Here is a 56,862-nt window from a genome sequence, read left to right on the forward strand (position 1 = left end):
TAGCGCTTCACGGGGTTTTTTGTTTTTGGGCTGGCTTGCACGAGCAAAGAGTCTGGAGAACTTTGCCCGCCTCACTCCTGTACGAGAAGGCATCGACCCGGCAAGCATCACCGGGCCGAGCCCATCACCCGCTTACGCGAGTTCGAACCGGTCGAGGTCCATCACCTTGACCCAGGCAGCGACGAAGTCACGCACGAATTTCTCCTGCCCGTCCTCGCTTGCATAGACTTCGCCCAGCGCGCGCAGTTGAGCATGCGAACCGAACACCAGATCGACGCGGCTGCCGGTCCACTTCACCTCGCCAGTCTTGCGGTCACGCCCCTCAAACACGTCCCGAGCGTCCGACACCGGTTTCCATTCCGTACCCATGTCGAGCAGGTTGCTGAAGAAGTCATTGGTCAGCGTTTCCGGCTTGCGGGTGAAGGTGCCTTGCGGGTTTTGCCCAGTCCCCACGTTCAGCACGCGCAAGCCTCCGATGAGCGCGGTCATCTCGGGGGCGGTCAGCGTCAGCAATTGCGCCTTGTCGATCAACAAGGCCTCAGGCGAGACACCGTATTTGCCTTTGACGTAGTTCCGGAAGCCATCAGCGATCGGTTCGAGGGCCCCGACGGATTCCACGTCGGTCTGTTCCTGCGAGGCGTCCATGCGGCCCGGCGTGAAAGGCACGCTCACCTGACGGCCGGCGTTTTTCGCCGCCTGCTCGATGCCGGCGCCGCCGGCCAGCACGATCAGATCAGCCAGCGAGACCTTCTTGCCGCCGGACTGTGCGCTGTTGAACTCGCCCTGGATGCCTTCGAGCGCCTTCAGGACCTTCGCCAACTGCTCGGGCTGGTTGACCGCCCAATCTTTCTGCGGGGCCAGGCGAATGCGCGCGCCATTGGCGCCACCACGCCTGTCAGAACCGCGGAAGGTGGATGCCGATGCCCAGGCCGTCGAGACCAGTTGCGAAACGGACAGCCCCGATGCCAGCATTTTCTGTTTGAGTGAAGCGATGTCCTGTGCATCGACCAGCGGGTGGTTAACCGCCGGGATGGGATCCTGCCAGAGCAGTTCTTCGGCCGGCACTTCCGGACCCAGGTAGCGGGCACGCGGTCCCATGTCGCGGTGGGTCAGCTTGAACCATGCTCGGGCGAAGGCATCGGCGAGCTGGTCGGGATTCGCGAGGAAGCGCCGCGAGATCTTCTCGTAGACGGGGTCGAGGCGCAGCGAGAGGTCAGTGGTGAGCATCGTCGGCCGCTGCTTCTTCGCGGGATCGTAAGCATGCGGGATCGTTTCGCCGGCATCCTTGCCGACCCACTGGTTGGCGCCGGCAGGGCTCTTGGTCAGTTCCCATTCGTACTTGAACAGGTTCTCCAGGAAGCCGTTGCCCCATTTTGTCGGCGTGGTGGTCCAGGTGACCTCCAGACCGCTGGTGATCGCGTCGCGACCGCTGCCCGTGCCGAAGCTGTTCTTCCAGCCTAGTCCCTGGTTCTCGATGCCCGCGGCCTCAGGTTCCGGCCCCACGTTAGTGGCAGGGCCCGCGCCGTGCGTCTTGCCAAAGGTATGGCCACCGGCGATCAGCGCGACCGTCTCCTCGTCGTTCATGGCCATGCGCCCGAAGGTTTCTCGGATGTCATGGGCCGCGGCGAGCGGGTCAGGATTGCCGTCGGGACCTTCCGGGTTGACATAGATCAGGCCCATCTGCACGGCGCCCAGCGGATTTTCCAGATTACGCCCGCCGTCGTCGCGGCTGGTCTCGCTGCCGTGCAATTCTTCGTCGGCCACGATCACGCCTTCGTGCTTGCCGGCTGCACCGTTGCCATAACGGACGTCGCCGCCCAGCCAGGTCTTTTCGTTGCCCCAGTAGACGTCGAGATCCGGCTCCCACGTGTCCTCGCGACCGCCGCCGAAGCCGAAGGTCTTGAAGCCCATGGTCTCGAGCGCGACATTGCCGGTGAGGATCAGCAGGTCCGCCCAGGAAATTTTCTGGCCGTACTTCTGTTTGATCGGCCAGAGCAGGCGGCGAGCCTTGTCGAGGCTGACGTTGTCAGGCCAACTGTTGAGCGGCGCGAAACGCTGCTGTCCGCGCCCGGCACCGCCGCGGCCGTCACCGATACGGTACGTGCCTGCGCTGTGCCATGCCATGCGGATGAATAGCGGACCGTAATGACCGAAGTCTGCCGGCCACCAATCCTGCGAATCGGTCATCAGCGCCGCGAGGTCCTTCTTCACCGCAGCGAGATCAAGGCTCCTGAAAGCCTCGGCATAGTTGAAGCTGTTGTCCAGCGGGTTGGACTTGCTGGAGTGCTGGCTGAGCAGATCCAGTCTTAGCTCCTTCGGCCACCAGTCACGATTCGTCGTGCCGCCACCGGCGGCATGATTGAACGGGCACTTTGCTTCGTTTGACATGCGCTATCTCCTTGAGGGATGGTCCCACCACCTGCTCTTCCACGGCGACTGGCTTCTACGATGCATCGCTGCTCCCGTGCCGGCGGGCGGCCGGGAAGTCTCAGAGCGGGCTCTTTCTGGCGTACTACCGCTGTCACCCGACGCGTGGCCTTCGTCCGATGACGGAGGTCGTGGCATGCATTGGACCAGGATGGTCCGCGTCGGTAGGCCTGCTGCATCTAAAAATATATGTGAGAGTGATCATCAACAGAATGCGATTTTTGCAATGCTACTGATAGCTCACGACTATATCGTGCCGCATGGCCTTGGCCACACCGGCACCGTCATTTAAAACTGTTTTGATCAACCATAGGCGATAGGTCATACCTATGCAAATTGAGTGACCAGGTGCTCGCGATAGCAAACCTATATCGGCGTTCGACCCATTCCACAACAGCCACCTTATCCAGCCTCGGGCCGCGAGCGCGTATCGCTGCGCATCGATGCCCCGCGTCGAACAGATTGAATGATCCAGGGTCAACGCGGAGAGACTGTTGCTTTGCGGCATGCGCCGGAGAAACAAGGCGCGCTAAAACATCGGATGTGCGGTCGGATAGAGCGCCGTTCTCAGTGCAAGTCCACCGAGTACGACAAAGATGATGGCAGCAAGGATGTGAACGGCCTTTGTCGGCAGGCGGTCGGCAAACTTATGCCCAAGATAGATGACCGGCACGTTCGCCAGCATCATGCCCAGCGTCGTTCCGGCAACAACACCGAAGAACTCATGAAAGCGCGCAGCAAGCGCGATGGTCACGATTTGAGTCTTGTCGCCCATCTCGGCGAGAAAGAACGTTACAGCCGTTGTGCCGAAGACGCCCATCGAGTTCTTCGTCAATACAGCGTCGGCGTCGTCCAGCTTGTCGGGGATGAGAATCCACACGGCCATAACCGCAAATGATACGACGACGGCCCAATTCAGAATGTTGGGGCTCAGAATACTCGCGAGCCACACTCCCAGTGCCCCCGAAGCGCCATGGTTGATAAGGGTCGCTGCAAGCACACCAAGGATGATGGGAACAGGCTTGCGATAGCGCGCCGCTAACACCAGGGACAGCAGTTGAGTCTTGTCGCCGATTTCGGCGAGGCCGACCACACTGGTCGAGACGAGGAAGGATTGCATGGGATGTTGTACCCAGGCCGCGCTGAAAGAACGCGATGACGCGCATTCCGGCGACCCGGTTAGGTCGGAATGCGTGTCATCGGTCTTGCCAGGCACTTGGCTGCGCACGCCATAGCGGGTCTCTCGACTCGCCAAGTATGTTGACATGCGCCCTCGAACTTGGCGTTCGAGGCGGCTACTCCCCAATGATCAGGCGCGATTCTATCGCACCGTGTGTTACGCAAGCAAGTCACCACGCCGGAAGCTCACGGCGGATAGCGACGCCCCCTAGACTGAGTTATTCGAAGTTGCAGCACCCTGGGCCAACACCGAGGCTTCCCGCTGCAGCCTGGTCTGCCGCCTCACCCGGTCGTTAATCACCTGGTGGCGCCGATGATCGGTCATCTTCTTCCAACCCCGAATTTCATCGAGGGTACGAAAACACCCAACGCACAATTTGGTCTTGCCATCGATGGTACAAACATCGATGCACGGCGACTTGACTGCCATGGATCAGGCCGCCGCGTGTGAAGGTTGCACTTCAACGGTGACATGCGACAGCCCTTTGAAGCGCGCGAGCACTGCGTGATAGAAACGCGAATCACGTTGGGATTCACCCGTTGCCACTGACACCACAGCACTCATGTGACCGGGACCCACCCGCCATACATGCAGGTCGACGACCTTGTCGCCACGATCCTCAATAGCGTTCCGCACGCTCTCCGCCATGCGCCGGTCGGGATTCATATCGAGCAGGATTGCACCCGTGTCACGCATCAGACCATAGGACCAGTTTGCAATCACCAGCGCGCCGATGACACCGGCGAGCGGGTCCATCCAGAGCCAGCCAAATGCGCGTGCAAGTAAGAGCCCGATAATGGCCAACACGGTGACAGCCGCATCGGCCATCACGTGGATGTAGGCCGACCGGATGTTATGGTCGCGGGTTGCTGCCTCATGCGCGTCGCCGTGGTGCTCATGCTCTTCGAATTCGACTTCGTGCTCGCCGCCCGGCATCCGCACGATGGCCTTGAACGCGTGTGGCTCGGGAATGTCTTCCTTCGATTCCAGATAGCCGCCACGGGCCGCCAGCGCGAATACCTGTTGCGTCCCATCGGGTCGCACCGTCGTAACGGACACCGCGGAAGCGTCCAATCGTGAACCCTCCGTCGCCGGGGTAATGCGGAAAACGGGCGGCACGCCATCCTCGAAGATAGAAACGGCAAACACACCGGACGGCGCGAAAATCTTCTGCGCATCTTCTTCATGCGCATGGTCGATGTGACCATGGCCGTGTCCGTGGCTATGGCCGTGACTGTGCCCGTGATGATCGCCGCTCAGCAGCCACACGCTCGCCAGGTTGACCAGCAGGCCGACCACCGCGATAGGAATCGCTTCGCCGAAGTGAATGGGTACCGGCGACAGAAAACGCGACACTGCCTCGTAGCCAATCAGCACTGCAATCATCGCCAGCACGATGGCACTCGTGAACCCTGCGAGGTCACCCAGTTTGCCGGTACCGAACACGAAGCGGGAGTCAGTGGCGTGCTTGCGCGCGTAGGTGTACGCGAGGGCCGCAATCAGCATTGCTCCAGCGTGCGTTGACATGTGCAGACCGTCAGCAACAAGCGCCAACGACCCGAACATACTGCCGCCGACGATTTCGATCAGCATCATCGCGCTGCACAGCGCGATGACCGCCCACGTCCTGCGCTCATTCTGCTCATGGGCGGCGCCAAGAAAGATATGGTCGTGCCCTGCGCCGAACGCGGCGTTCTTGAAATCACTCATGTTCTGCTCTACTTGAAATAGCTGTGAACGACTTCGATGAGCTGATCAGTTGCACTGCCGGCCGGCTCTTCGCGAGTTTCCGCATCGACGAGATGGGTGCGGATATGGTCCTCGAGCACCACGGCCAGCAAGCCGTTCATCGCGCCGCGGCAACTGGTTATCTGCTGCAGGACGTCGATGCACCCCCGCTCTTCCTCGAGCGCCCGCTCGATGGCTTCAACCTGCCCCTTGATGCGGCGGACGCGGTTGAGCAGCTTCTGTTTGTCGCGAATGGTGTGGCTCATTGATGATCTCCGATATACCGAGGGGGAGTATAGGTCTAATAGGGTGGAGGGGTATACTAAATTATGAAAACGGGAGATTTGAGAAAGAATTCGTCCAGGCACTCTGGTTAAATAGTTGTTTGCGCGGTCGAGCACTACAGCGCGCAAATTATCACTAATCCCTTTCTGCCCTGTCGACATCAACGTCTTTTCGATGGCACCAGCGATCGGTCGATCCACCATGGCGATGGTCACAATCAGTGTCATGCCCGGCCGTGTCATCGGCCACGTCGTGGGCCGGCGCGCGGAGATGGCGGGCGATGTCGTGCTGATCGGAATCGGCAGCACCCTACTTGCTGAACATCTGAAAATCTTCAGCTAACCGGCGTTTCATCACCCACTGCGTCAGTTGAAACCGTATTCGGGATTACGTCGATCGAAAATCGATTCGCTCCAGTGATGAGGTACGACGTCCTCGAAACGGATCATCTCCACCAGGTCGCCGCGTTCGTCCCACGCGGCTTCGCCACTTGGCCAGGGATGCTGAAGATCGAATAAGAGTCTCACTCGTTGTGCATAGTGTGCCGGCGGTCCTGATGGAGCAGTCCATGTCCAGGCCAGCATGCGCGTGCCGTGCACGCTCACGAGTTCGACCCGGCTTGGCTTTTCAGTAAGAAGCTCTTCACAAAAGCTGCGGGCGTCGTGCTCGACGGTGCGCGCGATGAACTGCAGGCCGAGATCGCGGACACTATGGCGGGACTGCGCGCGCGCGAATGGACCATTGATGGCGACCTTGCCCGAGAAAATGTGCAGCGAGCCGCCCAGATGGCCGAAGACGCTATCAGGGTCCCTTGTTTCGTCGTAGAGAATCTCCTGTCCCGCATGGGCGCCATCAGGTAGCCATTTTGCGTAGACTTTTCGCGGCTTGTCCTGGTATCGGATCACCATGTGATCCGGCCGCTCGGCCCATCTGCCGGATACACGCTCCTGTCGAAACATCCGATATTCGTAAGCGTCATCGCGAACCATGTCGAACCTCGCGTACTCGACGAAGGCGTCCGGCTTCATCGCACTCATCAGGGTAAGGATTTGGGCGTCGGCGAGGGACAAAAGTGAGTGGTTTTCAATCCACGTCCGAAGCGACGCCGCCTGTTCGCGAGCCGTGAGACACCGGAACCGGTTGACGTCCACGCTCACGGTATTCGTCGTGACGACATCGGTGCATCCCGCCGATGTTCCAGATAGGGCCGGGGTGACGGAGTTGATCGCCTGGGCGAAAGCACTCATTGAGACAAACAGGCATGTCAGTGCGAGTGCGCACAACAACGTCCGCGCGGTTGCCTGCCAAGCCGCAGCAGGCAGCGCGTTCCGACTTGCTGAATGATCGGAAATGCGAGTTCCTCGAGGCATCATGGGTTCAAACCGTCGCTCGTGTCCCGGCTCCTGAACGCGCGCCCAAGCATGCTGCATGCGTCGATCGCCATGGATCGCAATTGCACCGTGGAGACCAGGCCAGTCAGCGCACATCCCGTCCCCCGATTGCCCCAATAGAACGTACTGCGATTGCCGTCACGAAACAGGCGGAATGCTGTCGCGTCCTTGGGAACCGCCGCGACGTACATCGTGAGACGGGCGCCAGCCGTGTTCTGATACATGAATAGCGCGGCGGGACTGGACTCGCCGGGCAGCAAGCGACCACCAATCAGCGAATACCCATACTCCCCAAGCGAAGGCACCGACAACCGCTGACCAAGGCGTCGTGACAGCCAGTCGACCAGTTGATCGCGTTGCGCCGCCGCTATCTCCACGGGGTGGCGTTGCTCAGGCGTGTACACCGCGAAAGCGATGTCGGCGCGCTCCGCGAACACGGGTGGATCGGTCGCGAAATTCGCCGACACCCAACCGGGCGACGAGCCGAGCGCCACGCCCACGGCCATGCACGATGCCGCCACGCCTGCCTGCCGCCACCACGGCGTGCGGTGGCGCACCAAAATACAATGCGCATCGTCTCCCGGGTCTTCGAACAGTGCGGTCAGGGCGGCTTTCTGCGCGCGATAGTTGCTCACGCGCGTGACCGCCCCAGGGTCGGCCGCCAGCCGAGCGAGCGTGGTTACTCGCTCCGTGGCGGAAAGTTCATCGTCTGAAAACGCCGACAGCGGCTGCAAATCCTGCTTGCCAAAACGTCCTCTCATCCGGTGGCTATCATCGTTCATGGCGCGTTTGAAACTTCTCAACATGATGTCCAGTGGCGACGAGCCGCAGCGCAGCGGTCATGAGCAGGGTCGGTGCCACCCGACGGGCTGGCGTTGGTACTTGTGATGCGCGTCAGCGGCTCGAAACATCCAGCGTCGACACCCGTTAATAAACGTACGGCGGGACCGCTATATTCCAATCAGGCAATCTAACGGTTTGCCGTGTCCGAGCCGGAAATCGTTCGGGCACCACGCCTCCACCCGGCTCGGGCAGCCCAGTTCACAACGCTTTCGCGTCATCAGGTTCTGCACAAAGGATGGAATAGACGTCGTGCCGAATCGTTTAGAGGTAGTACGAACCAACGGCAGACTTCGATGAACATTCAACAGCAACACGTCATTCGTTTTGCGAACGCAAATCTGCTAATGGCATCCGCTGCATTGTTCGCTGCGTGCGGAGGCGGAGGCGGAGGCAGCCCAGGCAGCGTGTCGATGATTTCGATCGCCGGTACGGCGGCAACCGGGAAGGCACTCGCGAACGCGACGATTAGCATCGACTGCGCACAGGGTTCCATGTCGGTCGCTGCAGATGCGAACGGAAACTATCACGCGACGCTCGGCGCAGTGACGCCGTGCATGATTTCCGCGACTTTGGGCGGGACGATGCTGCATTCCGAGGCGTTCGCTGGCGGCACATACAACGTCACGCCGGAGACGGACTTGCTGCTGTCATATCTCGCGGCGCAACTTGGCACGAATGAAAGTGGGCTCATCGCCAGGTTCACGACAAACACGCAGTTTCAGCAGACGCTGCAGAATCAGACCGACGTGCTGACTGCGCAGACCGCTGTCGTCCAGGGTCTGCAGCAGAAGTACGGTGTTACGCTTTCCACGCCCAATTTTCTGACCGCCGCATTCACCGTCGGCCAACCAGGCGAGGACCGTGATCTGGAAGCGCTCTTAGCGCTCGGCGCAATCGACACCAACGGCGAACCGGACGCCAGCGCTGTCACACTCATGGCCACGACGGGGGCCGCGCATCCGATTGCGACATCGCCAGCTACCGGCACAAGCGGGACCAGTGGCGCAGGGGTGGGCGGCACGGGAAGCCTGGGCGGCATGATGTGAGACGGCAGGACACCTCAGGTCCTTGTGTCACCGTTCAACGCCTCCAGGTACCTTTCGACTAGTGCCGATGCACCTCGCCGAATCCGTGGGTCCCGCCGAACCCATGCGTGCCGCCGAATCCCCTCATACCACCGAAATCACGCACACCACCGCCGGTGAACGGGCCGCGATGAACGCCCGCCCCGACGAATGTAAAGTGGTCGTGACCGATCTGATGAAAGTGATCGAAGTGGTGAAAGTGATGGAAATGGTCGACAAAGATCAAGCTCACGCCCGCACCAATGAATATTGGCGGCCCCCACCACCAGGGGTCGGGATAGGGATAGGCCGCAACGGGGTACCACAGCACGCTGCCATCCGGGCTTTGCACAATCTGCCAGGTCCCGTCACTTTGCAGGCAAGCACGCCCGACGACCTGCTGCATCGTCCCATCGATTTCTGCCTGCCCGACAACCGCGCGGCAATTCGTGCTGTCAACCGGCACGGGTGACTCGTCATATGTTTGCGCGAGTACTGGCGCAGTGAAGCCGAGACAGACGAGCAATGTCCCGACACGAAGCAGGTTGTCCATGATGTATGGCCACATGAATCCCCGACGTTTTCGACGTCATGCCATCGGCGTCACCCAGCACATCGGTGTGCTTGCATAAATTCACGCCGCGGGTGTGGCAGCCGTGGAAGCTTGCCGCCCGGGACGTGGTTGCCTGACGAGTAAACGATGGAGTACACCGGCTTATTCCAGCGTCGCACGTGTGACGTGGACTGGGTCGTCCCCGAGATCGTATGCTTGTGCATGGTTGCAATTAACTCCGCAACGCGCCCAAGTGTGCATACGCAGGCGGAAAGGCGAGACGACATGACTCAAGACCCATCGGCAGGACCACAATTTCACTGGAGCGATTCGAACGACGTCCCCTGGATACCGTCAACGCTCGCGAAGGGTGTCGAAGTGAAAAACCTGGGTAAGGCAAACGGCCGCGCAATCCAGCTCGTGAGGTTCTCACCCGGCACCACGTTTCCCGACCACCTTCACACGGGCCCGGAGTTCATCTATGTCCTGGAGGGCGAGGCGACCTGGAACGGCCGGCTGCTAGCGCGCGGATGCGTCGGCGTGGCGGAAGCGGGAACGGTCGAGCGCGGATTCCGCAGCACGACCGGGTGCGTGTTCCTGCTCATGTACGACCTCGATCAGCTTTTCGATTCGGTGAGTCCGGCCACGGTATGAGTACGCCCGCCTGTTCAGGATCGTCCATCCGTGCAGCCAAGCTGCTACCGCTTGGACATCCGTGAACCAGGCCCATACACATCCTGAGGCGTAATCGCCAGATGCTCTGACAGCGCCGCAACCGCCGCCTCCGCGTTCCTGCCGAGCACTGAGCGCATGAGCGCCTCATGCCGCTCGACGAACCCATCGAGTTCCTGCGCGTCGGCGAGAATCACATGACGGTAGCGGCTCGCCTGATCGTAGAAGGTGGACTGCAACTCCATCAGCCGCCGCGAACGGCAAGCCCCGAGCAACGCGGCGTGGAAGCTCTTATGCGCCATCTCGATCGTGCTCCGCGCCTCTGCCGGCACATCGTAATGGCGCGTCACGGCAAGCGACAGCTTGGCGAAGCTGCCCGCGATCTCCATCTCCCAGTCGGCATTGCCTGCCGCGATCGCTTCACGCAACGCCTCTGTCTCGATCAGCTGGCGCATCCGGGTCAGGTCTGCCAGGTCCCCTTGCGACAGCGGCGCAACCCGAAAGCCACGGCGCGTCTCATTGGTCACGAAACCAAGGGACGTTAGCCGCGCCAGCGCCTCGCGCAATGGCGAGGCCCCGATGCTGTACTGCTCCTTCAATTGTTCGATGCGCAGGTTGTGTTCAGGCGGCAGCACGCCGGAGACGATGTCTTCGACGAGACGCTCGAGAATCGCCTCGGTCAGCGTTTCCTTGACGAGTATTTCCATGGACGGCACAGGCTTGAGAGGGATAGCGTCATCCTGCGCTACACCCTACTTTTTGTCAATAAAGTCCATTTTATCGATAATAATGGTATTTACCGATAGAGAGTCGGGCGTCGGTCATCCACTATGGAGACCATAGGAGGAGGCGTTCCATGAACACTGAGCATCTACGCTTTATCGACTTGTCGGTCGCGCTGGAGAACGACGTGCCGGCCGATCCGCCGGGTTTGCGTCCGCGCATCCAGTACACCGATCACCAGCGCGGCGCCGAACAGATCACCGCGATGTTCCCCGGTCTTTCGCCGGACCAACTGCCCGATGGCGAAGGATGGGCGGTCGAAGACCTGGTCCTGCACACACATAGTGGCACCCACATGGACGCACCGCTGCACTATGCGTCGACCATGAACGGCGGCGAACGCGCGATCGGCATCGACGAACTGCCGCTCGACTGGTGCATGGCGCCCGGCGTGAAGCTGGATTTTCGCGCGTTGCCGGATGGACATGTCGTGCGTGCGGACGAAGTCGAGGCGGAACTGGCCCGCATCGGACACGTCCTCAAGCCGCGCGACATCGTGCTGGTCAACACCGCCGCAGCCCGCGCATACGGCACGCCCGCCTACATCGATAGCGGCTGCGGCATGGGACGTGCCGCCACCCTTTACCTGCTTGAGCGCGGCGTGCGCGTGGTCGGCACGGACGCGTGGAGCTGGGATGCGCCATTCCGCTACACGCGCGAGGCCTACCTCAAGAGTGGCGATCCATCGATTATCTGGGAAGGCCACAAGGCAGGCAGGGAGATCGGCTACGGCCAACTCGAGAAACTGACCAACCTGGATCTGCTGCCGCCGTTCGGCTTCACCGTCTGCTGCTTCCCCTACAAGATCAAGGGCGCGTCCGCCGGCTTTACGCGTGCAGTCGCCATCATCGACACGGAGCCCCGCTCGTGAAACTCGCCACATTCGAAACCCGCGATCATGCTGTGCATATCGGCGTTGTGTTGTCCGCCCAGCAGCGTGTCGTTGCGTTATCCGATGCGTTTCTCGCACATCACGGCACCGCCCTGCCCGATTTCGCCGACATGCTGGCGCTCATGCGCGGCGGCCCGCGCGCGCTGGACACGGCCTTCGAGTTGATAGCGCGCACTCACGGTGACGAGCCATTCGTGCACCCGTTCGATTCGGTGCGGTTCCTCGCGCCCGTCCCGCTGCCGGAACAGATTCGGGACTTCTCGACCTTTGACCTGCACATGCAACAGGCCGGGGCAGCCATTGCCCGCCTACGCGCGAATCGACGGGGCGACGATCCCCTCGCCCTGCCCGAACCCAAAGACATCGCTCTGCCGCCGGTGTATTACGAGCAGCCGATCTACTACAAGGCCAACCGCCTCAATGTGATCGGCCATGAGCACGACGTGCGCTGGCCACGGCGCGCAAAGTTGCTGGACTATGAAGCAGAACTGGGGGTGTATATCGGGCACACCGGGCGGGATATCGATAGCCGCAACGCGCGCCAGCACATATTCGGTTTCACGATCTTCAATGATTTTTCGGCACGTGATATTCAGGAGCACGAAATGGAAGGACCGTTCGGCCCGGCCAAGGGCAAGGACTTCGATACCGGGAATGCGATGGGTCCATGGATCGTGACTGTCGATGAAATCGCGGATCCCTATGATCTGGCCGTCACCGTACGCGTGAATGGCGAACAGTGGTCGCGTGGCTCAACAAAGGATATGCGTCATAGCTTCGAACGAATGATCGAACACGTGTCCGCGGACGAAACCTTGCATGTTGGCGAATTCCTCGGATCGGGCACGGTGGGCAGCGGCAGTGGTCTCGAGTTGGACCGGTGGATCAAGGACGGCGATGTGATTGAGATTGAAGTCGAAAAAATTGGCGTGTTGCGCAATCGGGTCGTTGCGCAATCGGGCGAACATAAAGGAAGCTGATCATGAACAATCGTTGGATTGCACTTGCGGTGCTTTGCCTTGGCGTCTTTCAGTTCACACTCAACTGGTTCTGCGTCGTTCCAGCCTTTCCGGCGATCGCGCACGAATACGGACTATCGATTCCGCAGGTCGCGGCGCTCGTCGCAGCGTTTGTCGGGGGATACGGCATTTGCCATCTGCCGGGCGGGTGGTTGTCCGCCCGATTCGGTATGCGCTCTGCGCTGATCGTCGGCATTGCGGTTGAAGCTTGCGCATCGCTCGGCGGCGCGCTGGTGTCGTCGTATCCAGCGATGCTGGCCACCCGGGTGATCGCGGGCGCCGGTGGTGCCTGCTGTCTGGGTGCAGTCGTAGGACTCGTCAGCGCCTGGTTCCGCGACCGCGAATTGTCGTTCGCGATCGGACTGACAACCGGTGTCGCCTTCGCGCTCGGCGCGGCGACGGGACTGTTCCTGTGGGCAATGGTCGTGGCGGCCGTTGGCTGGCATACCGCTATCGTCATCGCCGGGCTCATCGGGCTGGGGGTACTGCTACTCGTCTGCGTTGCACCGATCGTCCCACGCACGGCTGCGGCGACACTCGACGGCGGTCACCTTGATATGCGTGCCGTGCGCCGCGTGCTGGGCAATGGGGCGCTCTGGTGGTGGGGACTGAGTATCGTCGGCTCGTACGGCGCGTTCTTTACCCTTGCTCAGTTCCTGCCCATCTACGCGGAGCGTGTCCTGCATTTCTCGCCGACCGAAGGCGGACGCATTAGCGCCTTGCTGCTGCTGAGCGGCATTCCGGCCGCGATGCTCGGCGGCTGGCTGTCGGACCGCTTCGGCCGGATCAAGCTGCTTATCTGCGGCGCGTTCGTCGTGACTGGACTCATAACTCTGATGCTGCCTCGCCTCGATGGCGGAGCGTTGCATCTTGCTGCCGCAGCGATCGGGCTGATCACCATGATCGGACTCACACCGTGGTTCAGCGTGCCGGCGATGTATCCCGACCGCATCCCCCTGCATGACGTGCCCGCGGCCTCCGGCCTGATGCTTTCGCTGGCGGCGATTGGAGGCTTTGCAGTACCGCTGGGATTCGGCCGCATTGTTGCCAGCTACGGGTTTGACGTGGGCCTGCCCTACCTCGGCATCGTATCGATTGTCTTTACCGTCTTCGGACTGATTGCGCCGACACCCTCGCGGCGCCGCGGCATCGTGGGCCAGATTCAGACGGACGCCGCCTGACAGAAGAAAACCGGCGCAACAAGGCATAACCTGGCGCCTGGTGATTGTGCTCCGCAAGCCCTTTTCACTGACATTTATCATTTTGAATACCTAATTACATAAAAGGAGGAGACATGTATATTCCAGGAGGCAAAAAGGCCTACCCGTTGTGGGTTGCCTGCGCCATGCTCGGCAGCCCATGCCTTGCACAAACCAGCGTCAGCCTGTACGGGCAGATCGATGTTTTTGCCGGCGCGACGAAGTCCATCGGCGGTCGAACGGCGTGGCAGGAATCAAGCGGCGGCTTATCCACATCCTATTTCGGCATGAAGGGCGCGGAGGATCTCGGTGCGGGCATGAAGGCGATCTTCACGCTGGAAAGCTTCTTCCAGCCGCAAAACGGGCAGATCGGCCGTTTTCCGAATGACGTCTTCTTCTCGCGGAACGCGTACGTCGGCATTGAATCGCCATATGGCACATTCACTGCGGGGCGCCAGAGCACCAACCTCTTCATTTCGACAATCCTGTTCAATCCCTTTGTCGATTCATTTACGTTTTCGCCCGTAGTGCTGCAGACCTATCTGGGCCAGGGCGGTCAGGGTGTAATCGGCGATACAGGCTGGAACAATGCAGTCCAGTACAGCACGCCGCGCTTTGGCGGGCTCTCCGGCGCAGCGATGTATTCGTTCGGCAATTCAGCGGGCGCTGCGGGGCAACGTAAATGGAGCGCCCAGTTCCTGTACTTTCATGGACCGTTCGCGGCAACGGGCGTCTATCAGTACGAAAACTACAGCTTTGCCGCCGGCGACATCGGCACCGCGCTTCCCGGCGTGGCGGGTCTGACTAGCCAGAGCACAAGCGAGCTCGCTGCAACCTATGATTTCCGGATCGTCAAGCTATACGCGCAATATCTGCGCACCGATGACCAGACGAGCAACGGCACCATCCTCGTCAACAGAGGACAGGCCGGTTTTTCGATTCCACTCGGCGCCGGCTCGATTCTTGGTTCGTACGCCTACTCGAAGAGCAACGGTCCGGCCGACGGCGTGGTGCGCAAGACGTGGGCCGTCGGTTATGACTATCCGCTGTCAAAGCGTACTGACATATACGCCGCTTATCTGTCCGACCACCTGACCGGACAATCGACCGGCGACACGCTGGGCGTCGGCATCCGGGCGAAGTTCTGAAGCGTGCCAGGCAGAGCGCAGATTTCGGATCGATGTATGACGACGCGTCGGACGATCCAACCATACTTCGCGCCATGCGCTCACGCTGACGATGCCATGCAGCGCGCGGCGCCCCCCTTGACGGACTATCCGTGAGGCGAGGCAGGTTCGCGGAATCGTCGGAGTGGTCACGCTGGACCGGTTCGGAAAGACCGGTACGCTGACACCGTATTCAAATGAAACAAAACACCCCGTTAAGCCTTAAGGCTCCACGGGGTGTTTTGTTTTCGGCTGTCCAGCAAAGGCAAAAAAATCTATTGAGCCTTGCCCGCCCCACTCCAGCTAGCACCAAAGCCAAACTGCATCGCCGGCACCCACTTCGCGCATGCCTGAAAACTCAACGCAGCGCCGCCGGCGGCGAACAATACCGGGATCAGAAAGTCGTGGCTCACCCGGGTAAATTCAAAGACGAGAACCACAGCAGTTATCGGCATCTGCATCGAGGCAGCCAGAAACGCCGTCGCACCGACAACGGCAAAAGCACCCATAGAAGCCCCCGGCCAGAACAGGCTCCAGGCCCCGCCGAGCACGATGGCCAACAGCGCGCCGTTCGCAAGCCCAGGCGTCAGCAGTCCGCCCTCCGCGCCCGCGCGCAAACTACTCGCGGTGATCACGACCTTCAGCACCAGCAACATGGCCGCGAGGCTCATCGTCAAGCCGCCATCGAACGCCAGTCCTGCGGGACCTTTGCCATTGCCGAGCAATTGCGGAAAGTGCATCGCCAGGACACCGATGATTGCGAAGTTCAGCAGCGACAACACCGGCAAACGCCAATCCTTCGGCGCCTGTGCACGCGCGCGCTTTGTGATCTCCGTGAAGCCCCATGCCGCAGCGCCGAAAATCGGCCCGCACACCACGGACCACACCACCAGCGATGTGCTCATCGTCAGCGACGGCACCAAATACTGATGCTCGTTGCCCAGACCGAATTGCGCGACCAGCGCCGCCACTGCTGATGTCACCACGGCAGGCACCGCTGCTTTCCAGCCGAACGTTCCCAACAGGACCTCGAGCACGAACACCGCGCCGCCGAGCGGCACGTTGTAGACCGCGGCCAGACCCGCGCCGGCGCCACATGCGACCATGATCCGGCTCTGCTCGACCGATAAGCCCGCGCGGTGCGACAGCCACCCGGCCAGCACTGAGCCGATCTCGCGTGGTGCGACTTCGCGCCCAAGCGGCGAACCCAACGCCACCGTCACAATCTGCAGCAACGCATGGACAACAGTGCTCAGCACGGGCATGCGCGGATCGTCGGATTTGACGGCCTGACGAATGCTCACGAGCGGCCGCCCGAAGCGATACAGCAACCACCAGCCAAGACCCGCCACCAAGCCGCAGATCGTCAGGACGAGCACGCGACGCTCCGGCGCGGCATCGGTGACGCCTTGCAGAAAACTCTCGCTGCTGATCACGTGCGTCACGCTGTAGCCATAGGCGAGGTGCTGAATGGCGTGCAATAGCAAGGCGAGCAACATGCCGCCGAGGCCGGCGCCAATGCCAGTCAGCAACGTGACCGCGGCCATTGCCACAAGGGGGTTGCGCGCGCGCCGCCGTGGTTCCGAAGTGATTGATTTGACTGACATGGTGCGTCGACAGAGGCGGAATTAATGGAATGGCGATCATCTTATTCCGCGTCGCAACATGAATCAAATTGATTTTTCTGCTCGACTGATGCGTTTTACGCATATGTTGCGCGCACCAGCCTTGGTCGACGGAAACCTGGGCAGTGCGGCCCATCCCGATCGTGCAAGCCGGCGACGCACGCATCCGTCGCCTCGCCCCACGCTTCGCTGTACCTCAGTTCACCGCACGAAAAACAACGACACCACGCACGCGACGCCGACGAACCATACCAGCGAGCGCAACGTCGCCAGATTCGCCACATACAGCACGCCATACAGCACACGCGCGACGACAAAAGTAATCGCCAGCCCGTTGATCCACGGGCTCGACCCGCCTGCCTGCCCTACAACGACGATCGCGGCGGTAAACATCGCCAGCGCTTCCCACGCATTCTGATGCGCAGCATGGGCACGCGCGCGCCAGCCTTCGAGACCGGCGAGATAAGTGCGCGGCGCACCATTGTCGTAGCGCTTGCTGGTCTTCGCCAGGAGGGTCCATGGGAACGGCAGCAGAGCCACGATAAGCAGGCATAGATGCGGAATCGTCATTCGCCAGTCTCCTTGTATGCGCGGCGTGAATGCCGCGAGCCGCTGTTATACCTGCAGGCATCTGTTACCACCAACCTGAATCCTGCGAGTGTCACCTCTACCGGCACGCGAAACGGGAAAGCCAGATTGACCGGATTGCCGCTCGCGATTGCGAAATTAACATTACAAATAACAAACATATAACCAGTCACGATTAATACAATAATTACATTTACCAAACATTTTGCATGCAGCCGGATTCCGCATGAAATTCGCTCCAGGGATTAGTACGGATAAACGCGGGTTCAATCATGCAAGCATTTAAGGGTCGGCGTACACTCGCTCGAAGCCCACACCACAGGCCATACGGGGCTGCAGAGCCGCCCGCCGTCAAACGCGGGTTATTGGAGACTCAGGAGAACAATCAATGAGCTGGACACGGGAACAGAGAAACGTCACGATCGCCGCCTATCTGGGCTGGACCCTGGACGCATTCGATTTCTTTCTAATGGTGTTCGTATTGAAAGATATCGCGGCGGAGTTCAATACAAAAATCCCGGCCGTCGCCTTCGGCATTATGCTGACCCTGGCGATGCGTCCAGTCGGCGCATTGATTTTCGGCTGGCTCGCCGACAAATACGGCCGCCGTCCCACGCTGATGGTCAACATTGCGTGCTTCTCGCTGCTGGAACTGCTGTCCGGCTTTTCGCCTAACCTGACCACCCTGCTCGTGCTGCGCGCCCTGTTTGGTATCGCGATGGGCGGCGAATGGGGGGTGGGCGGCGCACTGACGATGGAAACCGTGCCGCCGAAATCGCGCGGCATCGTCTCGGGTCTCCTGCAGGCCGGCTATCCGAGTGGCTACCTGCTCGCCTCGGTCGTGTTCGGCCTCTTCTACCAATACATCGGCTGGCGCGGCATGTTCTTCGTCGGCGTACTGCCGGCGTTGCTCGTGCTGTATGTGCGCGCGCACGTGCCGGAGTCACCGGCCTTCAAGACGCTCGAGAAGAAAAAACGTCTGGGTCTCGTCGCCACGTTGAAGCAAAACATCGGGTTGTCGCTCTATGCGATCGTGCTGATGACCGCGTTCAACTTCTTCTCACACGGCTCGCAAGATCTTTATCCGACCTTCCTGCGCGTGCAGCATGGGTTCGACGCGCATACCGTGTCGTTGATCACGATCACGCTGAACATCGGCGCGATCTGCGGCGGTCTGTTCTTCGGATACATCTCGGAGAGGATCGGCCGCAAGCGCGCGATCTTCATCGCTGCCTTGATCGCGTTGCCGGTGTTGCCGCTGTGGGCTTTTTCGTCCACACCCGTGCTGCTCGCGGTCGGCGCATTCCTGATGCAGATCTCAGTGCAAGGCGCATGGGGTGTGATTCCGGTCCACCTGAACGAAATCTCGCCCGATGAAATTCGCGCGACGTTCCCGGGTCTCGTGTATCAGCTCGGCAATCTGATCGCGTCGGTGAACGGCCCGCTGCAAGCGAGCGCCGCTGAAGCGCACGGCAACAACTACGCGCTGATCATGGCAGTCGTGATCGGTATCGTGGCTGTCGTGATCGCCGTGCTGATTCCGTTCAGCCGCGAACGTCGCGGCATCGACATGACGCAGTCGGCGAAAGAAGTCGTCGCATAGCTTTAAGCGTTCGAACTAAACAGCTATTTCGCCGGCCCGTTATCGGGCACAATAGATACAAAGGCGGTTCGAACCGCCTTAAAGAAAAACGCAGCGACGCAGACGCAAGGCAAAGCAAGCGCAAAGTAAGAACGCGCACGAAGCTCTGCAGTCAGCAAGCTAACGCAAGGCCAAACACAGGCAGTAAGCAATACGAGGCCGTTCCGATTTCGATCGGAACGGCCTTTTTTTATTTCCGCGCGGCTTGACGCGCCCGCGCGCATTGGAAAGACGGACCTTCGTCAGGTCTTCTAGAGGAGTTAGTCCACACAGGGCCCTTGATCGTAGTCCTCATCCTTCTTTATCCTAAAAAAAACGGCTGTTTCAAATAGTCATTTGAATCGCTTGTTTGCGGGCCGGATGCCCGGCAACTGGGAGACGCAACATGGCAGTTCGCACAACAGGCCGGCATGCCGGCGACACGAAGTCCCGCATCCTCGACGCCGCCGAAACGCTTTTCATCGATTGCGGCTATGAGGCCATGTCCCTGCGCCAGATTACTTCGCGTGCCGAAGTCAACCTCGCGGCAGTCAACTATCACTTCGGCAGCAAGGAATCGCTGATTCACTCGATGCTGGCGCGCCGGCTCGACCGGCTCAACCAGGAGCGGCTCAAGCTGCTCGATCGCTTCGACGACATGCTCGGCGAGCGTCTGACCTGTGAGCACGTGCTCGGCGCAATGTTCATTCCCGCGCTGCGGCTGTCGCGCGATCCGCGCGTGGGCGGCAAGGCGTTTCTGCGCTTGCTGGGACGCGCTTATACCGATCCGTCGGCGTTCATTCGGGACTTTCTGAATGCGCATTACGAATCGGTGGCGGTGCGCTTTTTCGATGCATTCCAGCGTGCGCTGCCCCATCTGCCGCGTGAAGAACTCGGCTGGCGTCTGCACTTCGCGATCGGCGCGCTGTCCGGGGTGCTGGCCGGCACCGATACCGACAGCCTGATTTCCGAGTTCTCGCAGGGCAAGTCGATGAACGACCTGCAACTGATCGCGCGCCTCGCTTCGCTGATGGTGGCCGCGCTGAAAGCGCCCTTGCCCGACAGCTCGCAACTGGCTACGTTCGCCGCCGTGCTGGGCGACGCCACCGACGGCGCCCCGGAAGGCCAGGCGGAAAGTCTGAGCCCGGCGGCAGTGACGCAGCAAGCGCCGGGCGGGTTTGAAACGTCGGCGCCAGAAGCTTCGGATGGCGAGCGCCACGGTGGCAATGTGGAGGCAAGTTCGTTTTTGCCGGCGTTGCACGGCACGGCCTGATCCGCAGACCGAGCCGGAGCCCGCGCGGGCGGCACTGTCAAAGGCCGTCCGCGCGCAAACAACATGAGTACCGCACACCCGAGCAGCACGTCTAAGTCCCGCACCTAAGCAACGTCACGCTGTCGAACTACAAAGACGACACGAAAAGCGAAGCAGGCGCGACTCGAACACCGCTCACGAGCGCCTGAAACAGTGGCTAAAAAGCGGCGACAGGCGACTTGAAAGCGCCCCGAGCACGCCACGCAGCAACACCGCCAGTTAGAAGATCAACAGAACGCGAGCCGTCCGCGCCCCGTGGATGCGTTCGCACGCACCATCGAAACAGGAGGAAACGTCATGTCGTGGTTCATCCTAGTGCTCATCATTGCCGCTCTCGCGCTCGTCTACTTTCAGGCGCGCGCCTCATGGTGGCTTGCCTTCATGATCGCCTGGGTGGCAGCCGCGCATGCCAGCGGCGCAGCGGGTCCGCTGGCGACGACGGTGCTCGCGATCGTCTTCGTCCTCCCCGCCCTCGTGCTCACGATCAAACCGCTGCGCCGTGCGTGGCTCACGAAGCCGGTGCTCGACATCTTCCGCAAGATCCTGCCGGAGATGTCGCCGACCGAGCGCGACGCAATCGAAGCCGGCACCGTCTGGTGGGACGCCCAACTGTTCTCCGGGCGCCCGCATTGGGACACGCTGCTCGGCTACGGTCCGGCCACGCTCTCCGCGGAAGAACAATCGTTTCTCGATGTCGAATGCGAGCATCTGTGCGATCTCGCGAACGACTGGGAAACCACCATGGTGTGGCAGGACCTGTCGCCGGCAACCTGGCAATTCATCAAGGAACGCGGCTTCCTCGGCATGATCATTCCGAAGCAGTATGGCGGCAAGCAGTTCTCCGCTTACGCACATTCGCAGGTCATCATGAAGCTCTCCACGCGCTGTTCGGCTGCCGCCGTTTCGGTGATGGTGCCGAACTCGCTCGGCCCGGCCGAGTTGCTGATGCACTACGGCACCGAAGAGCAGAAGAACCACTATCTGCCGCGCCTCGCGCGCGGTGACGATATCCCCTGCTTCGCGTTGACGAGCCCTTACGCGGGTTCCGATGCGGCCGCGATCCCCGACGTCGGCATCGTCTGCAAAGGCACGTTTGAAGGCCACGAAACGCTGGGTTTTCGCGTCACATGGGACAAGCGCTACATCACGCTCGGACCGATCGCGACCGTGCTCGGCCTTGCGTTCCGCGCGCTCGATCCGGACCATCTGCTTGGCCTGGATGAAGAGCCGGGTATAACCTGTGCGCTCATTCCGACCGATCATCCGGGCGTCAACATCGGCCGCCGTCACTGGCCGCTGAACGCGGTCTTCCAGAACGGCCCGAACTCGGGCAAGGACGTCTTCATTCCGCTCGACTGGGTGATCGGCGGCCGCGCGCAAGTCGGCAACGGCTGGCGCATGCTGATGGAGTGTCTCGCAGCGGGCCGCGCGATTTCGCTGCCGTCGTCGAATGTAGGGATGGCGAAGATCGCCGTGCGCGGCACCGGTGCCTATGCCGCGATTCGCCGTCAGTTCCGCACCGCCGTCGGCAAGTTCGAAGGCGTGCAGGAAGCGCTCGGCCGCATGGGCGGCAACCTCTACGTGATGGACGCCGCGCGCCGCCTGTCCGCGCATGCGGTGGACCTTGGCGAAAAACCCTCGGTAATTTCGGCAATCGCGAAATATCACATCACCGAACGCGCCCGCATGGTCATCAACGACGGCATGGACGTCGCCGCCGGCAAGGGCATCTGCATGGGGCCGTCGAACTTTCTGGCGCGCGCCTATCAGCAGGTGCCGATTGCGATCACCGTGGAAGGCGCCAACATTCTCACGCGTTGCCTGATCATCTTCGGCCAGGGGGCGATTCGCTGTCACCCGTATGTGCTGAAGGAAATGGCGGCCACGCGCGAACCGGATCGCGCCAAGGCATTGCGCGATTTCGATGCGGCCTTTTTCGGCCACGTCAGCTTCACGCTGTCGAACGTGGTGCGCAGTTTCGTTTATGGCATCACGGGCGGCGCCTTCATCGCCAAGCCGCGCATGGCGTACGGACCGCTGCTGTCGTACTACCGCGCGGCGACCCGCATTTCGACCGCGTTCGCCTTGCTCGCTGACGTCTCCATGTTTGTGCTCGGCGGCGATCTGAAGCGGCGCGAACGCATTTCCGGGCGCCTGGGCGATGTGCTCTCGCAGCTCTATCTGATCTCGGCGACGCTCAAGCGTTTCGAAGACGAAGGCCGTCAGGAGGAAGATCTGCCGTTGGTGCGCTGGGGCGCCGAAGATTCGCTCTACAAGGCGCAACACGCGCTCGACGGCGTGCTCGCGAACTACCCGAACCGCCTAGCCGCCGGTCTCGTGCGCGTGCTCGCCTTTCCGTTCGGCCTGCCGTATCGCGAGCCGTCCGATCAGTTGGGCACCGAGATCGCGGAGCTGATGCAAACGCCGGGCGCAGCGCGCAACCGCCTCGTGTCCGACTCGTACGTGCCGCATCCGGATGTCGATGCGCTCGGTTACGGCGAGCTCGTGTTCGAGTTGAACCCGCGCTTCACGCAGATCGACCAGAAACTGCGCGATGCAGTCAAACAAGGTCTGCTCGAACCGATGCCTCAGAGCCTGCCGCACCTGGCCGCGTGGACCGAAGCGGCCCAGCAGAAAGGCCTGATCGATGCCGACGATCGCCGCGTGCTGGAAGACTATGCGCGGTATGGTGCGCAAGTCGTGAAGGTCGACGACTTCCCTGCCGACTTCGACATGCTCGCCAGCTTGCAAAAGCGCAAGGACGCGCTCGAAAAAGCCCTGGAGCTCGCGGCCTGAGTGCCTTAAAAACAACATCCAGGCGGGGCACACTCAGTGCCCCAAACTGGGTGCACACTGACACACGTCCGACGTCCCCAGTAGGGACTTCCTTCAAGGCGTGGCCAGCGGAGCAACGAACAATATGAACGACTCTTATCTGAACTTCGTCAACTCGCCGTTCGGCGCGCGCCTCGCGCGCTCGTTAGGCTTGCCGAAGCCCGAGGTACTGCAACGCTATCGCGCGGACCGGCCCGAGTTCGACGGGCTGGTGGCGATCGGCGCGGGCCGCCAACCGCATCTGCTCGAGGCGCTCGCGAATCTCGTCACGAGCATCGGCGTGACCAGCGTGGCGCATGAAAGCGCGGGGCTGTGGGTGCCGCTCGCGAATCGCCATGGTCTGATGACGGGTCGTTTCGAACCGGCGGAGTCCGGTTCGCATGGCAAGCTCACCGCCCTGCTGTTCGATGCCAGCGGTATCGAAGACAGCAGCCAGCTCGAACCGCTGCACGCGTTCTTCCACGACACGTTGCGTTCGCTCGGCAAGTGCGGCCGCATCATCGTGCTAGGGCGTCCGCCAGAAGCCTGCGCGACCCCGCGCCAATGGACCGCGCAGCGCGCGCTCGAAGGCCTCACGCGTTCGCTCGGCAAGGAAGCGCGGCGTGGTATTACCGCGAATCTCGTCTACGTGGAGCAAGGTGCCGAGAACGCCATCGACTCGACGTTGCGATTCTTTCTGTCGCCGCGCTCCGCGTATGTATCAGGTCAGGTGGTGCGAATCGGTGTGCGTGCCGGCGCGGATGCCTTGCCGGCGTTCGACTGGAATCAGCCGCTCGCGGGCCGGCGTGCCGTGGTCACCGGCGCGGCGCGCGGCATCGGCGCATCGATCGCAAGCGTGCTCGCTGGCGAAGGCGCGCACGTCATCGGCATCGACATCCCGTCGGCGCGCGACGCGCTTGATTCGACCATGCGCCAGTTGAACGGCACCGCCCTCGCCTTCGACATTGCCGCGCCCGAAGCGCCCGCTCAGATCGCTGCGGCGCTCGACGAACAGGGCGTGGATATCGTCGTGCACAACGCGGGCATCACCAAAGACAAAACCATCGCGAAGATGACCGACGCCGCGTGGCAAAGCGTGATCGACATCAACCTGTCCGCGCAGGAACGGATCGACGACGCGTTGCTCTCGGCGGGCATTCTGCGCGATGGCGGCCGCATCATCGGCGTGTCGTCGATTAGCGGCATTGCCGGCAATCTCGGCCAGACCAATTACGCCACGTCAAAAGCCGGCGTGATCGGCCGGGTGCAAAGCATGGCGCCGCATCTGCGCGCGCGTGGCATCACGATCAACGCGGTTGCACCCGGCTTTATCGAAACGCAGATGACCGCGAAGATTCCGTTGACCATCCGCGAGGCCGGCCGCCGCATGAATTCGATGAGCCAGGGTGGCCAGCCGGTGGATGTCGCACAGACCATCGCATGGCTCGCGCATCCGGGATCGGCGGGCGTGAGCGGCCAGGTCGTGCGCGTGTGCGGACAAAGCGTGATTGGAGCGTGAGCATGGGTGAGCCGGGTGATCCGTTCAGGAGTGGTCACGCAGCAAGCGCGGCCCGTCCGAAGACCGTCGTCATCGAGCAGTTACCCGCGCCGGCGAAGCTGTATGCCCGCGCGTTGTCCGGCATTGTCAAACGCGGGCGCGACACGCACTTGCCGGCGTTGCGCCTCGTGCGCCCCGCCGTGATCCTCGATCCAGGACCGATCTGGCGTTATTCGCGGGTCTGCGGCTTCATCCCCGAGCACGGCGTACCGCTCACGTACCCGCATCTGCTTGCCTTCCCGCTGCATCTGCTGATGCTGACCGACCCGGCGTTTCCCTGGCCGGCGCTCGGCCTCGTGCATCTGGCCAATCGTGTGCGGCTGCGCCGGCCGCTCGCTTACAAGGACATGGTGCGCGTCGAGGTGGAATTCGGCGCGCTGCTGCGTCACGACAAGGGCCAGGCGTTTGTGCTGCATACCCGCATGTACCGCCGCGGCGAAGCGGTGTGGGACGGCGACAGCGTCTATCTGAAACGCGGTGTGCCGGCGAGCGGCAGTCCGCTCGATCCGCTGGAACTCGGGCACGACGCACTGGAGCGCATCTCGCGCTGGCAACTGCCGCCGCAACTGGGCCGCGACTACGCGAGTGTGTCCGGCGACTACAACCCGATTCATCTCACTGCGCTGTCCGCGAAAGCATTCGGTTTTCCACGCGCCATTGCCCATGGCATGTGGACGCTGGCGCGTGCCGCCTCCGCCCTGCAACCGCCCAAGCCACTCGCCGAGGCAACGCTGTCCGCCGAATTCAAGCTGCCGATGTTGCTGCCCGGCGAGGCGTCGCTGTGGAGCGCGTCGCCTTCGCTGATCGAGCGCGACCTCGAGGTGCGCGACATTGCCGGCGAAAAACCGCATTTACGCGGCCGCATGCAATGGAAGCTGCTATGAAGCACCCGCGGGCACGCGCATGTTTTCGTCGCCGTATGGAATTGAAGCCGTCTGCAAATCGTTGTTGAACTAACCGAAACACCCACGCAAAGTAAGCCTTACTTACCATTCGCACCGTTCAATAACCAGGGAACGACCCAAAGGAGCCGAGCATGTCCAACCCGCAGCCCGCCGTGCGCCGCGTCGCCATCATTGGCGGCAACCGGATTCCGTTTGCCCGCTCAAACACCGCCTACGCGACCGCGTCGAATCAGGACATGCTGACGTTCACGCTGCAAGGCCTGATCGACCGCTACAACCTGCACGGCGAACGCCTGGGTGAAGTGGCGGCCGGCGCCGTCATCAAGCATTCGCGCGATTTCAACCTGACGCGCGAATCCGTGCTGTCCACCACACTGGCTAAGGAAACGCCCGCCTACGACGTGCAGCAGGCCTGCGGTACCGGGCTGGAAGCGGCCATCCTCGTCGCCAACAAGATCGCCCTCGGGCAGATCGAGGTGGGCATTGCGGGCGGTGTCGATACGACCTCCGACGCACCGATCGGCGTCAACGAACGCATGCGCAAGATCCTGCTCGAAGCGAATCGCGGCAAGAGCACGGGCCAGCGTGTCGGTGCGCTGACAAAGCTGCGGCCAGGCATGTTTTTCAAACCGCTTTTGCCGCGTAACGGCGAGCCGCGCACGGGGCTGTCGATGGGCGAGCATTGCGAGCTGATGGCCAAGCGCTGGAACATCTCGCGCGAAGCGCAGGATGTGCTCGCTTATGACAGCCACCGCAAGCTCACCGAGGCGTATGCGCGCGGCTTCGTCAACGATCTGATGACGCCGTACCGCGGCCTTGCGCGCGACAACAATCTGCGCACCGATCTGACGCTCGAAAAACTCTCCGGCCTGAAGCCGGTATTCGATCGCGACGCGGGCACGCTGACTGCCGGCAATTCGACGCCGCTGACGGACGGTGCGTCCGCCGTGCTGCTCGCGAGCGAAGAATGGGCAGCCAAACATAGACTGCCGGTGCTGGCGTATCTGAGCTGGTCCGAAACCGCCGCCGTCGACTTTTTCGACAAGAAAGAAGGCCTGTTGATGGCGCCCGCCTACGCCGTGCCGCGCATGCTGGCGCGCGCCGGGCTCACGTTGCAGGACTTCGATCTGTATGAGATTCACGAAGCCTTCGCCGCGCAAGTGTTGTGCACGCTTGCGGCATGGCAGGATGACGAGTATTGCCGCACGCAACTCGATTTGCCGGGCCCGCTCGGCGCGATCGATCGGGCAAAATTGAATGTGAACGGCAGCTCGCTCGCCACCGGCCATCCATTTGCCGCCACGGGTGGCCGCATCGTCGCCGGACTCGCGAAAATGCTCGCCCAACTCAACAAGCCGGCCGGCACCGCGCGCGGGCTGATCTCGATCTGCGCAGCGGGCGGCCAGGGTGTGGTGGCAATTCTGGAACGCTGAGCGTCGCGGCTGGCTCAGCGCGTGATTCAATGATTGCCTTGTTTCGAAGGCTGCTGCCATGACTGCTTCGAGGACCGCTTTGATAACGTCAATGACTGGCTGCAAGACCAGCACACAAACAGATGAAGCCACGGCTTCAGGAGACGACCGATGACCCAGCCCACGCAAGCCCCGCTCTCGCCCGCCGCCGGATCCGCACCGCTCGCGAATGCGGCAGACCAGGTGCCCAGTCAGGTGGCACATCACGCGCCCAACACCGACGGCATCTGGTACACGTCCTATCCGGCAGACGTCCCGCATGAAATCGACGTCAACCAGTACGAATCACTCGTGCAGTTCTTCGACGAATGCATTGCGCAGTTTCGCGAGCGGGTCGCGTATGTGAGTGTCGGCGCAAACATGACGTATGGCGAGCTCGGCCGCAAGGCCACCGCATTCGCCGCGTATCTGCAAAGCATCGGCGTGAAGCCCGGTGAGCGCGTCGCGATCATGCTGCCGAATACGTTCCAGTATCCGGTCTCGCTGTTCGGCGTGCTCAAGGCGGGCGGCGTGGTCGTCAACGTCAATCCGCTCTACACGGTGCGCGAGCTCGCGCATCAACTGAAGGACAGCGGCGCGCAAACCATCATCGTGTTCGAGAACTTCGCGAAAACCGTTGAAGACGCGCTGCCCGGCACCAAGGTGCAGAACGTCATCGTGACGGGCCTCGGCGATCTGCTCGCCGACGGTCTGAATCTGAAGGGACGTCTGCTCAATTTCATGCTGCGCCATGTGAAGAAGATGGTGCCGGCCTACAACCTGCCGAAAGCGGTGCCGCTGCTCGACGCACTCTCGACCGGCTATACGCGGCCGCTGACGCCCGTGCGCCCCACTCACCAGGACATCGCCTTCCTGCAATACACCGGCGGCACCACGGGTGTGGCCAAAGGCGCGATGCTCACGCACAGGAACATCATCGCCAACCTGCTCCAGGCGAAGGCGTGGTCAGAGGGACAGTTGAGCGGCGAAATCGAAACGGTGCTCACGCCGCTGCCGCTGTATCACATCTATTCGCTGACCGTGAACGCGCTGATCTTCATGGGACTCGGCGGACGCAACATCCTGATCGCCAATCCGCGCGACATGAAGCGCGTGATGATGATCATCCGCCACGAGAAATTCACCGGCATGACGGCAGTGAACACGCTATACAACGCGTTTCTCGACAACGAAGAGTTCTGCAAGCGCGACTTCTCGAACCTGAAGCTCGCGATGGCGGGCGGCATGGCCACGCAGAAGTCGGTCGCCGATCGCTTCAAGGCGGTCACCGGCAAGCCGATCATCGAAGGTTATGGGCTGACCGAGTGCTCGCCAATCGTCTCGATGAATCCGGTCGACCTGACCAATCTGCGTGACTTCGAAGGCTCGATCGGTTTGCCCGCGCCGTCCACGCAGGTACGTTTCAAGAAGGACGACGGCACATGGGCGAACGTCGGCGAAGCCGGTGAGCTGTGCGTGAAGGGGCCTCAGGTGATGAAAGGCTACTGGAATCGCCCGGAAGAAACCGCCAAGGTAATCGACGACGAGGGCTGGCTCGCCACCGGCGACATCGGCGTGATGGATTCGCGCGGCTTCATTCGCCTGATCGACCGGAAGAAAGACATGATCCTGGTGTCGGGCTTCAACGTCTATCCGAACGAAGTCGAAGACGTGATCGCGGCGCTTCCAGACGTGCGCGAAGTCGCCGCAATCGGCGTGCCCGACGCGGCGCAAGGCGAACGTGTGAAGGTGTTCATCGTCAAGCGCAATCCGTCGCTGACCGCGGAACAGGTGATCGCCCACTGCCGCAAGAACCTCACGGGCTATAAGGTGCCGAAGCTCGTGGAGTTCCGCGAGGAGCTGCCGCAAACCAACGTCGGCAAGATTCTGCGCCGCGCGCTGCGCGACGAGGAACTCGCGAAGCAAAAACCTGCCTGACAGGCAAGGCGCCGGATACCGCGCCTTGCGCAATCCTTTCGGAGACACTGATGAAGCACAGCATGTCCGCACGCTTGAACCGCTCGCCGGCCTTCATGCGCCTCGCCCGTTTTTCGTCGGCGAGCACAACATGGGGTGCGCCCCTGACTGCTTCATTACGTGCGCTTTCATCACGCACACTCCTGATTGGCGCACTGGTTGGCAGCGCTGCTGCGTTGGCAACACCGCCAGCGTTCGCGCAGAACGACGACATGCCGCCCGCGCTCGACACCGGCGTCGCCGTCAAGGCGCCCACCACGCCGTCCTCGCAGGTCGGCAAGCTCACGCTCGATGAGCAGGTCAAGTGGCTGCGCGCCGAGCAACAAAGCGGCGCGATGGAAAAACTCGACGACGCGCAACTGGTCGCCCTGTTCCAGTCGCTCGATCCGCTTGCATTGCCGCGTTACATCAAGGAAGGGCCAAACGGTTACCCGTCATACGAGTTCGTCATGTCGCGCTCGGAACGCATTCACGGCCAATGGCCTGACAAACCCGATCACATGCTGGTGCGCATCGCCCACGACCCGTTGCGGATCTACGCAAAGTGGCTGCCTGACGGCGCGCACGCAGGTCAGGAAATCATCTACGACGAGTCCAAACGCACCGACGAAATGTATGGCCACCTGGGCGGCATCATGAACGTGATGCCGCTTTGGACCTCACTGAACGGCGCCCTCGCCCGTGCGCAATCGAACCACCAGGTACGCGATCTCGGTACCGAGTACATTGCCAATCAGTACCTCTCCGAAGGCAGAAAATACGCCGAAGCCGGCGTGCCGCACACAACTCAGGTGGAAGTGAAAACGATCGATGGCGTGCGCGTCGTCGCCTTCACCTTCGAAACGCCGAACGGCCAGCCGCAGTTCTATGCGAAGAAAGACACGCTCGGGCTGGATCTGCGGCATCCGTATTTCCGCACCGTCGAGTCTTATAGCAACGACGGCAAGATCTTCGAGAAGATCGTCTTCGAAAGCATCACGCCGAAAACGTTCGATGACTCGACCTTCGATCCGAAGAACAAGGCTTATAACTTCTAGCGGAGAAGGCCCGGCGTCAGCGCGAAGGCGACATTTGCGATGGGCCCCGTGCCCTGCTCGTAGCGGTGCTCGACCAGGTGGCCAACGCGCGTGGCAAGCTCCTTCAGCACGAAGTAATCGGATGCGCGTATGAGGCCGATCAGCGCCGCCGGCATTTGCGTCGGCGTTTGCCACAGACGCGGTGCAAGCGTCGTGTACCAGAGCGCGCCGATGTCGTCGCCGGTTTCGAAGGCGGGCAGATTCATGTGCGCGACGTAGTCGGCGAATGCGGGGCCGCACGCGAGGGTGGAGTCGATCACGGCGAGCGTGCCGTGACGAGCGGCAGCATGCGTGAGCCACGGCCACGCGCCACCTGCCGCGGTCGAAAGCCATGCGCTGGTCACCATGAAAGTGCGTCGGTCCATTGTTTGATCACGCCACTAGTTCACAAATGTCACGCACGGCATTCGCATCTCTCACACCTCGCATACGTGACATACCTTACCCGCTCCCCACCCGTCATCCCGCTCACGCGCCTCACGTATAACCCCGCCGGTCGCGCCACGCCGCCGGCCAGATCCCCTGCTTGCCCGGCGCGAGAATGCCGTTCGGGTCGAGTGCATCCTTGATCGTTTCCGAGAGGCGCAGCAACGCGCCGTCGTTGAAACTGTACTGCGCCGCGGCGAAATCCATATACGCGAGATGCGCGCGATATTCGCCGTAACCCGCCGCGCGCGCATCGCTCATCAGCGAACGCAGCAAAGCACCGGCCTGCTCGACCTGGTTCGCGTCGTCGCGATCGAAAATTGCCGCGAAGATGTGATGCAGATGACGCACACCCGCCGTAAAACCGCCGTAGTAATCGAAGCCATATTCCGCCGCGCGCGTCTTCACCATGGTGTACTGGCGCATCGCGTCGCGCCCGGTCGCCGGGCACACCGGCGCGAAGTCCACATGGGCACCCGCGCCGCCACGCCAGTCGAGCATGCGGAACGCGCTCATTGCCGGGATACCGGCCAGGTTGCGATCGCCGCCCGCGATGGGTTGCGCATCGCCCGCATAGCGAGCGGCCGAAAGTCTGGCCTGCGGGACGCGCGCGAATGCGCGCTGCACGATCGCATAACGGGCGTCGATCAATTCAGGGGTCCCGTACAGTGCGAAATGCAGATTCCAGCGACCCACATTCAGCTTGTCGAGCATCGCCGCCACCGCGTTCTCAGGCATGGCGCCGTTGCCTTCGTACCACTGCTGACGTGACGACACGCCCGCGGCCCGGCGCAAACCACCTTCGATCACCGCGTTGTTGCGGATCGTTTCATCGAGCCGCAACGGCCGTAACAGTTCGACGATCGTTTCGAGATCCTCTTCGTGCCGGAACTGGATTTCGCCAAGCAGATACGCGGGTGGTGCCGGCATCAGCCAGACACCGAGCTTGGTGACGATGCCGAAGTTCGACTGCATGAACATCGCATCGAAGGAAGGCCCATAGCCCGGCTGATACAGTTGCCACGCAGTGCCGATTTCGATTCCACCCATTCCTGTGCGCAACACGTCGCCGTTGGCGAGCACCACTTCCATGCCGCATTGCGCCGCCGCGTGATCGCCGTACGCGGTATAGCCAAAGCCGCGCTCGAGCGTATTGCCAACCACGCTGCCCCACCCCGCCGCTGGCGGATCGACCCAGAGCTTGTAGCCTTTGTCGCGCAGATGCGCGTAGAGATCGAAGTAGCTGACGCCCGGTTCGACCAGCGCGTAGGCGAGCGTTTCGTTCACTTCGATAATGCGGTTCATCCGCTGCAGATCGAGCACCACCGACCCCGTCAGTCGCGGCGCGGCGCCACCGTACGCGAAGTTGCGTCCGGTCGAGACCGTCCACAACGGAATACGAAATTGATTGGCAATCCGCAACACTGCGCGAATCTGGTCGACGGATGCGGGCAGCAGCGCGGCGGACGCGGAGAACGCTTCGCGCTCGCCGGGCGCAAACGGATCGAGGTACGCGGCGAGCCCGGCCGCCGAAGTCACCACCTGTGGATCGCCGACAATCGCGCGCCAGCCCGCGAGCGCGCGATCGAACTCAGTGGCGGAAACTTTCGGCGGCAAGCTGCGCGTCAAGATCTCTCCTTTGCGGCGATGCGTGCGAGCGGCGGCAAGCTAGCGGCGCATTCCGCCACCACCGCCGTGCGACATGCCTTCCCATGTTTGCGTCGACGACGCGCCATGCCAGCCGCCGCGCGCACCCATTCCAGACGATCCGCGCACATAGTGCACGTGGTCCATGTGATGGAAATGATGAAAGCGGTCGACGAAAATGACCGACACGCCCGCAGCGAATACCACCGGCGGCCCCCAATACCATGAATCGTAGTAATACACCGGAGCTGGGCCTAAGGCCAGTGCGGCGGCGTCGTCTTCGACGATTTGCCAGCTACCGTCCGGCTGCAGGCAAGCGCGGCCGCTGACCTGCTGCATGACGCCGTCGATTTCGGCCTGACCCACGACGAAACGGCACGCCAAAGCGTCGTTCAACGGCGCGTTGGCGTCAGACTGCGCCTCGACGGGCGCAGCGCATGCGGCGCACAGGCACAGACACAGACACGCAACGCCGGAACACAGCCCCGTGCCGAGAGGATGAAAAGTAAGCATGATTTTGCTGCCTCGACGCATCGGCGTTGCGACTCGCAAAGGGCGTGTCGACACCGTGAAGACCCCGTCGGTTTGCCTCGCACGGGAGCGTGCCGTCCCGGTGCGCATGCAAGGTGGGACGGCAGGATCCTGCAGCGAGTAAACGAGGCGCCGCGCGACGCTATTCCGACGGCGGCCAGCAAGCGCCAGGCGTTTCTGTTACCGCGTGTTGCAGCAGGTTCTTCTCACCAGTGTTTTGCCAGGTCCTGGTGCTTGCCGTGCTTTCAGCGCTACTGCCAGTCCTCCGGTTTGCCGCCGAGCGCGCTGCATACGTCGATGGCAATCGAGCGCAGCTTGCCTTCCGCGATCGGCCCGGACAGCGCGTAGCCCATGCGGTCGCTGACCCAGTAGAAGGTCCTGCGGTTACCGTCGCGGAACAGGCGGAACGCGGTTTCACCGCGCGAAATTCCGGTGATGTACAGCGTGAGCCGTGCGCCGCTCTGATTCTCGTACATGAACTGCGCGGCCGGTCCCGCCTCGCCAGGCAACAAACGCCCGCCTACCAGCGAGTAACCGTACTCCTGCAATGACGGCACCGACAGCGGCCGGTTCAGCCGCTTGGACAGCCAGCTGATCAGATGCTCTTCCTCGCTCGCGGCGACTTCGACGGGATGACGCCGCTCGGGTGTGTACACCGCATAGGCGACGTCGGCGCGCTCGGCAAAGCTTGGCGGCTGGCTGCCGCCCAGACCGTTCCACGCGCCGCCCGTCAGGCGCGGGGCGAGCGGCCCCAGGGCAAGCGCGAGACCCGCGCCTGCCGCGAGCCAGCACGCAGCGAGGCCCACGCGTTGCCACCACGGCGTCGGCCGCCGCACCACAATGAAGGCCGGTTCATCGGCTGCGCTCTGCCCGGCGCTCCCGCTGCGCTCATTGTGTTCATCGCGCTGTGGCGCACCACACAGCGCCCGCAGCGCCGCTTTCTGCGCACGCCATGCGGCCACTCTCGCGACAGCCTGCGGCTGCTGCGGCAGTTGTGCCTCGATCGCGGCGCGCTCCACAGGCGGCAACTCGCCGTCGACAAACGCCGACAGCGCGTGCAAATCGAACCCCTCAGGCAAGCTGGAATCGTGGTCGTTGTTCATTACGGATTTCTCACTACTTTCAACGGCGGGACTTTACGCGCCAGCCCCTCAGCGCCCCCTTCAACCGGCCCCTCCGTCATCAGCACGCGCATATGCTCCCGCGCCCGCGAGAGCCGCGACATCACCGTGCCGATCGGCACGCCGAGCGCCTTCGATGCCTCCTGATAAGACAGCTCCTCCACGCAAACGAGCAGCAGCACTTCCCGTTGCTCGACCGGCAGGCAATACAGCGCGCGCTGAAGATCGCGCAGCACCAGACCGTCGACTTCGCCATGCGGCGCTTCGAGATTGCGCCACGGCGCGCTTTCATCGTCGACGGCAATCTCGCGGCGACCGCGCAACTGATCGATGTAAAGATGCCGCAGGATCGTCAGGAGCCACGCGCGCAGGTTGCTGTTCGGACGGAAGGCCGCCCAGCGCGCGAGCGCGCGCTCCGCCGTATCCTGCACCAGGTCGTCGGCCCAGGCGCGGTCGCCCGTCAGTGCGCGTGCATAGCGGCGCAACTGCGGGAGCCACGAAATCACTTCCGCTTCGAAATTCACCCTGCGTGGCAACGCTCAGTAGCCGCCAGTGTTGCTCGTGCTGCCGCTGGCGCCGCTGGCGCCCGAGGCACTGTTGTCGGTCGCGGAGGTGCAGGCGGTCGTGGCGAGCGAGCCTAGCGCGAGCGCCAGCAGCACGAAGGCGGCCGAAAGAATGCGGGATGCTTTCATGGTGAGTCTCCTGATGAGTGCCTGGCCGGTGCGCGCGAGCCGGCAACCCGATCGGCCACGTGCGATATGCAGCGAAGCCGTGTCTGACTTAACGTGAGCCGGCGGTGATTTATTCCGCGCGCGGCATCGGCACGCACTATCTTTTTCCGCCAGCCGCACCGGAACCGCCCGCGCGCGGGTCCGACCGAACGCGGGTCCGACCGATCGTGGCCGAAGAAAGCGCTTCTCGTCCGCAGATTCGTAACTCAACGTTACAGCTAATAGTTATCAGATGCTTATGTGCGCGCAAGCCGTTATAGTGGACGGAGTTCGGCCGCCGACGCGTTCCGCCCCCACACAGGGTAGAATCGCGGCGAACAACCGTCTTACTAACCTGAATTGTCCATGGCTTCCGCAGAATCGCATCCGCAAAACGACTTCATGAACGCTGCGCGCAAAGAACGAAAGCGCGTCGAGATCTACCTTGTCAACGGCATTCGCCTGACGGGGTGCATCGAGTCGTTCGATCAGTATCTGGTGATGCTGCGCACGCCTGTCGGCCTGCAAGGCATCTACAAGCGCGCGATCTCAACGATCCAGCTCGACACCGGCACGCGTCCGGCGCCGCGAGCCGGGCGGCCTTCGCACGGCGAGCACACCACGCGTGGCCCGCACGGCTCGCGTGAACCGCGCGACCATCGCGAGCCGCGTGAACCGCGCGAGTCGTACGGCGCGCCGTCTTCGGACCGCCCTGCGTCAGATCGTAGCAGCAGCACGTCCGACGGTCCGGTGGTGGTCACCCGCCGCCGGCGTCTGTTCGGCACGGGTGGTGGCGACGGTGGCAACCATGGCGGCGGCAACCATGGCGGCAATGGCGGCGGCACCCCCAGCGGCAACGAATAAACTGCTGCCACAGCGGCCGGCTACTCCGCAGGATGGCCGAGCCGCTGCAAGATCTTCTCCAGTCGTATTGCCTGCAAGTCCGTCAGTTCGAATCCGCATTTGACCGCCAGCACGCGGCGGCGCCAGTACAGGGCGTCCAGCATGCGCAGCGCCGGTTGCCGTGTTGCCCAATCCAGGTGTTCCAGTTCCGCTTCCACCACGTGTGACGCGTTGAAGCGCTGCGCGCGTGCAGGGTTGTTTCGGTCCATGTCGTTCGCTGCCTTGGTGTTCGCTGTTCTTGTTTGCTCCCCTCCCGAGCTGGATGTTGCCCGTTCACGGTATGCCGTGCGGTATGCCTGCCGGTGCGGCAGGCGGATTGCTTTTGTTTTTCAGGCGACACACGGAAAACGACTTGATGCGGATTGGTTTTAAGTTTTGTTTTTTGCCGGGTGTTTTCTGAGCTGGTTTTTGGGGCTTGGGGCTTGAAGGGAATGCTTACGGTGCGAGGGGTTGGGGCGTTCGGCTGATGCTCACGTGGGGGCCTGCTTTGCGCTATGCTGAGTTGTTGAGCCTCTTCTAATGGAGCATGTCATGAGCAAGCAGAAGCAGCACGGAACTCATCCTAAGGATGTGGCGCAGCCCGTTGAGTCTGCGGAGGATAGGCTCGATGAGGCTCTCGAGGAGAGCTTTCCGGCCAGTGATCCGATTGCGGTTGATGTGACGGAGCCGCGGCACTTGCCGGCGGAAGGTGGGCATTCGGGGGGGAAGAAGAGGCATTAAGAGGTGGGCTTTCTTTGCCTTGGGCGGCGGCGTTGGCTGTACGCCTACGGTATTGGCCTTTTCTTGAATTCTTAGTGGTCTATTAGCGTTGCCCCTGTGCGGGGCGGCACTTACTTTCTTTGCCGCCGCAAAGAAAGCTAAGCAAAGAAAGCGGCTCAAACCGCTAATTCTTAAGCGGGTCCCCCGCGCAGCCGCGGTAGTGGCACCTCTGGAATCCGTGCTCTCGCACACTCGGCGTCAGTGACAAAGGTGTCATTAGCTCCCACTCCGCACTGCATGCGTCGCGGATGGGTTTGCGTGGGAAACCAGGGGGATGGCCGGTCTGCGGTGGGAGGCTTCGGAAACGAAGCTTTTACTGCGGGGATAGGTGACTTGCGTTACTAAACAATTTGTACATTCGATGGGGAGGGCGGCGCGTTCAAGCCGCGCTCCGCCCTCCCGTCTTGCGGTCGTCCAACCAGCGCGCTCAGTTTGTCGGCAGGCCGCTTTCCAGTTGTCGCTGCAGTTCGCGAACCTGGCGTTGCGCGGCGCGCAACTGGTCTTGCGCGGCAGCCTTCTGCTGCGCAAGCGCCGTTGCTTCGGCACGGGTCTGCTGCTGCTGTGTCGTGACAATCGTCTGCTGCTGATGCGCAACGTCGAGGTCAGCCTGCAGGCGGTTTGCGCGGTCCTGCGACAACGCAATCATGCGCTCCGTGAAGGCCTTCTGCGCTTCCAGTTGCGTGCGGCGAATCTCCACGTCCGACAGTTGCACCGTCTGACGCACAAAATCCTTGTAGATCATGTCGGCACGTGTGGCGTCCTGCGTCTTGATAACGCGCCAGAAGTTCTTCTGCTGGAACAACGCAACGTAGTACGTCATCTCCTTGCCATAAAACAGCAAGCTCGCTCCATAGCTGCCGTTGTACGTCGTGCGCAATTCGCTCAGATCCGAGCCGCGGATCATCTGCTGCAATTCCGCCACATTGCCCGCAGCAGACTGCCTGGCTTCGTCCGGCGTCAATGCGTTCGTCTGCGCCTGTCCAGCGACCGCGTTGGCGGGCAAAGCCGTCGTCGTGCCCGGCTGGGAAACAACGCCAGCGCTCGATCCGCTATCCGGCAGAGCCTGCGCATTCACGCCCTGCACGCCCCCCATCACCATGAATGCAACCAGGGCAATCTGTCGTAGTTTCGACTTTCGGTCCATGTAAATCCTGCTTGAACAGTTTTTGTTTTAGTACAACCGTCTCATTATTACTCACTTTCGCGTGTTTCGGGCTCTTCGTCAAAAATTTGGTACTTGCGCATCTTTTCCCACAAAACCTTGCGGCTAATGCCTAGATAAAGGGCCGTATCCTGGCGGCGCCAACCGTTTGCGTCGAGCGCGGCCAGCACGCGATTTCTCTCGGCCATGTCCCATTTGCTACGGTCCACCAGCACCTCGGCCGCACTCTCTGCCGGCACCGGCTGACTGGTGCGCGCAAGCGCGAGCAGCCGCTGCAGGCGCGCGGCATCCCACGCGCCGATCTGGCGCACCGTCACGCCGATCCGCTCGGCCAGATTGCGCAGTTCGCGCACATTACCGGGGAAATACGTGTCGGCGACTGCGTCGGCGAGCCAGTACGGCAGGTCCGGTAAAGCCGAGAGACGCTCGCTGCCGACGATCTGCGCGATGAACGCCTTGAAGATCGCAATCTTGTCGACGGCGCCCCGCTCTTCGAGGGACGGAATCTTCAATTCGATCACCGCAAGCCGGTAGTAAAGATCGGCGCGGAAGGTGCCGTCCTTGACCAGTTGCGGCAGATGTTTGTTGGTCGCCGCCACGAGTCGGAAATCGAGCTTCACCGGCGTGGCTGAACCGATTCGCGTGACCGCGCTGTCTTCGAGCACGCGCAGTAGCTTGACCTGCTGGTAGAGCGGCAGATCGCCGATTTCGTCGAGGAACAGCGTGCCGCCGTCAGACTGCTCGAAGTAGCCTTTGTGCGCGACCACCGCCCCCGTAAAGGAGCCTTTCGAGTGGCCGAAGAACAGCGATTCGAACAGACCGTCCGGAATCGCGCCGCAGTTCACCGCGACAAACGGCCCCTGGCCGTAGCGGGTATGTTTTTCGTGCAACAGTTGCGCGATGCGCTCCTTGCCGACGCCGGTTTCGCCGTGCACCAGCACGCTCGTGTCGCAGTCGGCAAAGGTGTCGACTTCGTGCAACAGCGCCTGCATGCACTCCGAGTTGGCGATCATCGCGTCCGACTCGTGCGTCTTGGCGCTGTGCGCGCGCAGTTGCAACACGAGCTTCATGACCATGCCGCGCAATTCGGCGCAGGTGAAGTCAAGCGGCAGGATGTGCGAATAGTCGGACGGGTAAGTCGCCGGATCATGGTCGCGCGGCGCGGCGCCGACCCACACGACGGGAATGCCGTGCGCGGCCTGCCAGTCGCGCATGAGCAGCGCGCCGCTGTCGATCACCGACACGCTGATGATCGCGAGCGACGGCCGCAGCGCGGTCCGTTCAGGCGAGATCGCGATATCGTCCGCGCGGATCACTTCGACGTCGAAGCTCGCCATGCAGCGCGCGACCCGGTCGACGATGTCGGCCTTGCCTTCCCAGACGTAGATATCGAGTTCCTCGATTTTGGGGTTGGTTCTCATCTTGTCTTGGTTACGCTAGTTGACCAGTTGCGAAACGCCGCATGTCAGCGACATGTTGTGGAGCGTGGCGGTGCCGACTTGTACGCCCAACAGTGAAAGCGTCGGGACAATAAGGGTGTTAAGCAGGCTAAATACACCTTGAAGCACCGGCGTCAGGGTGGTCGCCACGAGCGATAGAATCGGTGTAAGGAGACTGTTCAGAATGCCGCTACCCAAAACACTGACGGACAACGCTGTAGGCAGTTGCGCAAACAATGTCGCGCTCAACGTGGAGAGGTCGCTGCCGAGCGGGTTAGAGTTCACCGGGGGTGGCGTGACGTCGAAGCTGCCAGAAGAACCGTTGATGGTCACGGGCGTGGTTCCGGGCATAAGCGGCAATGGCCCGAGGCTGTTCAAAGTAATGGCGACAAGGCTGGCGCTTGCCAGCAACGAGACGGACGCAACGTTGACGGAGCCTGTGCAGGCCGCGTTCGCGCCCAAACAAACCGTTGCGATGCCCGGCGTCACCAGGATCGTGGCCTGGGTCGCCGCCTTGGTGCTTTCGCAATCGACCGGATTCAATGTCGCTGTGCCCGGCGCGACCGCCAGTGTCAGCACTACCGGTGTACTGAGCACCGAGATTGTAGCGATACCCAGGTACAACGGCGGCAGCGGCGCCAGACTGAGGTTCAGGTTGACCGCTGCGGTGCGCGCAGTCGTGCGGAAGTTGGTGGCCCCATTGACCGTGCCGCCCTCGCCCACCGCCAGCGCCGGTGGATTGAGGATCTGCAGCGAAATATTGGCCAAACCTGCCAGGCTGGCCGCCACGTTGATCACCGGCGCGTTAGCCGCGGTGCCGTCCGGACTGCGCTGCGCGATCTGCGCGGCGACCATCACCGCGTCGAACGCGTTGATGGTCGCGGTCGTCGCGGCATTGGGATTGGCGAGCCCCAGCGCGAGCAAGCCGGGCGCGGACTTGCCGCCATCTCCCACGGTGATGTTCTGACCGCCAGGAATCGCGACGGCTAGCGTCTGCAGAATCGCCGCATTCACGGTATCGCCGCCGGCCTGCAACGCCTGGACCATCGCGACCATCAGCGTCTGGTAACTCACCGTCGTGGCAAGCAGGCCTTGCATGTTTGCCGCGCCCAGCGCGACCATCAGATTCTGAAGCGAGATATGCGCGGTGGCGAGGCTCTGCATGTCGCCCAAGCTGAGCGACACGCTCGTGTTCAGCAACCCACCAAGGATCGCGTTCAATAGCGCCGATTGTTGGGTGTTGATCGTCGCGATGCCGGTACTGAGCGAGAACGCGTCGATGTTGGACGCCAGCGCGGTGGATGTCGCCGTCACGTTGCGCGATGGCCCGAGGAAGAAATAAGGTACGGTCTGGGTCGTCTGCACCTGCACCGCATTGAACGGGTTACCGGTCGTGCCGAAGTAGGTGCTGGTGCTCGTATCCCAGCGGCCGCAGGTCAAGCTGAGGATGGTGGTGGTGCCGTTAGCGGCGAAACCGTTGGACGCCGCATTCTGCTGCGCCGCCGTGGTCGCCGTCGTGCAGGCGCCCGGCGTGCTAAGGACCTGAACCGCAGCCATCGCCGCCAGATCCGCCGTGCGCTGTAACTGCCGGCGCACGAAATACAGATTGCCAATGTCGATCGCCCCGAGCGCCGCGATCGCGATGCTCAGCCAGATCACCGCCAGAACCGCGACCGCGCCATGCTGGCGGCGCGCGCCAGGCATCGACGCGCCACCACGCCGCGCGCGAAGCGAGCGCGGATAGCGAGTAGCCACGGCAAAGGTCGAGGGTTTGCGCATATCAGTTCGAACCACCGCCAGGGCCAGTCCCGCCGGTTGCGCCCATCGCGCCACCGCCACCGCCGCTGTTGCCGCTACTGCTGCCGCTATTCAACGCCGACCCGTACAGGTCGGGAATCTTGCTCTTGAACGATTCCATGTAACGACGGTAGGCAAGCCCGGCTTCAGCGCCAAGCGTCGGCAGCGCAGGCGCGGCTTCCGTGTTGCTGCTTTGCAGGTCGAGCCATGCGCGCGTCGAGTGACCGATTTCGCTGGCCCGAACCGGCGGCTGCGCAGCCTCTACCGACTGAGCGGCATCGCCGGTCTGCGCAACCGCTGAAGCAGCCACCCCCATCGCGACACCAAAGCACAGCACGCACTGCACCGATGCCTTCCAGCCCCGCTTCGTTGTTCTTTTATTCATCTCGACTCCCCTGATTGCCTGTTCGGTCACGGCGCGGTCACTGCGCGAAACGCTGCAACACACGCGGCGCCGGTTCGATACCCTGCGCGCTTGCGACCGTGCCGGTGCCTGCGCCCGCCTGCCCGAACTGTTGTTGTGGTTGCGCCTGCGACCCACGTACCTGCGCGCGTCCCGCCGCGGCTACCTTCGCTGCATCGCTGCGAATTGCCGCACGCACGTCCGGCGTGAACTTCTGCTGATTCATCACCGCCAGCGCCTGTGCCTGGTCGCCGTTGGCGAGCAGATAAAGCACCATGTTGCTGACGATCTTCTGATTGTTCTGATCGAGCTCGGCCGCCTTCATGAGCGGCACCCGTGCGCCATTCACATCGCCGTCGCGCAGCCGCGCATAGCCGAGGTCCGACAGGGTCACCGCATCGGTCGGTGCGAGTTGCGCGGCCTGCTGCAGTTCCTGCGCCGCATGCGCAAAGTCGCCGGCCGCGCCGACGATCAGGCCGAGCCCACGATAGCCGCGCGCAGCGAGCGGGCTCTTCAGCAGTTGTCCGTATGCAGTCGCTGCGGCGTCGGGCTGATCGGTCATTCGCAACGCGTCGGCGCGCAGCAAAATCGTGTCGGGGCTCACGCCATACTGTTTTTCGTACGCGTCGATATGCGCGAGCGAGGCGAAGTAAAGCCCCTGCGACTGCATCTGGTCGATCAGTCCAAGGTACATGCCGGGCGTGTCCGGCGCGGGATCGCGATTGGCTTGCTGGGCCATCGCCGCACGTTCGGCCTGCGCCCCGACGCCGTAACCCACGACGTCTTTGGACGCGCACGCGCCGAGCAGCGAGAACGCGGCCAGCGCCACAGCGCAGCACGTGGCGCGCCGGGCGTTTTGGGCCGGACGCGTCAGACGTTCGAACGATAGACAGTGAGTCATTGCAAAATCCTTACCGATGCATCGCACTCAGCGAATGCTGGACAGCCAGTACACCCGGGCCGGCGGTAACGATCATCAGCGCGGGCAATAACGTGACGATCATCACACCGGTCATCTTCACGGCGAGACGGCCAATGCGTTCGCGCAACATCGCCCGGCGCGATTCGCGCAGGCGGTCGCCGAACTGCTTGAGCGGTTCCTGCACGGCGCCCCCGTGCCGGTCGACCTGCACCAGCAGGCGCACGACCGCGCGCAAATCTTCGTTGTTATAACTGGAGGCGAGCCGGTTCAGCGACTGCTCGCGCGTGCGGCCGGTTGCGAACTGACGCTGCGCGATTTCCAGCTCGCTCGAGAGTACCGGCAGCATCGTGCGAAAATCGTTGACCATCACCTGCAAACTTTGATCGAGCGACAGGCCCACGCCCTGCAGCAAGCGCAGCAGATCGACCAGCAAAGGCAATTCGTCGACCACGCCGACCCGGCGCTTGCTGGCACGCCGCCTCAGCACGATCTTCGGCACCATGAAGCCGACCACGATCGAGATGACCACCAGCATGACGTAGCGCGGGCCGCCCAGATGGTCGCGTGCCAGTACGCCCACCAACACCGGCAGCACTAGCGCGCCCACGAGCCGCGCCACCAGAAACAATCCGCGCGTGCGCGTATCCACGAAGCCGCACTGCTCAAGCAACTGGCGGTCTTCCTCAGCCACGATCTGGCGGCCGAAAGGCGTGTCTAGCCAGCGAATCCCGGTGTGCGCAAAGCGCTCCAGCAGTCCTTTGAAACCCTTGGGCTGCGCGGTTCGCAAAGCCGCTTTGGAGGCGCTCTGCGCGCCGTCCGCACCACGTGCAGCCGCTGCGGCCGCGAGCGCCGCGGTCTGCAGCGCGCGTTCGTCAAGCGCGTGTCTGAGCGTACGTTCGCTGCGCCGCACGGCGGCCACGCGCGCCAGCACCAACCCGGCAAGCAACAGCAGGGCGAGCGCGGCCAGGGCCAACGCGAGAGCGACGAGTTGATGAGCTTGCATCGTTAGCTCCTCAGACTCGCGAGGCGATACAGCAGAAAGGCGCCGACAACCTGCAAGCCGAACGCCAGGTAGACGAGCTGGCGCCCGCTCGGGTCGAACCACATCGACGCGAAATAACGAGGATTGGACAGGATCAGAAATCCGCCGATACCGACCGGCAGCATCGCCAGCACCCACGAAGACAACCGCGTTTCCGCCGACATCGCGACGAGTTCGCGCTCGGCCTGTTCGAGATCGCGCATGAACGAAGCCATGCGGTCGAGCATCACATCGGCACGGCCGCCGTACTTGACCGACAGACGCAGCACGGCGCCAACCAGTTCGAGCTCGCGCACCCCATAGATCATGGCAACCTGGGACAGCGCACGATCGATTTCGACTCCAGTGCGCAGCATCCGCGAGACATAGTCCAGACATTCACGCAAAGGCGCCTCAGTGCTTTGCAACGCGGCCTGAAAAGCGGCGGGCACGCTATTGCCGAGCGTAATCAGACGCACGATGCCGTCGAGGAACAGCGGCAATTGCCGCACGATCAGTTGACGGCGCTTGTTCGCACGCATCGCGAGCAGAAAGTAAACGAACATCACGCACGCAATCAGCGTCGCGCCGGCTGCGAGCGTGCCACCGACCAGCGCGGCCCAGACACACAGCAGCAGCGTGATCGCGCCGACAATCGCGACAGGGCCCTTGGCGCTGCCAACGCCCGCGCGAGCCATCGCGTGTCGCACCATGAAGCGTACGCGCGCTTGCAGGTAGCGCCCGTGCTCGAGCCAGCCCGCGTCGGCCGGCGGCGCTTGCGGTGCGATCGCGGCAGACGCCGCGGCGGCTCGCGCGGGCGCGACGCGCGGATTGCCCGCCGCACCGCTCGCCAAACCACCCGCACCCGCGCCGGCCGGCATAGCTGCCGCCATACGGCTATCGATATAACGCTCAGTGCTCACCTGGTCTTTGCGTTGCGCGCCACGCTGCCATAACAGCAACGCGAGCGCCGCGCATAGCAGCGCGAGCGCCGCGAAGACCAGTGCCACGCTAGACATTGAAGCCTCCGCCGAAGCCGCCGCTACCGGCGCCTCCGAAGCCACCGCCGCTGAAGCCGCCACCGCCGCCAAAGCCCGCGTTGCCGAACCCGCTCTGCATCTCGCTAGCGCCCAGCGCCTGACGGAAACGCGCCAGCTTCGGCGAGTGCGGATGAATGCCAAGCGACACCCAGTTATCGAGTTCATCGCCCTCTGCGGTCGCGACCGGCTCGTAGCGATAGAGCTCCTGAGTCGCGATGATGTTGTCCGACAGGCCCGTCACTTCGGTGATCGACAGAATCCGTCGGCGCCCGTTCGAGAGCCGGCCAATCTGCACGATGAAGTCGATCGCATTGGCGATCTGCCGGCGCAAGCTCGACTCGGTGCCCTGGAAGCCCGCGAAACCCGCCAGCATTTCAAGGCGGTACAGACATTCGCGCGGCGAGCTCGCGTGCACGGTGCCCATCGAGCCGTCGTGGCCGGTGTTCATCGCCTGCAGCATTTCGAGCACCTCACCGCCGCGCACTTCGCCGACGATGATGCGGTCCGGCCGCATCCGCAAGGTATTGCGCAGCAGATCGCGAATTGTCACGACACCCGCGCCGTCGAAACCGCCCGGCCGGCTCTCGAGCCGCACCACGTGCGGGTGGTTCAGCGACAGTTCGGCCGTGTCTTCGATCGTCACGACGCGCTCCGGCTCGGGAATGTGGAACGCCAGCGCATTGAGCAGCGACGTCTTGCCCGAGCTCGTGCCGCCCGACACCAGTATGTTGCAGCGCGCGGCGACCGCCGCATCGAGCAAGGCGCCGATTTCCGGGTTGTAGGTGCCGTTGGCGAGCAGATCCTCGGGACGCATCGGATCTTTGCGGAACTTCCGGATCGAGACGATCGGCCCATCGATCGACAGCGGTTCGATCACGACATTCACACGCCCACCGTTCGGCAGGCGCGCATCGACCATCGGATTCGATTCGTCCAGACGCCGTCCGATCGGCGCGAGAATGCGCCGCACGATGCGCAGCAGATGCGCGTTGTCGGCAAAGCGCACCTGAATCTTGGTCAGGATGCCGTGACGCGACACGTACACGTCGTTGTAGCCGTTGATCAGAATATCTTCGACGGCCGGATCGGCGAGCAGATCCTCGATCGGCCCGAAGCCCGCCAGCTCCTTGGTCAGCGCTTCGGCGATCAACCGCACTTCACTTTCGTTGATCGGTATCCGGCGCAACCGCACGAAACTGTCCATCTCCAGATCGACGAACTGGTTGATCGCGTTACGCGACCAGCGGCCGAACTCGGAGCCGAGTTCCTCGATACGCGTCAGCAGGTGTTCGTGCGCAGCGTTCTTGATGTCCTGGAACTGCTGGCTATGCGCGAACGAAGGCGCGTCGTCGGCAAATTCGATTTCTTTTGCCATCGTCTATGACCGCTTGTAAGTGGTTGGAATGAAGCGCTTGAGCGCGCCGAGTGCGGATTTGCCGCGTGCCTGAGCGGCCGCGCAGTCGCCGCCGAGTCGCTCGATCAAAGGTTCGAGTGCGCGCACGTACGGATCGCGCGCCGCGACATCGGCCAGCAGATGCCCCTGGTTGACCGCCTGGCCAAGCGTGATGCGCCGTTCCGGCAACGTGACGAGCAAGGGGATCTCCAGACGCTGTGCGATCTGTGCGGCGGCGAGACCGAGGTCGGCATCGAATTTGTTGACGATCAGCCGCACGTTCGCCGTATCCACGCCCTCTTCGCGCAGCGCGTCCAGCACGCTAACCGCCGAGACGATCGAGGCCACGCCCTGATCGCACAACAACCAGGTTTCGTCGGCGGCCTGCACGACGTGAGCGATGAACTCGCTATTGGTGAAGCCACCGAGGTCGACGATCTGCTGGTCGAAGAATGCGCGCAGCCGGTTCAGCAAGCCAATCGACGAGGAATACGACACCTCGCGCATGTCAGCAAGATTCGGCGGCAGCGCGGTAAGCGCGAGGCCGCTCGAATGATGCGACAGCGCCGTATGGACGAAAGTCTGATCGAAGCGGCGCAGATTGCGCACGGCTTCGACAAAATTGAATTCGCTGCGCGTGTTCAGGAGCAGCGAGCCGTCACCGGCCGGCAAGCCGAGATCGAGCAAGGCGGCCTGCCGTCCCTGCGCGACGTCGCGCCGTTGCAGCATCACCGCGAGGTTCGCGGCCAGCGTGCTCACGCCCATGCCGATGCGCGCGCCCAGCAGCGCGGTGACGTGGCCATGGCGGCTAACCGGTTCGACGAGGTTGTCCAGTACCTGGCGCGTGATGCGCAAGGCGTCTTCAGCGGGCGCGGACAGGTCGATGAAATCACGCACGCCGGCACGCAGCGCGGCCAAGGCGCTTTCGGGCTCGGCAAGCGAACCGAGCGCGACGATCTGCATGCCGGGATAGGCCGTGCGCACAGTACTCGCCGCGGCACTCGCCGCCGCGGCGCGGCCGCCGGAAAAGTCGACGAATACCAGCGACGGGTTCAGCGTCGCAATGCGTTGCATCAACATCGACGGATCGAGTGTGGCCGCTTCGACCACACCTGCGCCCACCAGCGTATCGGCGAGCCAATGCACGTGTTCGTCGGCCAGCGACGCGAACACGAAATAATCGGTGACCGCCCGTTCAGTCAATGAATGCGTTCTCGCGTTCATGTTGGACATCCTTTTGCGGCATCGGCTGCGAAGCCACCGCGTCGTACTGCTTGCCAGCACGCGCATGCGGTTCGCACGCACGCTGGCTCACTGCTCCACCGATCCGGCGCGCCGTCTGGGCGCCCGCCGGCTTCACTTCGAAAATCCCGGCGCTGCATCGCGCGCCGCCACGCCACCGATCAGTGAGCGCCACACCGGCCCGTCACGCTGCTCGGACTGCTCGCCCGGCGTCGACGGCAAGGTCACGCCTTTCGCCAGCGGCGACACCAGATGCGGCGTCACGATGATCACCAGCTCCTTCTCGTTCTGCTGGTAATTCAGTTGCTTGAAGAAGGTGCCGATCACCGGCAGATCGCCGAGCATGGGCACCTTCGATACATTCGATGCGGTCTCGCGGTCGATCAGGCCGCCGATCACGAAGCTCTCGCCGTCGCCGAGCTCGACCGTGGTGTCCGCGCGGCGTGTGATGAACGCGGGCACCGACACGCCGCTGATCGTCACTGCATTGGCGAAATCCAGCTGGCTCGCCTCGGGCGCCACCTTCAACGCGATGCGTTGCGGGCTCAGGACGGTCGGCGTCAATGTGAGCCCGATGCCGTACGGCTTGAATTCGATCGAGGTCGAACCGAGTGCCTGCGGCACGGGAATCGGCACCTCACCGCCAGCAAGGAAGCTGGCGCTCTGTCCGGATAGGGCCACCAGTGTCGGTTCGGCCAGCACGCGTGCAAGGTTGTTGCTCTCCAACAGGCTCAGGTTCGCGAACAGCCCGTGCGTGGCGGAGTTGAAAATCAGGTTGAACGCCGACGATATCGGCGTCGTGCTCGTCATTTGCGGCGCCTGCCCTGCGGTTGCGGAAACGGAGCCCAGCGCCGACGGTGCAAACGAGCCGAACGTAAAACCGTTGTTCTGCTTGAAGAAGTTGAAACCGACCTCCTTGAGCACCGAGCGGCTGAACTCGACCACCCGCACGTCGACCTGCACCACCGCGCGACTCGCCACGGTCGACGTGTCGAACACCGCGCCATCCTTGCCGAGCGAGCCTTCCGCCGCGACCACGGCGTGCTGGTGCGCCTCCATCGTCGCCGACGAGCCGGAGACCACCGCCGTGCTGCCGAGCACCTTGACCTTCGGCGTGTCGGGCCCAAGCAGCGAGGCTGCGGCCTGCGTGATGACGTTGACCGTATAGGTCAGCGGCGCCTCGTGATCGCTCGTCCACAGCATCAGGTTGGTCGTGCCCGCCGCCTTGCCGACCAGCAGCACGCCGCCGCGCTTATCGCCCCTGATGATCAGCACATCGGCCACCGCCGGGTCGCCGATCGCGACACGCCGCAATGTATGACCCGTCGCGAGCGGCTGCTGCGCACCGACCACCAGATCGATGGTCTGTGACGACGCAGCCTGAACTGGCTGAGATGCCCGTGCCGGGTACCCCTGCTGCACCGGACCGGCCGCGTCAGTCGCAGCCGATACGGCGAGCAAGGCCAACCCGAGCCACGCAGCCTTCCCAAAAACATAAATCCGTTGTGTCATTTAGTTATCGACGCGTATGGCCGTCCGCTCCCTGAAACCGCTTACCAGGCGACCGTCTCGGCGCGCCCACCCCGTATCACTTCGATACCGCTTTTTGTACTGTTTGTGTTGCCCGCGACGCGTGTAGGCGGCGCCATGCGCGGCAACGGCGGCCGTACGCTAGCGCCCGCCGACTCGTTGCTTCCCGACAAGGCGTCGAGCGACACGCCGGCTGCCGCACGGGTCGAATCCTGCAGCGGCTCGGACGCGCCGGCACGAGCCACCGTCTTCAACACGCCGGGATAAGCCGGCAATGCGTTCTGATCGACTACTTCGGCATCCTTCGGATTGCGCAGCGCGAAGATCAAACGACCTGCGCTTTCGGCGAGCGTCAGGCGGTCCACGTCGGCGACCGGTACCGCCAGCACCGCGGTACGCACCATGCCGTTCGGGTCGCCGGCGGTGTCGCCGCTAGTCGTTGCATTGCCAAACGCCAGCACGCGCACTTTCGACATCAGGAGACGCGCCTGGGTACGATCGATTTCGCCGCCGTTGCCGATGGCGCCGTCACGCTTGAGCGTGAAAAACACGTCGACGAAATTACCCGGCCGCAGCCGGTTGCCGACCGCATTGCCCTCGTCGACCCGCACGGCCAACGCGCGTTCACCCGGCTCGACACGCTCGGCGAGCCCCGACGACAACTGGGTTTCAAGCACCGGCGAATCCGCAACGATCTCAGCGTTCGGCACGCGCCCGGTCAGTTGTGCCGGATCGGCGAATGCGCCGGTCGGATTGATCGGCAGCGACTGCACGCGCAGTTGATCGACGGTGATCGGCTTGCCTGCCGGCAACATCTGGGTGGCCACCACTACCGGAAAGCTCGCATGCGTCGCAGGCGTCACAGCCACGGGTGCCGGGCGGCGCGACAGCGTCCACGCGAACAGGCCGAGCAGCAACGCGACAGCGATCAGCACACCGGCAAGAATTTTGGTCAGATTCGGCATGACGACTCACTGCTTCGGTTAAACAATGCCGTGCCATACGAGCGTTCGGAGTCGCCTCGACGGACATAAAGGCTGGGAGCCGGAGCGCGTGTCACTGAATATTCTCCGGATTGAGTTGTACGGTGGCGCTGCTCGACAGGGTGTTAGGTAACGTGAAACCCATCAGCGGTAAGGCCGGCACCAGCGGATTGGCCTGGTAGTTGTAAGTCAGCAAGACGTTCACGCACTGCATGGTGTTGCCCGGGCCACAGGGTGCGGAACTGGACGTGCATTGCATGGACTGCACCAGCGTCGCGACCATCAGATTCGCCGCAGCGCAGGCGGCGTTGCCGCGATTGACGAGCGCGTTTTGCAGCGACGTGCTGCTTTGCCAGTTCAGCGCGGCGCGCGCGCCTTCTTCCGCGGCGAGCGTCAGGTTCTGCTGTGCCACGAAGATCAGACTGAAGGTGATGATCGCGTACAGGATTGTGAAAAACAGCGGGAACACCAAAGCAAACTCGATAGCCGTGGCGCCGCGCTGCGCACGCGCGCGGCGTGTATGAATATGCTTGAGCGGCGAACGCGAGGGCTGGGTCGTGATCGGCTTCATCGCGCGCCCCCGGCCAGTCCTTGCAGCATGAGCCATGCACTGGCGGCCACCGTAAGACATGCGGCGTACGGCGTGGAAGCCCTACCGGCCAGTTCGAAAGTCGCGCCGTGATGACGGACCAAACTGGCGAGCCGCGTGCGCGTCGTAATCAACAGCCAGAGCGCATGTACGCCCGCGGCAAGACTAGCTGCCATCCAGAGGCCGAGCAGCGCGTGCATACCGCACCACGCGCCTAGGACCGCAAATACCTTGACGTCCGCGGCACCCATGACGCCGAGCGCGAAAAACGGCAACAACGCGGCCAGACCGACTAGCGCTCCAATACCTGCCTGGGTCAATGAAACGCCAAAAGGCCCGCACTGAAGAAGCGAACAGCCGAACGCCGCCGCCAAACCAGCGACGACAACTGAATTGGAAATACGCCGGGCGCGGCAGTCGCTGATAGCGACCACAGCAGCCCAGACGATAAATAACAGAATACCGACGGAAACATTCATTTCGCACTCGACAGGCAAAGCAACGCCATGCGAATTGCAATGCAATTCGCATTAGCCAATTTGGCGATGCATTAAGAAACGCCTACGAAGCGGTCCAACGTAATAAAACGCTGACTGCTTCGCGGGACGTTTGCAGGTTGCCCTTTACGATGCAGGCGTTGCGTTGCTGATCTTGGTCGCGACGTCGCCCAACAAGGTCGAAAGGTTCGTGCCAATGTTCGTGACCGCCGTTGCAATGACGAGTACGACTAACCCCGCGATAAGACCGTACTCGATGGCCGTCACGCCCCGGTTATCTCTCAGGAAGCGTTGTGTGAACTTTTTCATTTTTACCCTCGGACTATCATTAATTTCGTTTGTTTACGTGCTACTTCGGATGACGGAGTCTTGTGCGCTACGGACCATTGGTCTCTCATTCCTGGTCCTGCTTGTTGCGCCGCAGAAGCACCGCCTCGCAGCCGGCTTCAATAAAACAGATGTCTTTAAGCTGTCTGTTCGATTACGCACCTCCCACGTCAATCCTTGATGCTTTCGGGTTTTATAGCCGAACAATCATATTTAAGCAATTGTCCGCTGCCCTTGGCCTCGCACCCTATGCGTTTTCACGTCGTACTCAGGTTAACGGCAGTCGGTGCGTTGCAGCACATAGGAATAACCATGAGTTAGATTCGCTACACTAATTATTTGTTTAAACAGAACGTTTCAAGCGCGCGGGACCCTCCCATTGCGCCTGCGTTACGCCGTGTTTCGTAACGGCGCGCGGGGCTCGTTACGTTACGCAGCCCTCGCAAACGTTTAGCGGATTAACTTTCTCACGGTATATCCGGGTTAGCGGACACTTCATCAATCAACCTCAAAGCCATATCACATATGGCTTCACGCCCTTTAGAAAGAAAATATTTCGCATTGCTCAGTCGAAATGGCACGGCTCGTGCAGAGATAGGCACGCAGCAACACCCAAAAACACATGCGATGCGAGGGCGACATGAATATTCAAACGGCCAACACCACACTTCGAACAACCCTGATTGCGGCCAGCGTGGCCGCAATGCTTTCTCTCGGTGCTTGCGGGGGCTCCGGAACCCTGAGTACCGGTACCGGCGGCAGCGGTAGCGGCTCCGCCGGCGGCGCAATTTCCACCACCGGCGGCGGCAGCGGTTCGATGGGTTCGGGCGGCTCCGGCAGCAGCACCACCAGCAATGGCTCGGGAAGCGGATCCGGCACGGGCACCGGAACAGGTACGGGAACCGGCACGACCCCGGTCGCAAATGCACTCGGCACCGTAGTCGGCAACGGCGGTGGCGTGGTGAGCGATGCCGGCTCGGTGGTCTCGAGCATTGGCACGGTGATCGGCTCGCAAACCCTGCCTGGCGTCAGCTCGCAAACCACGCAGGCCGCCGGCGGCGTCGTGCAGCAAGTCGGCTCGGCGGTCTCGACACTCGGCAACGGCGTATCGCAAGGGCTCGGCCAACTCGGCACCGGCGGCGACGCGGTTGGCACGACGGTCTCGAGCCTCGGTGGCGTGGTCAGTCATGTCGGTGGCGCAGTGACGGATGCAGGCGGCCTCGTGACGAGCCTCGGCAGCGGCCCGCTCGCGCCGTTGGCCGCCATCACCACGCCGCTCGGCGGCGTCGTCAATACGCTCGGCGGTGCAGTCACCAACGGTGGCAACACCCTCACTACCGCGCTCTCGACTGGACCGGTGCAGCAGATCACGCAGACGCTCAGCACGGCGATCACGCCGATTACGTCGATGGTCGCGGCGACCACACAGACAGTCGGCAACACCACGGGCCTCGGCGCACCGCTGAACGGCCTGCTCTCGACCCTCGGCGGCGGCCTGGGCAAGGCCGGCACGTTGATCAGCGCAACCGGCGGCAACCCGATCACGGCCGCTCTTGGCCATACGGTCACGGATACGGGGACCACGGTCGCATCGCTGGGCGGTCTGCTCACTGGCGGGACCGGCGGCAATCCGCTGGCGCCGCTCACCAGCGCCCTCGGCGGCCTGACGGGCGGCACCAACAGCGGCCCGCTCGCTCCGCTCACCAGCGTACTCGGCGGCTTGACCGGCGGCACCGGCAGTGGCCCACTCGCTCCGCTTACCGGCGCGCTCAGCAGCGCAACGGGCGGTCTGGGCGGCGCATCGAGCGGCGGCAGCCCGTTGGCGCCTGTTACCGGTCTGCTCTCGAGCGTGACGAACGGCCTGAGCAGCGCGACCGGCGGCAGCAGCAGCCCGCTCGCCCCGGTTACCGGCTTGCTGTCTAGCGTCACTGGCGCGCTTGGCGGCGTCACGACCACGGCGGCCGCCACGCCGACCTCGACGACCACCACCTCGACCAGCACGAGCCCTGGCCTGTCTCTGTCGAGCACCAGCGGCAAGGGAACGGGCAGCAGCCCGCTCGCTCCGGTGACGTCGGTCCTCGGCGGCCTGCTCGGCGGTCTGTCGAAGAAGTAAGCAAAGACGTCGAAGTCATCGAAAGAAGTGCAGTAACCGGCAATCTGGCGTCCGGAGTGCGGCCCGCCAGCCGCACCCCGGCTCCGCCGGAACCTGGCTGAATTGAGCCGCGCCGCTCAGACACCTGTTGCACCGGCGCACGGAACCAAACGCACACGACACCTAGAAGACACTGAGGAGCACACATGTCCAACCAACGTTTTTTTACTCTCCATGCGGCGTGCGCGACCGTGTCGTCGTTGCGCGCACCGTTGATCGCCGTCGCGGTCGCCGGCTTGCTCGCGGCGTGTGGCGGCAATGGCGTCACTGTGCCATCGAGCGCATCCGGCAGCGGTAGCGCCGGCGGCGGCGGTTCGACCAGCGGCGGCCCGACCACCTCCACCTCCGCGAGCACCAACGGCGTCGCCACCGCCGCCGCCAAGACCACCAGCGACCTCGGCAACACGATCGCCTCGCAGACGATTCCGGGTCTTAGCCCGCAAGTCACGCAAGGCCTCGGCAACGCGGTTTCGAGCACGAGCAACACGCTGAACTCGCTCGCCAATGCGGTAAGCGGCGGCGTCGGGCAAATCGGCGTGACCTCCAATCCGGTCGGCACCACGGTCGCCGGACTCGGTTCGGTGGTCAGCTCGACGAGCGGTGTCGTGCAAGGTCTGAGCACCACGGTCGGTGGCCTCGGCACCGGCAACCTCGCACCGCTGTCGCCGCTCACCACGCCGCTGGCAACGGTCCTCGCCACCACCGCGGGCGCACTGAACGCTGGTGGCGCGACGCTTGGCAATTCGCTGGCCTCCGTGCCGGTGCAGCAGATCACCCAGCCGATCAGCACCGCGATCACACCGATCGTGCAGACCGTTGGACTCGTAACGCAGACGGTCGGCACGCAGACCGGCCTCGGCGCGCCGGTAGGCGGCCTGCTCGCGCAAATCGGCGGTGCCGTGAGCTCGGCCGGCTCGCAAGTCGGCGCGGCAACGAAGAACCCGCTCGGCGCCGATGTCGGCACGCTCGTCGGCTCGCTGGGCAACACGGTGACGAACGCTGGCGGCCTCGTTAATCCGAACGGCCCGAATGGCGCGAATCCGATTCCCGGCTTGATTACGAGCCTCGTCGGCAGCACGAACGTGGCCGTCGTCAATGGGCCGCCTGCCAACGGCAACCCGCTCAGCCCGCTGCAAAACTCGCTCGCGAGTCTCGGGCTCGGCAGCAATCCGATCGGCTCGCTGTCGACGCTGCTCGGCGGCACGCCGCTGGCCGGCCTGACCTCGGTGCTGGGCAGCACGCCCTTGGGTTCGCTGACCTCGGGGACGGGCGGCTCGCCGCTGAGTCCGCTGACGTCATTGCTGGGCGGCACACCTTTGGGTTCGCTGACCTCGGGGACGGGCGGCTCACCGCTGAGTCCGCTGACGTCATTGCTGGGTGGCACGCCCTTGAGTTCGCTGACCTCGACGTTGGGTGGCACGGGTAGCGCATCGAATCCGCTGTCGACACTGACCGGCGCACTCTCCGGCGTCACCAGCAGCGCATCGGGCAGCAGCGGCAGCAGCCCGCTCGCTCCGGTAACCGCTCTCGTCGGCCAGTTGACCGGCGCACTCAGCTCGGCGGCAGGTTCGACGAGCGGCTCAAGCAGTGCGACGGGCGGCTTGACGACCCTGCTTGGCGGCCTGGTGCCGGTGAGCCATAAGTAGTCCGCACAGGTCGCTCATTGATGCCGCGCGCATAAGGCGTCCCATTGGACGCCCCATTACGCCGCGCGCATCAGCAGTGCGCCTCATCACGTGCTCCGTGCTTTTGCAGCCGATGCTCAAGCCCGACGGAGCACGTGACGTTATACATATAAGCATGGCAGTATGCGTCGAGCCACACATAAGCGATCGCGACCAGCCCGGCCAGGCGGCGCGCCCGCAAGACAAAAACGGCATACGAGGAAAATCCGATGAAACTCGGGTACGGTAGTACATGGACCCTCCTGCTCGCAGCGATTGCGGCAAGCGGGATGCAGATGGAAGCGCAAGCGCAGTCACGCCCCAGCCCGTCAGTCGGCGGCAACCCGATGGATACGCTGCCACAAATCAAGGCGCCCGACAAAGGCCCGAACGTGACCATGCAGGTCGCGCCGCAAGCCCCTCAACTTCAGGAACTGCTCGCCCGCCATCTGACGCCGTCAAAGATTCAGGTCGAGGGCGTGAAGTCCATTCCGTTCGACGAAGTCGCGCAGCGCTTCACGCCTCTCGTCGGCAAAGACACCACCATCGGCGATCTGATCCAGGTCGCCAACGGCGTCACGAAGCTGTATCAGGATCGCGGCTATGCACTGTCGTTCGCGTTCATCCCCGCCCAAACTTTCGAAGGCGGCGTGGTGCGCGTAACGGTGGTCGAAGGCTACGTGTCCACCGTCAAGGTAACGGGCAAACCCGGCGCGGTCGAAGACAAGATCCGCGCGATCGCCGACCACATCGTCGCCGACCGGCCGTTGCGGCGTGCCACCTTCGAGCGTTACATCAACGTGCTGGGGCTGTTGCCCGGCGTGAAAGTCGCGGCCAATGTGGCGCCCCCGCAAAATACCGACGGCGCCACCACGCTCGAGTTGAACGTAGACCGCAAACCGTTCGACCTCAGCACGGGTATCGACTTCAATCACCCCGGCGTGCAGGGCCTGTTGACGGCAACCGAAAACGGCCTGACCGCACTCGGCGAACAGTTGAGCGTGTCGGCCTTGCTGCCGAAGGGCCGTGACAATGTCACCTATCTCGCCGCGCACGCTGCGGTACCGATCGGCAGCGATGGTCTGATGGGGAAGATCGACGCGTCGCACTATCGCGGCAATCCGGTCGACAATCCCGGCCTGCCCTCTTACGTCGCGCGCACGGTCATCAACGACAAGGTCGGCGGTTCACTGGCCTATCCGCTCCTGTTGAGCAACAAGCAAAGCGTGATCGGCACCGCTTCGGTCTATGCCTCGCACGACGAAGATCGCTACAACAACCAGGACACCGGCGCGCAGATCGGCTTGCGCTCGCAGGTGCGGGTGATGCAACTGCAGGCCGACTACGCCAGCGTGGACACGGACCAGGTGCGCCACGCAAGTATCAATGTGGCGAAGGCATTCAATATCCTTGGCGCGTCGAAATCCGGCGACTCGAACGTGCCCGGCACAACGGTCACGAATCCGGCGTCGATCACTTTCGTGCGGACCGGCGCAAGTTTTTCGCAAACCAACCAGTGGCCGCTAAAGATCGGCACCGCGGTTTCGTTGACTGGTCAGTACAGCCCCGTCTCGCTACCGACGTCGGAACAGATCTCGTTCGGCGCGCAACGTTTTGCGCAGGGTTATGAACCGGGCGAGGCATCGGGCGATTCGGGCTGGGGGGCCATGTTCGAAGTCAACCGGGGCTTTACGCCGGGCTTCACCTATCTACGCACCTTTACCCCTTATGTCTCGTTCGACATGGCCCGCGTGTATCTGCATGCGGGGACGCCCTCGCCGTCGAAGATGTCCTCGATTGCGTTCGGCTTCCGGATCTCGGACGCGAAGTATTACAGCCTGGATTTGTCGGTGGCCAAACCGATCGGCGACGCGCCGGTGGAGAGCGCGTCGCGCAACCCACGCATCAACGCGACATTCTCGTATCAACTGAACTGACACTCACTGATACTCAGACATGCCGCGTGCTGATTAGAGGTTCCACTATCAAACGCTGCGCGCATTTTCAGGCGCACTTCACGTATTCTGCGATGACGACGTGCGACTCGCGGCACCCTTGCCGCGAGTCGCAGACCGATGTAGCCGAAGTTGAACCTGAGGGGCACCCCCAGACATCACGGCGGCCGGTTGCTGAAGACTGCCCGAGATGTCAATAACGCCGCGCGACCATGATCGCGCCGTCTTTAATCAAGGAGGAAGACAATGATGCAATTCACTCAACGCGCGCGCACAATCGCGCTTCGCACAGCCAAACAAGCCGCCCTCGCCGGCGTGCTGCTCGTCAGCGCCGTCACCGCAATGGCGCAAACCGATTCCCCGGTCGGCATGTGGCAAACCATCGACGACAGCACCGGCCAGCCCAAGGCGCTCGTGCAAATTGCACAGGACGGCAGTGGCTCGCTGAACGGCAAGGTGATCAAGGGACTCGGTGCAAACGATCAACCGGATCGCCGCTGCACTGAATGTACCGACGCGC

The 56,862-nt window shown here is 62.7% G+C and carries 52 protein-coding genes and 1 riboswitch (1 of these 53 only partly in view); of the genes, 20 read left to right on the forward strand and 32 right to left on the reverse strand.

The genetic code is table 11. The features are described from left to right. Positions 1–132: 132 nt before the first annotated feature. From katG to PQQ96_RS14955, 5 genes are all read right to left on the reverse strand, one after another. A complete protein-coding gene (gene katG, locus PQQ96_RS14935) occupies positions 133–2,388 on the reverse strand; it encodes a catalase/peroxidase HPI (RefSeq protein ID WP_408292906.1) in 2,256 nt (751 codons plus the stop codon). Between the two features lie 568 nt (positions 2,389–2,956). Then, positions 2,957–3,547: a TMEM165/GDT1 family protein gene (locus PQQ96_RS14940; protein WP_408292909.1), complete on the reverse strand. Its 591-nt coding sequence runs from the start codon at positions 3,545–3,547 to the stop codon at positions 2,957–2,959. Between the two features lie 13 nt (positions 3,548–3,560). After that, a riboswitch (yybP-ykoY riboswitch) is annotated at positions 3,561–3,743 on the reverse strand. Between the two features lie 71 nt (positions 3,744–3,814). Next, complete coding sequence (locus PQQ96_RS14945; protein WP_408292912.1) at positions 3,815–4,036, reverse strand: DUF1289 domain-containing protein; 222 nt, start codon at positions 4,034–4,036, stop codon at positions 3,815–3,817. Between the two features lie 3 nt (positions 4,037–4,039). Continuing rightward, entirely contained in the window at positions 4,040–5,317 is a 1,278-nt protein-coding gene (dmeF, locus tag PQQ96_RS14950; protein WP_408292915.1) for a CDF family Co(II)/Ni(II) efflux transporter DmeF, read from the reverse strand. Positions 5,318–5,325: 8 nt separating this feature from the next. Further along, positions 5,326–5,601, reverse strand: a complete 276-nt coding sequence (locus PQQ96_RS14955) for a metal/formaldehyde-sensitive transcriptional repressor (RefSeq protein ID WP_408292918.1) — start codon at positions 5,599–5,601, stop codon at positions 5,326–5,328. Positions 5,602–5,716: 115 nt separating this feature from the next. On the opposite strand from PQQ96_RS14955, the gene PQQ96_RS14960 reads away from it, so the two are divergent. After that, a complete protein-coding gene (locus tag PQQ96_RS14960; RefSeq protein WP_408292921.1) occupies positions 5,717–5,962 on the forward strand; it encodes a manganese efflux pump in 246 nt (81 codons plus the stop codon). Between the two features lie 23 nt (positions 5,963–5,985). Here the strand turns inward: PQQ96_RS14960 and PQQ96_RS14965 are convergent, their stop codons facing one another. Beyond that, positions 5,986–6,867, reverse strand: a complete 882-nt coding sequence (locus PQQ96_RS14965) for a DUF1571 domain-containing protein (RefSeq protein ID WP_408292924.1) — start codon at positions 6,865–6,867, stop codon at positions 5,986–5,988. Positions 6,868–6,989: 122 nt separating this feature from the next. After that, positions 6,990–7,772, reverse strand: coding sequence for an anti-sigma factor family protein (locus PQQ96_RS14970; RefSeq protein ID WP_408292927.1), 783 nt, complete (start codon positions 7,770–7,772; stop codon positions 6,990–6,992). 375 nt (positions 7,773–8,147) lie between these two features. Here PQQ96_RS14970 and PQQ96_RS14975 point away from each other — a divergent pair, with 375 nt between their 5' ends. Further along, positions 8,148–8,900 carry a hypothetical protein gene (locus PQQ96_RS14975; protein ID WP_408292930.1) on the forward strand — a complete coding sequence of 251 codons (753 nt, stop codon included), beginning with the start codon at positions 8,148–8,150 and terminating at the stop codon, positions 8,898–8,900. Positions 8,901–8,958: 58 nt separating this feature from the next. Here PQQ96_RS14975 and PQQ96_RS14980 read toward each other — a convergent pair whose 3' ends face one another. Further along, positions 8,959–9,471 carry a hypothetical protein gene (locus tag PQQ96_RS14980; RefSeq protein WP_408292933.1) on the reverse strand — a complete coding sequence of 171 codons (513 nt, stop codon included), beginning with the start codon at positions 9,469–9,471 and terminating at the stop codon, positions 8,959–8,961. A 285-nt stretch (positions 9,472–9,756) separates the two neighbouring features. On the opposite strand from PQQ96_RS14980, the gene PQQ96_RS14985 reads away from it, so the two are divergent. Continuing rightward, on the forward strand, positions 9,757–10,125 hold the full coding sequence (locus PQQ96_RS14985; protein ID WP_408292935.1) for a cupin domain-containing protein: 369 nt from the start codon (positions 9,757–9,759) through the stop codon (positions 10,123–10,125). Between the two features lie 44 nt (positions 10,126–10,169). Here the strand turns inward: PQQ96_RS14985 and PQQ96_RS14990 are convergent, their stop codons facing one another. Then, positions 10,170–10,850 (reverse strand): GntR family transcriptional regulator, encoded by a 681-nt coding sequence (locus PQQ96_RS14990; protein ID WP_408292936.1) that lies wholly within the window; start codon positions 10,848–10,850, stop codon positions 10,170–10,172. Positions 10,851–10,999: 149 nt separating this feature from the next. Here PQQ96_RS14990 and PQQ96_RS14995 point away from each other — a divergent pair, with 149 nt between their 5' ends. From PQQ96_RS14995 to PQQ96_RS15010, 4 genes are all read left to right on the forward strand, one after another. Beyond that, the gene (locus tag PQQ96_RS14995) at positions 11,000–11,797 is read left to right on the forward strand and encodes a cyclase family protein (RefSeq protein ID WP_408292938.1); all 798 of its coding nucleotides are present in this window, start codon (positions 11,000–11,002) and stop codon (positions 11,795–11,797) included. Continuing rightward, complete coding sequence (locus tag PQQ96_RS15000; protein WP_408292941.1) at positions 11,794–12,798, forward strand: fumarylacetoacetate hydrolase family protein; 1,005 nt, start codon at positions 11,794–11,796, stop codon at positions 12,796–12,798. The genes PQQ96_RS14995 and PQQ96_RS15000 overlap by 4 nt, the downstream gene beginning before the upstream one ends. Before the next feature lie 2 nt (positions 12,799–12,800). Further along, positions 12,801–14,018, forward strand: coding sequence for an MFS transporter (locus PQQ96_RS15005; protein ID WP_408292944.1), 1,218 nt, complete (start codon positions 12,801–12,803; stop codon positions 14,016–14,018). 113 nt (positions 14,019–14,131) lie between these two features. Further along, complete coding sequence (locus PQQ96_RS15010; protein WP_408292947.1) at positions 14,132–15,184, forward strand: porin; 1,053 nt, start codon at positions 14,132–14,134, stop codon at positions 15,182–15,184. A gap of 293 nt (positions 15,185–15,477) precedes the next feature. On the opposite strand, the gene PQQ96_RS15015 is transcribed toward PQQ96_RS15010, so the two are convergent. Further along, positions 15,478–16,809 carry a chloride channel protein gene (locus PQQ96_RS15015; protein WP_408292950.1) on the reverse strand — a complete coding sequence of 444 codons (1,332 nt, stop codon included), beginning with the start codon at positions 16,807–16,809 and terminating at the stop codon, positions 15,478–15,480. A 219-nt stretch (positions 16,810–17,028) separates the two neighbouring features. Then, the gene (locus PQQ96_RS15020) at positions 17,029–17,397 is read right to left on the reverse strand and encodes an MAPEG family protein (RefSeq protein ID WP_408292953.1); all 369 of its coding nucleotides are present in this window, start codon (positions 17,395–17,397) and stop codon (positions 17,029–17,031) included. Between the two features lie 406 nt (positions 17,398–17,803). Here PQQ96_RS15020 and PQQ96_RS15025 point away from each other — a divergent pair, with 406 nt between their 5' ends. From PQQ96_RS15025 to PQQ96_RS15060, 8 genes are all read left to right on the forward strand, one after another. Beyond that, positions 17,804–19,018, forward strand: a complete 1,215-nt coding sequence (locus PQQ96_RS15025; RefSeq protein ID WP_408292956.1) for an MFS transporter — start codon at positions 17,804–17,806, stop codon at positions 19,016–19,018. Between the two features lie 424 nt (positions 19,019–19,442). After that, a complete protein-coding gene (locus tag PQQ96_RS15030) occupies positions 19,443–20,309 on the forward strand; it encodes a TetR/AcrR family transcriptional regulator (RefSeq protein WP_408292959.1) in 867 nt (288 codons plus the stop codon). Positions 20,310–20,645: 336 nt separating this feature from the next. Next, positions 20,646–23,144: an acyl-CoA dehydrogenase gene (locus PQQ96_RS15035; protein WP_408292961.1), complete on the forward strand. Its 2,499-nt coding sequence runs from the start codon at positions 20,646–20,648 to the stop codon at positions 23,142–23,144. Between the two features lie 124 nt (positions 23,145–23,268). Beyond that, the gene (locus tag PQQ96_RS15040; RefSeq protein ID WP_408292964.1) at positions 23,269–24,681 is read left to right on the forward strand and encodes a 3-oxoacyl-ACP reductase; all 1,413 of its coding nucleotides are present in this window, start codon (positions 23,269–23,271) and stop codon (positions 24,679–24,681) included. Positions 24,682–24,683: 2 nt separating this feature from the next. After that, on the forward strand, positions 24,684–25,604 hold the full coding sequence (locus PQQ96_RS15045) for a MaoC family dehydratase (protein WP_408292967.1): 921 nt from the start codon (positions 24,684–24,686) through the stop codon (positions 25,602–25,604). A gap of 152 nt (positions 25,605–25,756) precedes the next feature. After that, positions 25,757–27,058 carry an acetyl-CoA C-acetyltransferase gene (locus tag PQQ96_RS15050; RefSeq protein ID WP_408292970.1) on the forward strand — a complete coding sequence of 434 codons (1,302 nt, stop codon included), beginning with the start codon at positions 25,757–25,759 and terminating at the stop codon, positions 27,056–27,058. Positions 27,059–27,208: 150 nt separating this feature from the next. Continuing rightward, positions 27,209–29,014, forward strand: a complete 1,806-nt coding sequence (locus tag PQQ96_RS15055) for an AMP-binding protein (RefSeq protein ID WP_408292973.1) — start codon at positions 27,209–27,211, stop codon at positions 29,012–29,014. Between the two features lie 62 nt (positions 29,015–29,076). Beyond that, positions 29,077–30,090 (forward strand): DUF1571 domain-containing protein, encoded by a 1,014-nt coding sequence (locus PQQ96_RS15060; protein ID WP_408292976.1) that lies wholly within the window; start codon positions 29,077–29,079, stop codon positions 30,088–30,090. Here the strand turns inward: PQQ96_RS15060 and PQQ96_RS15065 are convergent. From PQQ96_RS15065 to PQQ96_RS15090, 6 genes are all read right to left on the reverse strand, one after another. Then, on the reverse strand, positions 30,087–30,494 hold the full coding sequence (locus tag PQQ96_RS15065; protein WP_408292978.1) for a hypothetical protein: 408 nt from the start codon (positions 30,492–30,494) through the stop codon (positions 30,087–30,089). The genes PQQ96_RS15060 and PQQ96_RS15065 overlap by 4 nt on opposite strands. Before the next feature lie 112 nt (positions 30,495–30,606). Continuing rightward, on the reverse strand, positions 30,607–32,184 hold the full coding sequence (locus PQQ96_RS15070; protein ID WP_408292981.1) for an FAD-binding oxidoreductase: 1,578 nt from the start codon (positions 32,182–32,184) through the stop codon (positions 30,607–30,609). 39 nt (positions 32,185–32,223) lie between these two features. Then, entirely contained in the window at positions 32,224–32,715 is a 492-nt protein-coding gene (locus PQQ96_RS15075; protein ID WP_408292984.1) for a hypothetical protein, read from the reverse strand. Positions 32,716–32,984: 269 nt separating this feature from the next. Then, positions 32,985–33,836, reverse strand: a complete 852-nt coding sequence (locus PQQ96_RS15080; RefSeq protein ID WP_408292986.1) for an anti-sigma factor family protein — start codon at positions 33,834–33,836, stop codon at positions 32,985–32,987. Beyond that, the gene (locus PQQ96_RS15085) at positions 33,836–34,378 is read right to left on the reverse strand and encodes a sigma-70 family RNA polymerase sigma factor (protein ID WP_201083822.1); all 543 of its coding nucleotides are present in this window, start codon (positions 34,376–34,378) and stop codon (positions 33,836–33,838) included. The genes PQQ96_RS15080 and PQQ96_RS15085 overlap by 1 nt, the downstream gene beginning before the upstream one ends. A gap of 15 nt (positions 34,379–34,393) precedes the next feature. Continuing rightward, positions 34,394–34,546, reverse strand: coding sequence for a hypothetical protein (locus tag PQQ96_RS15090; RefSeq protein WP_408292989.1), 153 nt, complete (start codon positions 34,544–34,546; stop codon positions 34,394–34,396). Between the two features lie 384 nt (positions 34,547–34,930). Between PQQ96_RS15090 and hfq the strand changes: the two genes are divergently transcribed. Next, positions 34,931–35,428, forward strand: coding sequence for an RNA chaperone Hfq (hfq, locus tag PQQ96_RS15095; protein ID WP_408292992.1), 498 nt, complete (start codon positions 34,931–34,933; stop codon positions 35,426–35,428). Between the two features lie 20 nt (positions 35,429–35,448). Here the strand turns inward: hfq and PQQ96_RS15100 are convergent, their stop codons facing one another. From PQQ96_RS15100 to PQQ96_RS15170, 15 genes are all read right to left on the reverse strand, one after another. After that, positions 35,449–35,676, reverse strand: a complete 228-nt coding sequence (locus PQQ96_RS15100) for a hypothetical protein (protein WP_408292995.1) — start codon at positions 35,674–35,676, stop codon at positions 35,449–35,451. A 977-nt stretch (positions 35,677–36,653) separates the two neighbouring features. Further along, entirely contained in the window at positions 36,654–37,370 is a 717-nt protein-coding gene (locus PQQ96_RS15105; RefSeq protein WP_408292998.1) for a DUF2968 domain-containing protein, read from the reverse strand. 47 nt (positions 37,371–37,417) lie between these two features. Next, positions 37,418–38,809 carry a sigma 54-interacting transcriptional regulator gene (locus tag PQQ96_RS15110; RefSeq protein ID WP_093632485.1) on the reverse strand — a complete coding sequence of 464 codons (1,392 nt, stop codon included), beginning with the start codon at positions 38,807–38,809 and terminating at the stop codon, positions 37,418–37,420. Between the two features lie 15 nt (positions 38,810–38,824). Beyond that, positions 38,825–40,606: a TadG family pilus assembly protein gene (locus tag PQQ96_RS15115; protein ID WP_408293002.1), complete on the reverse strand. Its 1,782-nt coding sequence runs from the start codon at positions 40,604–40,606 to the stop codon at positions 38,825–38,827. A 1-nt stretch (position 40,607) separates the two neighbouring features. After that, on the reverse strand, positions 40,608–41,009 hold the full coding sequence (locus PQQ96_RS15120; RefSeq protein ID WP_408293005.1) for a DUF3613 domain-containing protein: 402 nt from the start codon (positions 41,007–41,009) through the stop codon (positions 40,608–40,610). A 37-nt stretch (positions 41,010–41,046) separates the two neighbouring features. Continuing rightward, a complete protein-coding gene (locus PQQ96_RS15125; protein WP_408293008.1) occupies positions 41,047–41,928 on the reverse strand; it encodes a tetratricopeptide repeat protein in 882 nt (293 codons plus the stop codon). A 10-nt stretch (positions 41,929–41,938) separates the two neighbouring features. Further along, positions 41,939–42,952 carry a type II secretion system F family protein gene (locus PQQ96_RS15130; RefSeq protein ID WP_408293011.1) on the reverse strand — a complete coding sequence of 338 codons (1,014 nt, stop codon included), beginning with the start codon at positions 42,950–42,952 and terminating at the stop codon, positions 41,939–41,941. Between the two features lie 2 nt (positions 42,953–42,954). Further along, positions 42,955–43,989, reverse strand: a complete 1,035-nt coding sequence (locus tag PQQ96_RS15135; RefSeq protein ID WP_408293014.1) for a type II secretion system F family protein — start codon at positions 43,987–43,989, stop codon at positions 42,955–42,957. Continuing rightward, positions 43,982–45,385, reverse strand: a complete 1,404-nt coding sequence (locus tag PQQ96_RS15140) for a TadA family conjugal transfer-associated ATPase (protein ID WP_408293017.1) — start codon at positions 45,383–45,385, stop codon at positions 43,982–43,984. The genes PQQ96_RS15135 and PQQ96_RS15140 overlap by 8 nt, the downstream gene beginning before the upstream one ends. 3 nt (positions 45,386–45,388) lie before the next feature. Continuing rightward, positions 45,389–46,627: a fimbrial protein gene (locus tag PQQ96_RS15145; protein WP_408293020.1), complete on the reverse strand. Its 1,239-nt coding sequence runs from the start codon at positions 46,625–46,627 to the stop codon at positions 45,389–45,391. 132 nt (positions 46,628–46,759) lie between these two features. After that, positions 46,760–48,157 (reverse strand): type II and III secretion system protein family protein, encoded by a 1,398-nt coding sequence (locus tag PQQ96_RS15150; protein WP_408293023.1) that lies wholly within the window; start codon positions 48,155–48,157, stop codon positions 46,760–46,762. Positions 48,158–48,198: 41 nt separating this feature from the next. Then, positions 48,199–49,140 carry a Flp pilus assembly protein CpaB gene (gene cpaB, locus PQQ96_RS15155; protein WP_408293026.1) on the reverse strand — a complete coding sequence of 314 codons (942 nt, stop codon included), beginning with the start codon at positions 49,138–49,140 and terminating at the stop codon, positions 48,199–48,201. A 91-nt stretch (positions 49,141–49,231) separates the two neighbouring features. Next, positions 49,232–49,729: a TadE/TadG family type IV pilus assembly protein gene (locus PQQ96_RS15160; RefSeq protein WP_408293029.1), complete on the reverse strand. Its 498-nt coding sequence runs from the start codon at positions 49,727–49,729 to the stop codon at positions 49,232–49,234. Then, positions 49,726–50,226 carry an A24 family peptidase gene (locus PQQ96_RS15165; protein WP_408293032.1) on the reverse strand — a complete coding sequence of 167 codons (501 nt, stop codon included), beginning with the start codon at positions 50,224–50,226 and terminating at the stop codon, positions 49,726–49,728. The genes PQQ96_RS15160 and PQQ96_RS15165 overlap by 4 nt, the downstream gene beginning before the upstream one ends. A 144-nt stretch (positions 50,227–50,370) precedes the next feature. Further along, positions 50,371–50,553, reverse strand: a complete 183-nt coding sequence (locus PQQ96_RS15170) for a Flp family type IVb pilin (RefSeq protein WP_408293034.1) — start codon at positions 50,551–50,553, stop codon at positions 50,371–50,373. A 658-nt stretch (positions 50,554–51,211) separates the two neighbouring features. Here PQQ96_RS15170 and PQQ96_RS15175 point away from each other — a divergent pair. From PQQ96_RS15175 to PQQ96_RS15190, 4 genes are all read left to right on the forward strand, one after another. Further along, the gene (locus tag PQQ96_RS15175) at positions 51,212–52,684 is read left to right on the forward strand and encodes a collagen-like triple helix repeat-containing protein (protein ID WP_408293037.1); all 1,473 of its coding nucleotides are present in this window, start codon (positions 51,212–51,214) and stop codon (positions 52,682–52,684) included. 185 nt (positions 52,685–52,869) lie between these two features. Beyond that, on the forward strand, positions 52,870–54,369 hold the full coding sequence (locus PQQ96_RS15180; protein ID WP_408293040.1) for a collagen-like triple helix repeat-containing protein: 1,500 nt from the start codon (positions 52,870–52,872) through the stop codon (positions 54,367–54,369). A 248-nt stretch (positions 54,370–54,617) separates the two neighbouring features. Further along, a complete protein-coding gene (locus PQQ96_RS15185; protein ID WP_408293043.1) occupies positions 54,618–56,324 on the forward strand; it encodes a ShlB/FhaC/HecB family hemolysin secretion/activation protein in 1,707 nt (568 codons plus the stop codon). Positions 56,325–56,588: 264 nt separating this feature from the next. Beyond that, positions 56,589–56,862, forward strand: partial view of a DUF2147 domain-containing protein gene (locus PQQ96_RS15190; protein ID WP_408293045.1) — the 5' portion only. It continues 212 nt past the right edge of the window; 274 of the gene's 486 nt are visible here — the first part of the coding sequence; its start codon is at positions 56,589–56,591; its stop codon lies off the right edge, out of view.

The sequence above is a fragment of the Paraburkholderia sediminicola genome, assembly GCF_046027825.1.
Lineage (GTDB): Bacteria > Pseudomonadota > Gammaproteobacteria > Burkholderiales > Burkholderiaceae > Paraburkholderia > Paraburkholderia sediminicola_D.

What these genes read in the sequence shown, in the direction of transcription:
- PQQ96_RS14945 (WP_408292912.1), bottom strand. Translation starts at nt 4,036, where the DNA reads ATGGCAGTCAAGTCGCCGTGCATCGATGTTTGTACCATCGATGGCAAG.
- hfq (WP_408292992.1), top strand. Translation starts at nt 34,931, where the DNA reads ATGGCTTCCGCAGAATCGCATCCGCAAAACGACTTCATGAACGCTGCG.
- PQQ96_RS15105 (WP_408292998.1), bottom strand. Translation starts at nt 37,370, where the DNA reads ATGGACCGAAAGTCGAAACTACGACAGATTGCCCTGGTTGCATTCATG.
- PQQ96_RS14985 (WP_408292935.1), top strand. Translation starts at nt 9,757, where the DNA reads ATGACTCAAGACCCATCGGCAGGACCACAATTTCACTGGAGCGATTCG.
- PQQ96_RS14980 (WP_408292933.1), bottom strand. Translation starts at nt 9,471, where the DNA reads ATGGACAACCTGCTTCGTGTCGGGACATTGCTCGTCTGTCTCGGCTTC.
- PQQ96_RS15180 (WP_408293040.1), top strand. Translation starts at nt 52,870, where the DNA reads ATGTCCAACCAACGTTTTTTTACTCTCCATGCGGCGTGCGCGACCGTG.
- PQQ96_RS15055 (WP_408292973.1), top strand. Translation starts at nt 27,209, where the DNA reads ATGACCCAGCCCACGCAAGCCCCGCTCTCGCCCGCCGCCGGATCCGCA.
- PQQ96_RS15025 (WP_408292956.1), top strand. Translation starts at nt 17,804, where the DNA reads ATGAGCTGGACACGGGAACAGAGAAACGTCACGATCGCCGCCTATCTG.
- PQQ96_RS14955 (WP_408292918.1), bottom strand. Translation starts at nt 5,601, where the DNA reads ATGAGCCACACCATTCGCGACAAACAGAAGCTGCTCAACCGCGTCCGC.
- PQQ96_RS15150 (WP_408293023.1), bottom strand. Translation starts at nt 48,157, where the DNA reads ATGACACAACGGATTTATGTTTTTGGGAAGGCTGCGTGGCTCGGGTTG.
- PQQ96_RS15170 (WP_408293034.1), bottom strand. Translation starts at nt 50,553, where the DNA reads ATGAAAAAGTTCACACAACGCTTCCTGAGAGATAACCGGGGCGTGACG.
- PQQ96_RS15110 (WP_093632485.1), bottom strand. Translation starts at nt 38,809, where the DNA reads ATGAGAACCAACCCCAAAATCGAGGAACTCGATATCTACGTCTGGGAA.
- PQQ96_RS15135 (WP_408293014.1), bottom strand. Translation starts at nt 43,989, where the DNA reads ATGTCTAGCGTGGCACTGGTCTTCGCGGCGCTCGCGCTGCTATGCGCG.
- PQQ96_RS15140 (WP_408293017.1), bottom strand. Translation starts at nt 45,385, where the DNA reads ATGGCAAAAGAAATCGAATTTGCCGACGACGCGCCTTCGTTCGCGCAT.
- PQQ96_RS14975 (WP_408292930.1), top strand. Translation starts at nt 8,148, where the DNA reads ATGAACATTCAACAGCAACACGTCATTCGTTTTGCGAACGCAAATCTG.
- PQQ96_RS15100 (WP_408292995.1), bottom strand. Translation starts at nt 35,676, where the DNA reads ATGGACCGAAACAACCCTGCACGCGCGCAGCGCTTCAACGCGTCACAC.
- PQQ96_RS15065 (WP_408292978.1), bottom strand. Translation starts at nt 30,494, where the DNA reads ATGGACCGACGCACTTTCATGGTGACCAGCGCATGGCTTTCGACCGCG.
- PQQ96_RS15045 (WP_408292967.1), top strand. Translation starts at nt 24,684, where the DNA reads ATGGGTGAGCCGGGTGATCCGTTCAGGAGTGGTCACGCAGCAAGCGCG.
- PQQ96_RS15175 (WP_408293037.1), top strand. Translation starts at nt 51,212, where the DNA reads ATGAATATTCAAACGGCCAACACCACACTTCGAACAACCCTGATTGCG.
- PQQ96_RS15145 (WP_408293020.1), bottom strand. Translation starts at nt 46,627, where the DNA reads ATGAACGCGAGAACGCATTCATTGACTGAACGGGCGGTCACCGATTAT.
- PQQ96_RS15125 (WP_408293008.1), bottom strand. Translation starts at nt 41,928, where the DNA reads ATGACTCACTGTCTATCGTTCGAACGTCTGACGCGTCCGGCCCAAAAC.
- PQQ96_RS14995 (WP_408292938.1), top strand. Translation starts at nt 11,000, where the DNA reads ATGAACACTGAGCATCTACGCTTTATCGACTTGTCGGTCGCGCTGGAG.
- PQQ96_RS15060 (WP_408292976.1), top strand. Translation starts at nt 29,077, where the DNA reads ATGTCCGCACGCTTGAACCGCTCGCCGGCCTTCATGCGCCTCGCCCGT.
- PQQ96_RS15015 (WP_408292950.1), bottom strand. Translation starts at nt 16,809, where the DNA reads ATGTCAGTCAAATCAATCACTTCGGAACCACGGCGGCGCGCGCGCAAC.
- PQQ96_RS15090 (WP_408292989.1), bottom strand. Translation starts at nt 34,546, where the DNA reads ATGAAAGCATCCCGCATTCTTTCGGCCGCCTTCGTGCTGCTGGCGCTC.
- PQQ96_RS15080 (WP_408292986.1), bottom strand. Translation starts at nt 33,836, where the DNA reads ATGAACAACGACCACGATTCCAGCTTGCCTGAGGGGTTCGATTTGCAC.
- PQQ96_RS15035 (WP_408292961.1), top strand. Translation starts at nt 20,646, where the DNA reads ATGTCGTGGTTCATCCTAGTGCTCATCATTGCCGCTCTCGCGCTCGTC.
- PQQ96_RS15075 (WP_408292984.1), bottom strand. Translation starts at nt 32,715, where the DNA reads ATGCTTACTTTTCATCCTCTCGGCACGGGGCTGTGTTCCGGCGTTGCG.
- PQQ96_RS15185 (WP_408293043.1), top strand. Translation starts at nt 54,618, where the DNA reads ATGAAACTCGGGTACGGTAGTACATGGACCCTCCTGCTCGCAGCGATT.
- PQQ96_RS14970 (WP_408292927.1), bottom strand. Translation starts at nt 7,772, where the DNA reads ATGAGAGGACGTTTTGGCAAGCAGGATTTGCAGCCGCTGTCGGCGTTT.
- PQQ96_RS15130 (WP_408293011.1), bottom strand. Translation starts at nt 42,952, where the DNA reads ATGCAAGCTCATCAACTCGTCGCTCTCGCGTTGGCCCTGGCCGCGCTC.
- cpaB (WP_408293026.1), bottom strand. Translation starts at nt 49,140, where the DNA reads ATGCCGAATCTGACCAAAATTCTTGCCGGTGTGCTGATCGCTGTCGCG.
- PQQ96_RS15020 (WP_408292953.1), bottom strand. Translation starts at nt 17,397, where the DNA reads ATGACGATTCCGCATCTATGCCTGCTTATCGTGGCTCTGCTGCCGTTC.
- PQQ96_RS15115 (WP_408293002.1), bottom strand. Translation starts at nt 40,606, where the DNA reads ATGCGCAAACCCTCGACCTTTGCCGTGGCTACTCGCTATCCGCGCTCG.
- dmeF (WP_408292915.1), bottom strand. Translation starts at nt 5,317, where the DNA reads ATGAGTGATTTCAAGAACGCCGCGTTCGGCGCAGGGCACGACCATATC.
- PQQ96_RS15005 (WP_408292944.1), top strand. Translation starts at nt 12,801, where the DNA reads ATGAACAATCGTTGGATTGCACTTGCGGTGCTTTGCCTTGGCGTCTTT.
- PQQ96_RS15030 (WP_408292959.1), top strand. Translation starts at nt 19,443, where the DNA reads ATGGCAGTTCGCACAACAGGCCGGCATGCCGGCGACACGAAGTCCCGC.
- PQQ96_RS14940 (WP_408292909.1), bottom strand. Translation starts at nt 3,547, where the DNA reads ATGCAATCCTTCCTCGTCTCGACCAGTGTGGTCGGCCTCGCCGAAATC.
- PQQ96_RS14965 (WP_408292924.1), bottom strand. Translation starts at nt 6,867, where the DNA reads ATGAGTGCTTTCGCCCAGGCGATCAACTCCGTCACCCCGGCCCTATCT.
- PQQ96_RS15160 (WP_408293029.1), bottom strand. Translation starts at nt 49,729, where the DNA reads ATGAAGCCGATCACGACCCAGCCCTCGCGTTCGCCGCTCAAGCATATT.
- katG (WP_408292906.1), bottom strand. Translation starts at nt 2,388, where the DNA reads ATGTCAAACGAAGCAAAGTGCCCGTTCAATCATGCCGCCGGTGGCGGC.
- PQQ96_RS15010 (WP_408292947.1), top strand. Translation starts at nt 14,132, where the DNA reads ATGTATATTCCAGGAGGCAAAAAGGCCTACCCGTTGTGGGTTGCCTGC.
- PQQ96_RS15040 (WP_408292964.1), top strand. Translation starts at nt 23,269, where the DNA reads ATGAACGACTCTTATCTGAACTTCGTCAACTCGCCGTTCGGCGCGCGC.
- PQQ96_RS15050 (WP_408292970.1), top strand. Translation starts at nt 25,757, where the DNA reads ATGTCCAACCCGCAGCCCGCCGTGCGCCGCGTCGCCATCATTGGCGGC.
- PQQ96_RS15120 (WP_408293005.1), bottom strand. Translation starts at nt 41,009, where the DNA reads ATGAATAAAAGAACAACGAAGCGGGGCTGGAAGGCATCGGTGCAGTGC.
- PQQ96_RS14990 (WP_408292936.1), bottom strand. Translation starts at nt 10,850, where the DNA reads ATGGAAATACTCGTCAAGGAAACGCTGACCGAGGCGATTCTCGAGCGT.
- PQQ96_RS15165 (WP_408293032.1), bottom strand. Translation starts at nt 50,226, where the DNA reads ATGAATGTTTCCGTCGGTATTCTGTTATTTATCGTCTGGGCTGCTGTG.